55 protein-coding genes and 1 pseudogene (2 of these 56 only partly in view) are annotated in these 55,368 nt (G+C 72.2%); 25 read left to right on the top strand and 31 right to left on the bottom strand.

Going from position 1 to position 55,368, the window contains the following annotated elements:
* Together OG738_RS22390 and OG738_RS22395 are read right to left on the bottom strand one after the other, a co-directional pair.
* Window positions 1-134, bottom strand: the 5' end (the start) of a protein-coding gene (locus OG738_RS22390) for a cytochrome P450 (protein ID WP_329056338.1). It extends 1,081 nt beyond the left edge of the window; the window shows 134 of its 1,215 coding nt (coding positions 1-134); it begins with the start codon at window positions 132-134; its stop codon lies off the left edge, out of view.
* Window positions 131-640 (bottom strand): PadR family transcriptional regulator, encoded by a 510-nt coding sequence (locus tag OG738_RS22395; protein ID WP_329056339.1) that lies wholly within the window; start codon window positions 638-640, stop codon window positions 131-133. Before OG738_RS22395 ends, OG738_RS22390 begins: the two co-directional genes overlap by 4 nt.
* Window positions 641-754: 114 nt before the next feature.
* On the opposite strand from OG738_RS22395, the gene OG738_RS22400 reads away from it, so the two are divergent.
* Together OG738_RS22400 and OG738_RS22405 are read left to right on the top strand one after the other, a co-directional pair.
* A complete protein-coding gene (locus OG738_RS22400; RefSeq protein ID WP_329056340.1) occupies window positions 755-1,942 on the top strand; it encodes a cytochrome P450 in 1,188 nt (395 codons plus the stop codon).
* A gap of 1 nt (window position 1,943) precedes the next feature.
* Window positions 1,944-2,159 (top strand): ferredoxin, encoded by a 216-nt coding sequence (locus tag OG738_RS22405; RefSeq protein WP_329056341.1) that lies wholly within the window; start codon window positions 1,944-1,946, stop codon window positions 2,157-2,159.
* Here the strand turns inward: OG738_RS22405 and mtnA are convergent.
* Window positions 2,156-3,130: an S-methyl-5-thioribose-1-phosphate isomerase gene (gene mtnA, locus OG738_RS22410; RefSeq protein WP_329056342.1), complete on the bottom strand. Its 975-nt coding sequence runs from the start codon at window positions 3,128-3,130 to the stop codon at window positions 2,156-2,158. The genes OG738_RS22405 and mtnA overlap by 4 nt on opposite strands.
* A gap of 47 nt (window positions 3,131-3,177) precedes the next feature.
* On the opposite strand from mtnA, the gene OG738_RS22415 reads away from it, so the two are divergent.
* Window positions 3,178-3,573, top strand: a complete 396-nt coding sequence (locus tag OG738_RS22415) for a RidA family protein (protein WP_329056343.1) — start codon at window positions 3,178-3,180, stop codon at window positions 3,571-3,573.
* Between the two features lie 50 nt (window positions 3,574-3,623).
* Here the strand turns inward: OG738_RS22415 and OG738_RS22420 are convergent, their stop codons facing one another.
* A complete protein-coding gene (locus tag OG738_RS22420; RefSeq protein ID WP_329056344.1) occupies window positions 3,624-4,418 on the bottom strand; it encodes a PIG-L family deacetylase in 795 nt (264 codons plus the stop codon).
* Window positions 4,419-4,493: 75 nt separating this feature from the next.
* Here OG738_RS22420 and OG738_RS22425 point away from each other — a divergent pair, with 75 nt between their 5' ends.
* A complete protein-coding gene (locus OG738_RS22425; protein ID WP_329056345.1) occupies window positions 4,494-4,976 on the top strand; it encodes a DinB family protein in 483 nt (160 codons plus the stop codon).
* 31 nt (window positions 4,977-5,007) lie between these two features.
* Here OG738_RS22425 and OG738_RS22430 read toward each other — a convergent pair whose 3' ends face one another.
* Both OG738_RS22430 and OG738_RS22435 read right to left on the bottom strand, forming a co-directional pair.
* Window positions 5,008-5,805 carry an Fpg/Nei family DNA glycosylase gene (locus OG738_RS22430; protein WP_329056346.1) on the bottom strand — a complete coding sequence of 266 codons (798 nt, stop codon included), beginning with the start codon at window positions 5,803-5,805 and terminating at the stop codon, window positions 5,008-5,010.
* A 42-nt stretch (window positions 5,806-5,847) separates the two neighbouring features.
* Window positions 5,848-6,885, bottom strand: coding sequence for a helix-turn-helix domain-containing protein (locus OG738_RS22435; RefSeq protein ID WP_329056348.1), 1,038 nt, complete (start codon window positions 6,883-6,885; stop codon window positions 5,848-5,850).
* Between the two features lie 146 nt (window positions 6,886-7,031).
* Here OG738_RS22435 and OG738_RS22440 point away from each other — a divergent pair, with 146 nt between their 5' ends.
* The gene (locus OG738_RS22440; RefSeq protein WP_329056349.1) at window positions 7,032-7,664 is read left to right on the top strand and encodes a hypothetical protein; all 633 of its coding nucleotides are present in this window, start codon (window positions 7,032-7,034) and stop codon (window positions 7,662-7,664) included.
* A gap of 15 nt (window positions 7,665-7,679) precedes the next feature.
* Here the strand turns inward: OG738_RS22440 and OG738_RS22445 are convergent, their stop codons facing one another.
* Window positions 7,680-8,828, bottom strand: coding sequence for an MFS transporter (locus OG738_RS22445; protein ID WP_329056350.1), 1,149 nt, complete (start codon window positions 8,826-8,828; stop codon window positions 7,680-7,682).
* 47 nt (window positions 8,829-8,875) lie between these two features.
* On the opposite strand from OG738_RS22445, the gene pdxR reads away from it, so the two are divergent.
* On the top strand, window positions 8,876-10,282 hold the full coding sequence (pdxR, locus tag OG738_RS22450) for a MocR-like pyridoxine biosynthesis transcription factor PdxR (RefSeq protein WP_329056351.1): 1,407 nt from the start codon (window positions 8,876-8,878) through the stop codon (window positions 10,280-10,282).
* Here pdxR and OG738_RS22455 read toward each other — a convergent pair.
* The 9 genes and pseudogenes from OG738_RS22455 to OG738_RS22495 all read right to left on the bottom strand — a co-directional run.
* A complete protein-coding gene (locus OG738_RS22455; protein WP_329056353.1) occupies window positions 10,268-10,894 on the bottom strand; it encodes a glyoxalase in 627 nt (208 codons plus the stop codon). The two genes, pdxR and OG738_RS22455, sit on opposite strands and share 15 nt — an antisense overlap.
* Window positions 10,895-11,005: 111 nt before the next feature.
* Entirely contained in the window at window positions 11,006-11,467 is a 462-nt protein-coding gene (locus OG738_RS22460) for a phage tail protein (protein WP_329056354.1), read from the bottom strand.
* Window positions 11,468-11,484: 17 nt separating this feature from the next.
* A complete protein-coding gene (locus tag OG738_RS22465; protein ID WP_329056356.1) occupies window positions 11,485-12,045 on the bottom strand; it encodes a dihydrofolate reductase family protein in 561 nt (186 codons plus the stop codon).
* A gap of 106 nt (window positions 12,046-12,151) precedes the next feature.
* Entirely contained in the window at window positions 12,152-12,913 is a 762-nt protein-coding gene (locus OG738_RS22470) for an MBL fold metallo-hydrolase (protein WP_329056357.1), read from the bottom strand.
* Window positions 12,914-12,960: 47 nt separating this feature from the next.
* The gene (locus OG738_RS22475; RefSeq protein WP_329056359.1) at window positions 12,961-13,848 is read right to left on the bottom strand and encodes an SRPBCC family protein; all 888 of its coding nucleotides are present in this window, start codon (window positions 13,846-13,848) and stop codon (window positions 12,961-12,963) included.
* A complete protein-coding gene (locus OG738_RS22480) occupies window positions 13,835-14,398 on the bottom strand; it encodes a helix-turn-helix domain-containing protein (RefSeq protein WP_329056360.1) in 564 nt (187 codons plus the stop codon). The genes OG738_RS22475 and OG738_RS22480 overlap by 14 nt, the downstream gene beginning before the upstream one ends.
* 83 nt (window positions 14,399-14,481) lie before the next feature.
* Complete coding sequence (locus OG738_RS22485; protein WP_329056798.1) at window positions 14,482-15,156, bottom strand: dienelactone hydrolase family protein; 675 nt, start codon at window positions 15,154-15,156, stop codon at window positions 14,482-14,484.
* On the bottom strand, window positions 15,153-15,329 hold the full coding sequence (locus OG738_RS22490) for a hypothetical protein (protein WP_329057103.1): 177 nt from the start codon (window positions 15,327-15,329) through the stop codon (window positions 15,153-15,155). The genes OG738_RS22485 and OG738_RS22490 overlap by 4 nt, the downstream gene beginning before the upstream one ends.
* Window positions 15,330-15,402: 73 nt before the next feature.
* A pseudogene (locus tag OG738_RS22495) lies at window positions 15,403-15,681 on the bottom strand (arginase family protein); the annotation flags it as partial.
* Window positions 15,682-15,746: 65 nt separating this feature from the next.
* Here OG738_RS22495 and OG738_RS22500 point away from each other — a divergent pair.
* Window positions 15,747-17,099 (top strand): TrpB-like pyridoxal phosphate-dependent enzyme, encoded by a 1,353-nt coding sequence (locus tag OG738_RS22500; protein ID WP_329056361.1) that lies wholly within the window; start codon window positions 15,747-15,749, stop codon window positions 17,097-17,099.
* 19 nt (window positions 17,100-17,118) lie between these two features.
* Here the strand turns inward: OG738_RS22500 and OG738_RS22505 are convergent, their stop codons facing one another.
* Window positions 17,119-18,393: a sensor domain-containing diguanylate cyclase gene (locus OG738_RS22505; protein WP_329056362.1), complete on the bottom strand. Its 1,275-nt coding sequence runs from the start codon at window positions 18,391-18,393 to the stop codon at window positions 17,119-17,121.
* Between the two features lie 208 nt (window positions 18,394-18,601).
* Here OG738_RS22505 and OG738_RS22510 point away from each other — a divergent pair, with 208 nt between their 5' ends.
* On the top strand, window positions 18,602-18,859 hold the full coding sequence (locus OG738_RS22510) for a hypothetical protein (RefSeq protein ID WP_329056363.1): 258 nt from the start codon (window positions 18,602-18,604) through the stop codon (window positions 18,857-18,859).
* A 47-nt stretch (window positions 18,860-18,906) separates the two neighbouring features.
* Here OG738_RS22510 and OG738_RS22515 read toward each other — a convergent pair whose 3' ends face one another.
* From OG738_RS22515 to araD, 3 genes are all read right to left on the bottom strand, one after another.
* Window positions 18,907-20,118 carry an MFS transporter gene (locus OG738_RS22515; protein ID WP_329056364.1) on the bottom strand — a complete coding sequence of 404 codons (1,212 nt, stop codon included), beginning with the start codon at window positions 20,116-20,118 and terminating at the stop codon, window positions 18,907-18,909.
* A gap of 43 nt (window positions 20,119-20,161) precedes the next feature.
* Window positions 20,162-21,958, bottom strand: coding sequence for a VanW family protein (locus OG738_RS22520; protein WP_329056365.1), 1,797 nt, complete (start codon window positions 21,956-21,958; stop codon window positions 20,162-20,164).
* Window positions 21,959-22,061: 103 nt separating this feature from the next.
* Entirely contained in the window at window positions 22,062-23,774 is a 1,713-nt protein-coding gene (gene araD / locus OG738_RS22525) for an L-arabinonate dehydratase (RefSeq protein ID WP_329056366.1), read from the bottom strand.
* A gap of 77 nt (window positions 23,775-23,851) precedes the next feature.
* Here araD and OG738_RS22530 point away from each other — a divergent pair, with 77 nt between their 5' ends.
* The 3 genes from OG738_RS22530 to OG738_RS22540 are packed head-to-tail and all read left to right on the top strand — an operon-like array spanning window position 23,852 to window position 26,001.
* The gene (locus tag OG738_RS22530; RefSeq protein ID WP_329056368.1) at window positions 23,852-24,505 is read left to right on the top strand and encodes a GntR family transcriptional regulator; all 654 of its coding nucleotides are present in this window, start codon (window positions 23,852-23,854) and stop codon (window positions 24,503-24,505) included.
* A complete protein-coding gene (locus tag OG738_RS22535; protein ID WP_329056369.1) occupies window positions 24,502-25,005 on the top strand; it encodes a metallophosphoesterase family protein in 504 nt (167 codons plus the stop codon). The genes OG738_RS22530 and OG738_RS22535 overlap by 4 nt, the downstream gene beginning before the upstream one ends.
* 9 nt (window positions 25,006-25,014) lie before the next feature.
* A complete protein-coding gene (locus OG738_RS22540; protein ID WP_329056370.1) occupies window positions 25,015-26,001 on the top strand; it encodes a PHP domain-containing protein in 987 nt (328 codons plus the stop codon).
* Here the strand turns inward: OG738_RS22540 and OG738_RS22545 are convergent.
* The 3 genes from OG738_RS22545 to OG738_RS22555 all read right to left on the bottom strand — a co-directional run bounded on the left by OG738_RS22545 (window position 25,991) and on the right by OG738_RS22555 (window position 28,344).
* Complete coding sequence (locus tag OG738_RS22545) at window positions 25,991-26,626, bottom strand: L,D-transpeptidase family protein (RefSeq protein ID WP_329056371.1); 636 nt, start codon at window positions 26,624-26,626, stop codon at window positions 25,991-25,993. The two genes, OG738_RS22540 and OG738_RS22545, sit on opposite strands and share 11 nt — an antisense overlap.
* A 38-nt stretch (window positions 26,627-26,664) precedes the next feature.
* Entirely contained in the window at window positions 26,665-27,510 is an 846-nt protein-coding gene (locus tag OG738_RS22550) for a chitosanase (protein ID WP_329056372.1), read from the bottom strand.
* A gap of 243 nt (window positions 27,511-27,753) precedes the next feature.
* Complete coding sequence (locus OG738_RS22555; protein ID WP_329056374.1) at window positions 27,754-28,344, bottom strand: TetR/AcrR family transcriptional regulator; 591 nt, start codon at window positions 28,342-28,344, stop codon at window positions 27,754-27,756.
* Between the two features lie 66 nt (window positions 28,345-28,410).
* On the opposite strand from OG738_RS22555, the gene OG738_RS22560 reads away from it, so the two are divergent.
* Window positions 28,411-29,910, top strand: a complete 1,500-nt coding sequence (locus OG738_RS22560; protein ID WP_329056375.1) for a flavin-containing monooxygenase — start codon at window positions 28,411-28,413, stop codon at window positions 29,908-29,910.
* Here the strand turns inward: OG738_RS22560 and OG738_RS22565 are convergent.
* On the bottom strand, window positions 29,876-31,036 hold the full coding sequence (locus OG738_RS22565) for a saccharopine dehydrogenase family protein (RefSeq protein ID WP_329056376.1): 1,161 nt from the start codon (window positions 31,034-31,036) through the stop codon (window positions 29,876-29,878). The two genes, OG738_RS22560 and OG738_RS22565, sit on opposite strands and share 35 nt — an antisense overlap.
* Window positions 31,037-31,240: 204 nt before the next feature.
* Window positions 31,241-31,882 (bottom strand): GOLPH3/VPS74 family protein, encoded by a 642-nt coding sequence (locus OG738_RS22570; RefSeq protein ID WP_329056377.1) that lies wholly within the window; start codon window positions 31,880-31,882, stop codon window positions 31,241-31,243.
* Window positions 31,883-32,055: 173 nt separating this feature from the next.
* Here OG738_RS22570 and OG738_RS22575 point away from each other — a divergent pair, with 173 nt between their 5' ends.
* The 5 genes from OG738_RS22575 to hrpA all read left to right on the top strand — a co-directional run bounded on the left by OG738_RS22575 (window position 32,056) and on the right by hrpA (window position 39,742).
* A complete protein-coding gene (locus tag OG738_RS22575; protein ID WP_329056379.1) occupies window positions 32,056-33,519 on the top strand; it encodes an APC family permease in 1,464 nt (487 codons plus the stop codon).
* The gene (locus OG738_RS22580; protein WP_329056381.1) at window positions 33,516-34,082 is read left to right on the top strand and encodes a GNAT family N-acetyltransferase; all 567 of its coding nucleotides are present in this window, start codon (window positions 33,516-33,518) and stop codon (window positions 34,080-34,082) included. Before OG738_RS22575 ends, OG738_RS22580 begins: the two co-directional genes overlap by 4 nt.
* Window positions 34,083-34,128: 46 nt before the next feature.
* Window positions 34,129-35,292, top strand: coding sequence for a lactate 2-monooxygenase (locus tag OG738_RS22585; RefSeq protein WP_329056382.1), 1,164 nt, complete (start codon window positions 34,129-34,131; stop codon window positions 35,290-35,292).
* 116 nt (window positions 35,293-35,408) lie between these two features.
* Window positions 35,409-35,741, top strand: coding sequence for a hypothetical protein (locus tag OG738_RS22590; protein ID WP_329056383.1), 333 nt, complete (start codon window positions 35,409-35,411; stop codon window positions 35,739-35,741).
* A gap of 116 nt (window positions 35,742-35,857) precedes the next feature.
* The gene (gene hrpA, locus OG738_RS22595) at window positions 35,858-39,742 is read left to right on the top strand and encodes an ATP-dependent RNA helicase HrpA (RefSeq protein ID WP_329056384.1); all 3,885 of its coding nucleotides are present in this window, start codon (window positions 35,858-35,860) and stop codon (window positions 39,740-39,742) included.
* Here the strand turns inward: hrpA and OG738_RS22600 are convergent.
* Window positions 39,739-40,488 carry a TIGR03084 family metal-binding protein gene (locus OG738_RS22600; RefSeq protein ID WP_329056385.1) on the bottom strand — a complete coding sequence of 250 codons (750 nt, stop codon included), beginning with the start codon at window positions 40,486-40,488 and terminating at the stop codon, window positions 39,739-39,741. The two genes, hrpA and OG738_RS22600, sit on opposite strands and share 4 nt — an antisense overlap.
* Window positions 40,489-40,602: 114 nt before the next feature.
* Between OG738_RS22600 and OG738_RS22605 the strand changes: the two genes are divergently transcribed.
* Window positions 40,603-42,366 carry a sialidase family protein gene (locus OG738_RS22605; protein WP_329056386.1) on the top strand — a complete coding sequence of 588 codons (1,764 nt, stop codon included), beginning with the start codon at window positions 40,603-40,605 and terminating at the stop codon, window positions 42,364-42,366.
* Between the two features lie 40 nt (window positions 42,367-42,406).
* Here the strand turns inward: OG738_RS22605 and OG738_RS22610 are convergent, their stop codons facing one another.
* A complete protein-coding gene (locus tag OG738_RS22610; RefSeq protein ID WP_329056387.1) occupies window positions 42,407-44,095 on the bottom strand; it encodes a bifunctional 3'-5' exonuclease/DNA polymerase in 1,689 nt (562 codons plus the stop codon).
* Window positions 44,096-44,245: 150 nt separating this feature from the next.
* Here OG738_RS22610 and OG738_RS22615 point away from each other — a divergent pair, with 150 nt between their 5' ends.
* Window positions 44,246-45,880 carry an acyl-CoA synthetase gene (locus tag OG738_RS22615; protein WP_329056389.1) on the top strand — a complete coding sequence of 545 codons (1,635 nt, stop codon included), beginning with the start codon at window positions 44,246-44,248 and terminating at the stop codon, window positions 45,878-45,880.
* Here OG738_RS22615 and OG738_RS22620 read toward each other — a convergent pair.
* Entirely contained in the window at window positions 45,875-46,198 is a 324-nt protein-coding gene (locus tag OG738_RS22620) for a nuclear transport factor 2 family protein (RefSeq protein ID WP_329056390.1), read from the bottom strand. The two genes, OG738_RS22615 and OG738_RS22620, sit on opposite strands and share 6 nt — an antisense overlap.
* Window positions 46,199-46,273: 75 nt before the next feature.
* Here OG738_RS22620 and OG738_RS22625 point away from each other — a divergent pair, with 75 nt between their 5' ends.
* A complete protein-coding gene (locus tag OG738_RS22625) occupies window positions 46,274-49,228 on the top strand; it encodes a helix-turn-helix transcriptional regulator (RefSeq protein ID WP_329056391.1) in 2,955 nt (984 codons plus the stop codon).
* A gap of 19 nt (window positions 49,229-49,247) precedes the next feature.
* Here OG738_RS22625 and OG738_RS22630 read toward each other — a convergent pair whose 3' ends face one another.
* A complete protein-coding gene (locus tag OG738_RS22630; protein WP_329056392.1) occupies window positions 49,248-50,174 on the bottom strand; it encodes a hypothetical protein in 927 nt (308 codons plus the stop codon).
* Window positions 50,175-50,642: 468 nt separating this feature from the next.
* Between OG738_RS22630 and OG738_RS22635 the strand changes: the two genes are divergently transcribed.
* From OG738_RS22635 to OG738_RS22655, 5 genes are read left to right on the top strand one after another with little or no spacing between them, the layout of a single operon-like run.
* On the top strand, window positions 50,643-51,395 hold the full coding sequence (locus OG738_RS22635; RefSeq protein WP_329056393.1) for an SDR family oxidoreductase: 753 nt from the start codon (window positions 50,643-50,645) through the stop codon (window positions 51,393-51,395).
* Window positions 51,392-52,447 (top strand): phosphotransferase family protein, encoded by a 1,056-nt coding sequence (locus OG738_RS22640; RefSeq protein ID WP_329056394.1) that lies wholly within the window; start codon window positions 51,392-51,394, stop codon window positions 52,445-52,447. The genes OG738_RS22635 and OG738_RS22640 overlap by 4 nt, the downstream gene beginning before the upstream one ends.
* A complete protein-coding gene (locus OG738_RS22645; RefSeq protein WP_329056395.1) occupies window positions 52,448-53,104 on the top strand; it encodes a histidine phosphatase family protein in 657 nt (218 codons plus the stop codon).
* Between the two features lie 10 nt (window positions 53,105-53,114).
* Window positions 53,115-54,032 (top strand): SMP-30/gluconolactonase/LRE family protein, encoded by a 918-nt coding sequence (locus OG738_RS22650; RefSeq protein WP_329056396.1) that lies wholly within the window; start codon window positions 53,115-53,117, stop codon window positions 54,030-54,032.
* Complete coding sequence (locus tag OG738_RS22655) at window positions 54,032-54,415, top strand: VOC family protein (RefSeq protein WP_329056397.1); 384 nt, start codon at window positions 54,032-54,034, stop codon at window positions 54,413-54,415. The genes OG738_RS22650 and OG738_RS22655 overlap by 1 nt, the downstream gene beginning before the upstream one ends.
* Here OG738_RS22655 and OG738_RS22660 read toward each other — a convergent pair.
* Both OG738_RS22660 and OG738_RS22665 read right to left on the bottom strand, forming a co-directional pair.
* Entirely contained in the window at window positions 54,412-55,239 is an 828-nt protein-coding gene (locus OG738_RS22660; protein WP_329056399.1) for an enoyl-CoA hydratase family protein, read from the bottom strand. The genes OG738_RS22655 and OG738_RS22660 overlap by 4 nt on opposite strands.
* Window positions 55,236-55,368 carry the final stretch of an SDR family NAD(P)-dependent oxidoreductase gene (locus OG738_RS22665; RefSeq protein WP_329056400.1) on the bottom strand. The gene runs 560 nt beyond the window's last position, so 133 of the gene's 693 nt are visible here — the last part of the coding sequence; its start codon lies beyond the right edge, outside the window — the gene reads right to left on this strand; its stop codon occupies window positions 55,236-55,238. The genes OG738_RS22660 and OG738_RS22665 overlap by 4 nt, the downstream gene beginning before the upstream one ends.

Genomic DNA, 55,368 nt, shown 5'->3' on the forward strand with positions numbered 1-55,368 from the left:
CACGCCGGGTCGCCGGCCGGGGTGAGCACCCGGCTGATCGGGGCCTGCCGGCGAAGGGCTTCGTAGTCCGGCGCGATCGCGAGCGCGTTCGCCCGCGCGAAGGGGAGGCGCGGCGTCTCTTCGGTGGTGGTCATGCGTCTCTCCTCAGTTCGGTTTCGAGGTCGGCGAGCCAGCGGAGCTCGGCGTCGAACTTCCCGAGCACGTGGTGCAGCGCCGCGCGGCCCCACGGGTCGGCCTGCCCGGCGGCGAGCCCGGTGAGCCGGGCCTGTTCGGCGAGCAGGGCCCGTTTCCGGACCTCGACCACGCGGGCGCGTTCGTCCGTGCTCAGCCGGCCGAAGTTCCCGACCCTGGCCAGGAACTCCGGTTCGTTGAGCGCCAGCTCGGCGGGGAAGTCCGCGAGCAGGTCGTGCAGCAGTTCGCGGCCGACGTCGGTGATCGTGTAGACGTGCCGCGGCGGTTTGGCCTCCTGCTCCTCCGCGCTGCGGCTCACCGCGGCCGAGTCGACGAAGCGCCGCAGGGTCGGGTAAAGCGAGTTGTTCGACAAGGTGTGGCCCGTCGACGCCTCCACGGCCTTGCGGAGTTCGTAGCCGTGCATCGGCTCGCGGGCCAGCTTCGACAGCAAGAGGATCTCGATCCACACCTAGGTCACCGTAACCTAGGAGTCCGTGACTGAGCAATGGCGGACCGTGACAGGTGGAGAGAAACTGTGTAGCTTTGTAAGCAGTTGCTTACAACCGGAGCACGGGGGTTCCGCATGACAGTCACCCATGAGCCGCTTTCGTACCCCTTCAACGAGGAGGCGGGGCTCGACCTCAACGAGGCCTACGCGGCCGCCCGCGAAGCCGAGGGCATGGTCCGGGTCAAGATGACGTACGGGGAGCCGGCGTGGCTGGCCACCCGCTACGCCGACGCCCGGCTGGTGCTCGGCGACCGCCGGTTCTCGCGGGCGATGGAGAAGGAGAAGGACGCGCCGCGCCGCTCACCCGTGCAGCGCGAGGGCGGCATCCTGCAGATGGACCCGCCGGACCACACGCGGCTGCGGACGCTGGTGGCGAAGGCGTTCACGGTGCGCCGCGTCGAGCTGCTCCGCCCGCGCGTCGCCTCGCTGGCGGCCGGGCTGATCGCGGACATGAAGGCCGCCGGCCCGCCCGCCGACCTCGTCGACCGGTACGCGCTGCCGATCCCGGTCGCGGTGATCTGCGAGCTGCTCGGCGTCCCGGTCGCCGACCGGCCGAAGTTCCGCGTCTGGAGCGACGCCGCGCTGTCCACCAGCGGGCTGACGCCCGAGGAGTTCGAGCGCAACCGCGAAGAGCTGCGCGACTACATGCGCGGGCTGATCGCCGAGCACCGGTCGGCACCGCAGGACGACCTGATGACGGCGCTGATCGAGGCGCGCGACACCCGCGACCGGCTGACCGAGCTGGAGCTGGTCGACCTGTGCGTCGGCATCCTCGTCGCCGGCCACGAGACCACCGCGAGCCAGATCCCCAACTTCGTCTACGCGCTGCTCGACCAGCTCGGGCAGTGGGAGCGGCTGGTCGCCGACCCGGACCTGATCCCGGCCGCCGTCGAAGAGCTGCTTCGGTTCGTGCCGCTGGGCGCGGGAGCCAGCTTCGCGCGCTTCGCGACCGAAGACGTCGAGGTCGGCGGCGTGCTCGTGAAGGCGGGGGAGCCGGTGCTGGTGGCGGTCGGCGCGGCCAACCGCGACCGGCTGCAGTTCGACGACGCGGACCAGCTGCGCTTCGACCGCGGCGACCAGCACCACCTCGGCTTCGGCCACGGCGTCCACCACTGCCTGGGCGCGCCGCTGGCCCGGCTCGAGCTGCAGGAGGCGCTGCGCGCTCTGGTCACCGAGCTGCCGGGGCTGCACCTGGCCGGCGATATCGTGTGGAAGACGCAGATGCTCGTCCGCGGACCGCGGTCGATGCCGATCGGATGGTGACATGAGCTGGCACGTGGAAGTCGACGAACACACCTGCATCGGGTCGGGGATGTGTGCCGCCCTGCTGCCGGAGGTGTTCGTCCTCGACGGCGCGGTGGCGCAGACGGCGGTTTCCGACGTGGACGCCGACGAGACGGTGCTGGACGCGGCGGACTCGTGCCCGGCGATGGCGATCACGGTGACCGACGGCGGCCGCGAGATCGGGCCGCGTCCCTAGGGCTCGAAGCGGCCGTGCTCGGTGACCACGGCCGTGACGAGTTCGTGGGGGGGGGGGGGGGGCACGTCGAACGCGGGGTTGAAGACTTGCGTTTCGCTTGGCGTGATCGGCGTGCCGGCGTAGTGGGTGAGCTCGCGGGCGTCGCGCTCCTCGATGGCGATCCCCGCGCCGTCCGCGAGCGTGGTGTCCACAGTGGACGACGGAGCGACGACGACGAACGGCACGCCGTGGTGCTTCGCGGCGATGGCTAGGCCGTAGGTGCCGATCTTGTTGGCGACGTCGCCGTTCGCGGCGATCCGGTCGACCCCGACGAGCACGCAGTCGACCAGGCCGCGCGCCATCGCCGCGGCGGCGGCTCCGTCGGGCTGGACGCGGTAGGGGACTTTCGCCTGCGCGAGCTCCCACGCCGTCAGCCGGGCACCTTGGAGGAGCGGGCGGGTCTCGTCGACGAGGACCTCTTCGACGAGCCCGCGCTCGTGCAGGTGCCAGACGACGCCGAGGGCGCTGCCCCACCCGACGGTGGCGAGCCGTCCGGCGTTGCAGTGACTCAGCAGCCGCAGCGGCCGGCGCGGGCATTCCTCGAGCACGATCTCGGCAGCGTGCTTCGACGCGGTCTTGTTGAGTTCTTCGTCTTCGGTGAGGAGGGCCAGGGCCTCGGCGAGGACGGCCGCCGGGCCTTGGCCGAGCTTGCGGAGCGCCCGTTCGACACCCCAGGCGAGGTTCACGGCGGTGGGCCGCGCGGTGGCGATCAGGGCGGCTTCGGCCCGGACGTCCTCGCTGGTGTGGGCCGCGAGGGCGACCCCGAGCGCCCCGGCGGCCCCGAGCGCGGGCGCCCCGCGCACGGCGAGCCGCTTGACGGCGTCGATCAGCTCGCCGACGGTCCGCAGGTGCAGCAGCCGGTACTCGCCGGGCAGCGCGGTCTGGTCGATGATGACGATGGCGCCGTCGGCCCAGTCGATGGTCCTGCGCATGGGCCCTCCTCGGGTTTTCCGGTTGCGTACCCGGTGATGATGCGGTGGTGACCATTGAACGGCAGAACCCGCCGGGGCTGCACACGCCGCCGGGCTACCACCACGTGACAGTCACCGGCTCGCGCCGGACGGTGTACCTGGCCGGCCAGTGCCCGCTGGCGGCGGACGGCTCGGTGGTCGAGGGCCTGCTTCCCCAGGTCGACCAGGTGGTGGCCAACACATCGACGGCGCTGAATTCCGCGGGCGCGTCCCCGGCGCACGTGGTCCGGACGGTGATCTACGTGGTGGCAACGGACCGCCCGGTGCTGTCGGCGGTGTGGGACCGCTTCACGAAGTCGGAGATCGGAGCGGCGTTCACCTCGGCGAGCACGCTGGTGGGGGTGGCTCAGCTGGGCTACCCGGGCCAGCTGGTGGAGCTGGACGTGACGGCGGCGCTGGACTGACGAGGCCGGGCGGAACTCGTTGGCGCCGATCCCCGGCCGGGCAGAACCCGCTACAGCCCGGCCAGCAAGTCCGTCTCCGTGATCCCCGGCCCCTGCCCGGCTCGAATGAACCACTCCGTCCCGAACGCGAACGTGAACGCGTCGTCCGGCATCGCCAGCATGAACATGTCCTCGCTGATCTGGCTCGGGTGGGCCCGCATCGCCGCGCGCTTCAGCCCCACGTACTTCGACACGTCGACCGCCGCCGTGATCTCGGCTTCCGGTTTGCCGAACTCCACGTTCTCCGGTGGCTTCGGGGCCGCCTCCGGGGGCATCAGCCCCTGCTCCACCGCCGATTCGAAGCCGCGCTGCATGAACTCGCGGTTGAACGTCGCCTGGAACACGCGGGCCGTGCCCGCCAGCTCTGCCGCGCGGACGCCCACGCGGTGGACCTGGATGTGGTCCGGGTGGCCGTAGTCGCCGTTGTCGTCGTACACCGTCAGCACGTCGGCCGATTCCTCGCGCAGGATCGCTGCCAGCTGCTCGGCCGCCTTTTCGACGTCCGCCTGCCAGAAGCACGCCGGGTCGTCGTTCGTCGATTCGCCCATCATCCCGGAGTCGCGGTAGCCGAGGAACTCGACGCGTTCGACGCCCAGGATCTCCGCGGCCGCGTGCGACTCGCGCACGCGCCGCTCCCACAGTTGTTCGCCCTCGGCGAGAAAGCCCTCGGGGACTTCGCCGACCTCGCCCCGGGTGGCGACGACGAGCACGACGCGGTGCCCCTCGGCGACGGCCTTGGCCATCACCCCGGCGGTGCGCAGGCATTCGTCGTCCGGGTGGGCGTGGAAGGTGACCAGTGTTGCCATGCCCGCGACGCTACCGAAACCCACCGACAAAAACCGCCCGCCAAGGTGCGCACCTGCCCGTTAGGGTCCGCGGTCGTGGCCGACGACGAAAAGAACACGCTGCTGACGTTCCTCCGAGCCCAGCGCGGCAGCGTCCTGGCGATCCTCGACGGACTCGGCGAGGACGCACTGACGACGCCGGTCCTGCCGACCGGCTGGACCCCGCTCGGCATGGTCGAGCACCTCGGGTACGCCGAGCGGCACTGGTTCCAGGAGATCGTCACCGGAACCGCGGACCCGCTCGCGTGGCCGGACGACCACCGTCCGCTGGAGACGCCCCGATCCCCGGACGTCGTCTTCGCGTTCTACCGGGAACAGTGCCGCCGGTCCGACGAGATCTTCGCCGCGACGCCGCTGTCCGCGGTGCCGAAGCGGCGCCACCCGACGCCGCTCGCGGACGAGACCGCCGACCTGCGCGGGGTCGTCCTGCACATGATCGAGGAGACGGCCCGGCACGCCGGCCACCTGGACGTCGTCCGCGAGCTGATCGACGGCCGCACCGGGCTCGGGCCACGCTAGGCACCACCGGAGCGCACTCGCTCCGGCCGCGCTACGCCTGTTCCTTCGCGCACCACCAGGTCGACCGGCCGCCGACCGTGCCGTGCGCCATCTCCGCGCCGCAGCGGGGGCAGTGGTCGCCCGTGCGGCGGTGGCCGATGATCTCGCCCGTGTGGACGCCGCCGTGCTTGATCGCCGCGCGCAGCGCCTTCCGGAGTGCCTTGTGGAGGTTCGTGAGGTCGTCGTCGGCCAGCTCGTTCACCGGCCGGGACGGGCTCACCGCCGCCTGCCACAGGGTTTCGTCGGCCAGCAGGTTCCCGATCCCGGCCAGCACGGACTGGTCCAGCAGCCGCGCCTTCACCGGCGCCCGCCCCCGGCCGACGCGCGCGCGGAAGTCCGCCCTCGACACCTCGCCGGCGTCCGGGCCGAGCGCGTCGAGGTCGGGGTCGAGCCGCACCCGGCTGAGCCGGCGGGTGTCGAACAGCCGCAGCTGTTCGCCGTCGGCGAAAGTGAGCCCGAACCGGAACCACTCGGGCTTCTCTTCGCGGCCGCGGAAGCGTTTCGGCCCGGGCGGTCCGCTTCGGCCGCCGAACCGCAGTTGCCCGGCCATCCCGAGGTGCAGGCCGAGGTTCGGGCCGGGCCGGCCGTCGCCGCCTTCGGTTTCGCACCAGAGCGTCTTGCCCCGCCGGTGCGCCTCGGTGAGCCGCCCGCCCCGCAACGCGGCGGCCAGGTCGCCGGGCGCGTGCGGACGGCAGACCCAGTCGTCGTGGTCGTCGACGTCCCGGATCTCGCGCCCGATGGCGTCGGCGAGGACCTGGCGGGCGAGCTCCACTTCGGGCAGTTCCGGCACGTCGTCCAGTCTGCCGACTCCGGCGGCGGCGCGCCGATCAGGTCATTCCGGCCGCATCCACTCGTAGAGCCGGTGCCCGGGGTCGGTCAGGTCCGGCGGCGCCACCACGCGATCGATGACGAACGCCCGCGCGACGAACCCGAAGTGCAGGTTCGCGCCGACCTGGTGCCGCAGGTACGCCTGGTTCCGCGGCCCGAGCACCGGGTCGGTCAGGCAGCGGACCGCGGCCAGGGTGCCGCGGGCGTACATGCCCGCGCAGATCGTGATGGTGCGCCGCCGGTCGAGCGGGTTGACGCCGCGGAAGAACAGGATGACGTCCTCGTGGGGGATGCGCGCGCCGTATTCGTCGCCGAGGACGGGGCTGAACCGCTGCGTCCCGTCCCCGTTGGCGACTTCCAGGCCGAGCCAGTCGGTTTCCGGGAGGCGCGGCGACATCTTCACGGGCAGGCGCAGGGTGGAGAACATGTCGCGGGTCAGCAAGTTGAAGTCCGAGCCGCCGATCATCACCAGGTGACTGGAGTAGTCCGCGGGCTGCAGATCGCTCGTCGTCGCGAACTTCACGTCGTGCAGCGGGTTCAGGGCACGAATGTGGCCGTACAGGTGGACCAGCGCGTCCAGGTCGGCGTAGGTGAGCAGATCGACGTGGTCGGGATCCCGTGGATCGGTCGCCGAGAAATTGCTGACCATCGATTCCGGGATCCGCCCGCAGGTGATCATCACCGGTTCGCCCGGTGGGAAACGCCAGAAATCGGGTGCCGGTTCACCGTCGGCGTCCGGCTCGCCGGCGACGGCCTTTTCCCAGGCGTTCGTCCACGCCGCCCGGTCGTCTTCCGGAATTCCGAACGCGGTCAGCAGGGCCAGGAACAGATCCCGTCGGGGCCCGCGCCGCCCGGCGAGGACCCCGGCCACGGTCGAGCGGGGCAGCACTTGCCCCCGTTTTTCGCCGAGCCGCTCGATGTCGCGCAGTGACGGATTCCCGGCGCGCACCCGGCATTGCCGGAGCAACGCGGCCAGCTGGGTGAGCGTCGTGACCCCGGACGGGTCGAGTTCACCGGGTGGGCCGGGTCGGGAAAGCGGCATGGTGACATCGTGTCCCAAACCGGCTGGTTTTGTCCCGCTTCGTCTCATCCCTTCGCGTTCGTCTTCGTGTGTCCGCGAACGTGTGCGGAAACTGCGCGCGACTGTTCAATCGTCTCAGGGACATCGGCTCTGCCGAGGGGATGGACATGCTTCACGAAGGTCAGCTCGTCTACGGATTCGTCGTCGCGGTGGACGTCGAAGGGTTCTCGCGCAGGGGAATCCTCGACCAGACCGCGGTCTTGTTCCGGCTGAAGGAGGTGCTCGACCGGGCCGCCGAACGGGCCGGGCTCGTGCGCGCCGAATGGCTCCGGCAACCGCGGGGGGACGGTGAGCTGGCGGTGCTGCCCGCCGATTCCGACGGTTCCCGGGTCGTCGCGGACTTCGCCCACGAGGTCGTGGAAGAACTGCGGCGGGGCAGCCACCCGCGGCTGCGGCTGCGGATTTCGATGCACCACGGAGCCCTGACCGCGGGGGTGTTCGGGCCCATCGGGGACGCCCTCGTCGTCGCCTGCCGGTTGCTCGACGCGGAATTCGCGCGCGAAACGCTGGCCCGGCACACCGGCGAAGACGTCGTGCTCGTCGTCTCGCAGCGCCTGTACGAAGACGTCGTCGCCACGCGGTTCCGCGGTCTGCGCCCCGAACGGTTCCGGCTGGTGACCGAACGGGTCAAAGGCCGGACGTACCGCGGGTATCTCTGCGTGGGCAGCCCCAAGTCCGCGGCGCCGGGCGACGCGGTCCCGGCCGGCCACGGCGCGGTGCTCGAGCTGCCGCGCGGGTGACCACCGGAAAGTGCGTCAGGGACGGCGGTCGCGGCGGACCAGCGCCAGCGCCGGGACGATCACCACGGCCGCGAGGACGAACGTCACCGGGTAGCCCACCGAGCCGACGACCAGCCCGGCGCCGAGCGCGCCCGCCGCCATGCCGAGGTCGTACGCGGCGTTCCAGATCGCGCTCACCGCGCTCTCGCCGCCGGCCGGGACGCGGGCGTACATCAGCGTCAGCGTCGCGTTCTGCAGCGCGCCGAACCCGGCGCCCAGCACGAGCGCCCCGCCGATCACCAGGACCGGCGTGCCGGTGGCCGCAATCGCCGCCATTCCGACGGCGGAGAGGACGACGCCCGGCAGCAGCAGGAGACCCGGGCCGTGGCGGTCGCCGAGCCGGCCGGCGACCCAGCGGGCGGCGGTGGCCGCCGCGGGCTGGGCGAGCAACGCGCTCGCGGCGACCCACGCGGGCCGGCCCGAAGCGGCGAGCGGCAGGAACGTGACCAGGACGCCGACCGCGGCGGCCGACACCGCGAAGATCGTCGCCGGGCGGGTCAGCGCGGGGTTGCGCAGGCCCGCGAGGACGCCGCCGTCTTCCTGCGGTGTCGCGGCGTGGCGCGGCAGGCCGGGCACCGACAGCAGCGCGAGCAGGGTGGCCACCGTCGTCACCACGAACACCGGGGTGAAGCCCCAGTGCGCCGCGGCCCACACCCCGGCCGGCAGGGCCAGCAGGCCCGGGATCCCGCCGACGATCCCGACGAGCGCGAGCCCTTCGCCGCGCCGGTCGGCCGGGATCAGCAGCGCGGTGACGGCACCGCCGGCGACGACGGCGATCGCGAACCCGATCCCGCGCACCACGCTCACCCCGACGATCACCCGCACGTCGGAGCCGGCCGTCAGCAGCAGCGTCGGCGCGCCGAGCAGGACCAGCCCGCCGGCCAGCGCCCACCGGTAGCCGACCCGGGCGACCAGCCGCGGCGTCACCAGCTCGGCCGCCACGGTGGCGAGCAGCAGCGCGACCGTCGCCAGTCCGGCGCCGCTGTCGGAGCCGGTCTGCTTCGCGAACAGCGGCACGACCGAAAGCGGCAGGTAGAAGCCGATCGACGAGCCGAAGATCGAGACGAAGCGCACGAGCAGGGCGCGGGACACCAGCTTCGGCCGGATTCGCAGGTCAGCGGTCATGACCAGAACGGTAGAAGCGAACTGGGTCACCGGTAAGGTCCAGTTCCATGGCTGTGGAGTGGGCCGGTTCGGGCCCGGAGCTACTGGTCACGATCGACCGCGAGAGCGGCGCGGGCCTCCGTTCGCAGCTGGAAGACCAGCTGCGCGACGCGATCCGCGCCGGCCGCCTGGCCGGCGGCGAGCGATTGCCGTCGTCGCGCGAGCTGGGCCGCGCCCTCGGGCTTTCGCGGGGCCTCGTGCAGGACTGCTACGCCCAGCTGCAGGCCGAGGGCTACCTGACCAGCCGGCCGGGATCGGCGACGCGGGTGGCGCCGGTCGCCCGGACGGCCGCGCCACCCCGGCCGAGCGCTGCGGAGCGGCCACGGCACGCCGTCGCCGACTTCCGCCACGGCGTCCCCGACCTGCGCCTCGCGCCGCGCGAGGACTGGGCGTGGGCCGTGCGCGAGGTCTGCCGCACCGCGCCGAACAGCGCGTTCGACTACGGCGACCCGATCGGCGACCGGCGGCTGCGGGAGGTGCTCGCGGCGTACCTGCGCCGGGTGCGGGCGGTCGCGGCGACGGCGGACCAGGTCGTCGTCTGCGGCGGCATGGCCCAGGCGCTCGTGCTGGTGCTGCGCGCGCTCGCCGCCGACGGCGTCGGCACCATCGCCGTCGAGGATCCCGGCGCCGTCCGGACGACGACCGAACAGGCCGAGGCCGCCGGCCTGGCCGCCGTGCCCGTCCCGGTCGACGAGGACGGCGTCGACGTCGCCGCGCTCGAACGCAGCGGTGCGCGGGCGGTGCTCGTGACCCCGGCCCACCAGTGGCCCACCGGCGTGGTGCTCGCCGGGCACCGCCGCCGGGAGCTGCTCGCATGGGCGCGGCGGCACGACGGCGTCGTCATCGAAGACGACTACGACGCGGAATTCCGCTACGACCGCGACCCGGTCGGCTCGCTGCAGGGCCTCGACCCCGACCGCGTCGTCTCGCTGGGGACGGTCAGCAAGTCGCTGGCGCCGGCGTTGCGCCTGGGCTGGCTGGTCGCGCCCGCGCGGCTGCTGGCCAAACTGGCGCACGGCAAGCAGGTCACCGACCGCGGGAGCCCGGCCCTCGACCAGCTGGCGCTCGCCCTCCTCATCGAGTCCGGGCGCTACGACCGGCACCTGCGCCGCGCCCGCGCGGAGTACGCGGCCCGGCGCGAGACGCTCGTCGCGGCGCTGGCCACCCACGCACCCGGCCTCCGCGTCACCGGGCTCGCGGCCGGGTTCCACGCGATCCTGCACCTGCCGCCGGGCGCCGACGAGGAGCGGGTGATCACGCGGGCGGCCGAGCGTGGCGTCGGGCTCTACGGCCTGGCGCCGATGCAGAGCACGCCGTCGGCGCCGCGGCTCGTCCTGGGATTCGGCGACACGCCGCCACGCTCGATCGAAGCGGGGATCGCCGCCATCGCGGACCTCTTGTCAGGCGTCGAGTGACTGCGTCGTGGCGACTTCCCAGGCGAACCCGTCCGGGTCGGTGAACGGCTCGGCGGCATTGACGGCGATCCGGTGCGCGCCACTGCCTTCGGGAGCGACACCGGCGTCCTTGGCGAGCGCCTTGCGCCGGTAGAGCGCAAGCTTGACGGGGTTCGAGCCGGCGTCGAACTCGACGTACATGCGGCCGAACGCCTTGCCGACGCTGAAGCCGTGCTCGGTGTAGAACTTCTTGCTGGCGGCGACGTCCTGGACGCCGAGCAGCAGCACGACGGCGTCGAAGGCGCGGGTGGCCGGGCCGGTGTTCTTCTTGGCGGAGGTGGCGACCTTCCAGATGGCACCGTCGGGTGCCCGGACGGTACCGCCGTAGCCCCACAGGGACTTGGCGGCCGGCTTGATCGTGGTGGCCCCGGCTTCGACGGCGGTCCCGAGCAGCGAGTCGACGTCGGCGGGCTGGGCCACGGTGAGGGAGAGGGTGTAGCCGCGGAACCCACCGGAGGGCTGCGGGTTCTCACGGAAGCGAAGCTGAGTGCTGAGCCCGAAGGCGGCGGAGTAGAAGCGCTGGGCGGCGGCGGTGTCGGCCACCTCGAGGGTGATGGAGTCGATGTTCGTCATGCCGGTAACGCTAGGTCCGGCGTGGTGACCGGCGCTTCTCGATTCCTGATCGGTTGGGCGGGCCCGACGGTACCTCAGTGCATGCCCGAAGGCGACGGTCGATTCAAGCGACTAGTACTCGTTCTTGATGACGAAGTAGGAGCCCCTGATGGTTCCGGCCAGTTTGGACTTCTGGCGGGCGAACTTGAACGCTCCCAGTTCCTCCGGGACGGCCATCCCGTCCGAGAGCTTGAACCCGACCGCTCGTTTCCCGTCATCGTCGAGTGTGTACATCACGTTGATCGACAGGCCGCTTTCGTAGAAGACGTACGCGATCCGGATGTTTTCGACCTGGAACTCCGTCGCTTCGAGCGGGGGCGAAGCGATCACGATGCCGCGTTCGTCCTCGAGGATCCGGCTCACCCAGTCGATCGTCGACGCGGCGTCGGCCGCGGGCTCGACCGTGAAGACGTGGTCGTACTTGTTCTTGAAGTAGCGGGCCTCGTTCGCCCGCAGGCCCGCGAGGGCGTCCGCGACCGGGGACGACTCCAGGCCTGCGGTCGACACGGTCCCGAAATCCACGGCGTGGGGCATGGCGGGTTCCTCCAAGGTCAGCGTGTGCGCTGGTGACGAAGGTAGACGACTCGGGAGCCCACCGCACGGGACTCGGCCAGCCGCAGCTCGCGCGGGGCGGCGAGAGGTGGGAAGTACCGGGTGCCGCCGCCGAGCAGGAGCGGGTGGACGAACTGGCGGTACTCGTCGACGAGGTCCTCGGCGATGGCGGACGCGGCCAGGGTCGCCCCGGCGATCGACACCACGCCGTCGCCCGGCTGGTCGCGCAGCCGGTGCAGCTCGGTGGCGAGGTCGCCGGTGGCCAGGCGCGCGTTGCCCGCCACCGACGTCAGCGTGCGGGAGAACACCACCTTCGGGATCGCCCGCCAGAGCCGGGCGAACTCGAGCTGCGCCTCGCCGGTCATCGTCTGCTCGGCGGTCTCCCAGACGAGCATCTCCTCGTACAGGCGCCGCCCGCACACGTACGCGGCGACGTGCCGGATCTGCTCGACGTGGAAGTCGAACTGCTCCGGCTCGGGCGCGCCCCAGCCGATGTCGCCGTCCGGCCCGGCGATGAAGCCGTCCAGCGACACGCTCATCGAGTAGACCACGGGCAGCATCACGCACTCCTCAGCAACCGGGCGGCGTTCGACGGACCCGCCGAAGCCGCCGAGCATAGTAGCCACGCGGCCGGCTCACCGCCGAGCAGGCGCGGTCCGGCAGAGCTCACTCGGTCGAGCGCCGGGCCTGCTCCTGGTTCGACCGGTGGGGCGCGGAAAGCCAGTCCTGATCGAGGCGTGCGTCGACCGGTTCCCCTCCTCGCCGCAGCGCGTCGAGGTAGGCGCGATCAGCGGCAAAACGGGCCGCCACCTCAGGCCCGTCGGCAACGGCGCCGTGGCCGGGAATCACGACATCGACGTCCCGGGCAGCCTCCTCCAGCCGGTCGAGTGCCTTCTCGTAGGCCTCGACTTGACCGGGACGGTGCGCGTCCAGCAGCGGGATCAGGACGTCGGAGAGCATGTCACCGGCGATCAGGACGCCGCGGTCGGCGAGCCGGATCGCGGCGTGACCGGCCGCGTGCGCGTCGTGCTCGACGACCTCGCCCGGCACCGGCCCGCCGCCGGTGGGCAGCGGGGTGAGGATCGCGACCAGCTCGAGGGGAATGCCCGACGCGCTCTCCGCCGCCATCGCCTGCGCGCGCTCCCGGGCCTCGCTCGCCACCTGGGCGCAGGCGGAAGTGGCGTAGCGCGGCACGTCGCCGAACCGGGAGTGCCACAGCAGGTGGTCCCAGTGGGGATGGGTGGAAAACCCGGCGACCACCGGGATGCCGAGCCGCTCGACGTCGTCGGCGAGCTGGGCCAGGTCGGCACCGTCGATGCCGGGATCGACCACGACCAGCCCGCTCTCCCCGCGCACCACGACGGCGTTGCTCCGGACCCACTCGCTCTGTCGGACCCAGACGCCGTCGGCCACCTGCTCGAGCACCATCTGCTTGTCTTCCTTCCGGGAATGGCTGAGCCACACGCTTTCAGCCGCTACTGGTCGATGCTGAACATGCCCTCGGGCACCCCGGCCAGCTCGATCCCGCGCCAGATCGAACGCCACTGCGGGAGCTCGTGGTAGCGCCGCAGCGCCGCGATACCGCCCAGCCAGCCGGCCCAGCCCGCGTACGGCGGGTTGCCGGGGTCGAAGCCGCTCTCCACCAGGGTGAGCCGGGTCTTGCCGTCCGAGCCCGCCAGCTCCCAGGTGTCGGTCATGCCGTCGGCGAAGCGCAGCGTCGCCTTGCGGCCCGGCTCGAACTCGACGAACTTGGCGCCACCGGGGTCCAGCTCGAACCCGCCCATCGCGAAGCGGCCGCCGACGTACGGCTCGATGTCCACATTGGCGCCGAACCACCGGAGGAACTGCTCCGGCTGGGTCATCGAGTCGAACACCTCCTCCGGCGTCGCGTCGATCACGACCGAGGCGCGCAGCTCGGACGACGTGAAGTCGCACTTCGGCGTCAGCTCGCGACCGGACAGGTAGTCCGCCAGGTTGGCGATCCCCAGCGACCAGAACGTCTGCAGCGCGCCGCGGGCACCGGCCTTGTCGGCGATCACGTCCTCGAAGGTCGGCAGGTCGCTCTGGCTCAGCGTGACCAGCGTGCCGTCCTCGTCCTCGGCCAGCTCGATCTGCGACGTGGTCTCGACTCCCTCGACGGTCCAGGCGAACCGGATGGTGCACTCGTCCACGTGCAGCACGCGCTGGTGCGGCTCGGCGCCGTCCGGTGTGGAGCGGCCCCAGAACTCGTACTTGCCGGGCAAGTCGACGTCGGCGTGCTCGGTCAGCCACACGCGCAACGCGGCCGGGTCGGTCAGCGCCGCGTACACGGCCTCCGGCGGGCCCGGGACGACGGCACGCAGGCGCAGGTCAAACTCGGTCATCGGGGTTTCCCTTCGGGTAGCAGGCGACGGCCAGCCGGAACGCGTCGCCCTCGGCACCGCCGTAGCGGGTGAACAGGTCCCGCAGTGTCTTCTGCAGTTCGTCGAGGAAGGCCTTGCGCTGCTCCGGGCGCACCCGGATTTCCCCGGACACGCCGATCGAGGGCAGGTCCGGCCGGGTGCGGTCGAGCGCGGCGACGTCCGCCTGCACGTCCTCCACCAGGTCCAGCAGGTGGCCCAGGCTGAGCCGGTCGCGGGTCTGGCGCAGCCCGATCCGGCCCACCAGGCGCGGGGACAGCCAGTAGGAGCGGCCGGCCGCTTGGTAGAGCCCTTCGTGGATGCCGCGTACCCGGCGCTCGGCCACCTGGCGCACCAGGCCGGCTTCCGTCAGCCGCTTGACGTGGTAGTAGACCCGCTGCGGGGACTGGTCGAGCTCGACCGCCACCTCGGTGCAGGACCGGGGCTCGGCGAGCTGCCGCAGCACGTCGATCCGCTGCGGCTTGAGGAGGGTCTCGGCCTGCTCGATCCGGTCGAGGTAGACGACATCTCTCATGGCGAAAATCAGTCTTTATGTAAAACAAATTTTTGTCAATGGGCCGGGCCCGCCGGCCGGAGCAGGTTGGAGCGCTGCCGCCGTTACGCCGGCAAGGTCCGCCGCAGGAAGGCCGTGGTCAGGTCCCAGGCGCGCGCGGCCGCTTCGGGGTGGTGGAACATCGGCGCCACGTTGTTGTGGAACGCGTGCCCGGCCTCCTCCTGGACGTGGATCTCCGCGCCCGGATGGGCGGCGACCGCGGCCTCGACCACCGCGACGTCCGCGCGCGGGATGTACGGGTCCTGCCCGCCGAAGTGGAACTGGATCGGGCAGGTGATCTTCGCCAGGTCCGCGATCCGGCTCGCCACCGTCGAGCCGTAGAACGACACCGCCGTGTCCGGGTCGCCCGAAGCCGCCGCCGCGAACGCCAGTGATCCGCCCAGGCAGAACCCCAGCACGCCGACGCCGCCGGAGACCGCCGGCTGGGCTCGGAGGTGGGCCATCGTCGCCAGGACGTCCGAAAGTCCCAGCGCCGGGTCGAAGGCGGCCGCAACCGCCATCGACGCCGCCACTCCCGCTTCGTCGTGCGTGGACGACCAGCCGGGCGCCGTGCGCCGGAACAGCTCCGGGACCGCCACCACGTACCCCGCGGCCGCCAGGTCCGCCGCCACCGACCGCAGGTAGTCGTCCAGGCCGAAGATCTCCTGGATCAGCACCAGGCCCGGGCCGCGGCCGGATTCGGGCCACCACACGGGGAGATCCGTCAGTACATCGGTCATCGCAACAACCTTTCCAGGATGTCGGCGACCAGCTCGGCCTGGTGGCCGTCCGGGTCGAGGTCGGGGTCGAACACCGTCAGCTCGAAGCCCGCCGCGCCCGGCAGTGCGAGCAGCCGGCGCAGCACCGCAACGAGCGTGTCCGGGTCCAGGCCGCCGGCGTCGGGACTGTCCACTGCGGACACGTGGGCCGGCCCGGCGCAGTGCGCGCATCGCGCCCAGCGAGATCGAACAGTCGCCGCCCAGCACCACCGGGAACCCGCCGGCCGCCCGCACCGAAGCCACGCGCGCGGCCAGTGCGCGCGTGTGGGAAGCGATCGCCGCCGAGTTGCGGACGCCGTCGCCCGGGGACCACGTGCCGACGTACCGCCCCGGCGTCGCGACGCCGCCGTCCGACGCGCCCAGGCGATCGAGGATGCCGAGGTCGCGCAGTACGCCGGGAGTCTTGGAGCAGCCGGGTACCGCGCCCTCGGCCGGCGGGCGGAGGCCGAGGTTGGACGGTGCGTCGACCAGGACGAGGTTCCCCATCCGGTCACCGTACTGGCTCCGCGGCCGGAGGCGTCCTAGGTTGAGGTGCCGACCAAGGAGGCGCGATGGCTGAACAGACCAAGTACGTCCTGGACGAAGCCGATCTCCCGACCCAGTGGTACAACGTCATCCCCGACCTGCCCGAGCCGCCCCCGCCGCCGCTGCACCCCGGCACCCGCGAGCCCGTCGGCCCGGAGGACCTCGCACCGCTGTTCCCCCAGGCGCTCATCGACCAGGAAGTGACGACTGATCGCTATGTCGACATCCCGGAGGAAGTGCGGGACGTCTACCGTCTTTGGCGGCCGTCGCCGCTGTTCCGGGCGCGCCGGCTGGAGAGGGCGCTCGGCACGCCGGCGCGGATCTACTACAAGTACGAGGGCGTCAGCCCGGTCGGCTCGCACAAGCCGAACACCGCCGTGCCGCAGGCGTTCTACAACGCGCAGGAAGGCGTCACCCGGCTGACCACGGAGACCGGGGCCGGCCAGTGGGGGAGCGCGCTCGCGTTCGCCTGTGCCCAGTACGGGCTGGAGTGCGAGGTCTGGCAGGTCCGGGCGTCCTACGACCAGAAGCCCTACCGCAAGCTGATGATGGAGACGTACGGCGCGACCGTCCACCCGAGCCCGTCCGAGCTGACCGAGTCCGGCCGGGCGATCCTCAAGGACCACCCGGACTCCACGGGCAGCCTCGGCATCGCGATCAGCGAGGCCGTCGAGCAGGCGGCGCAGGACCCCGACACGCGGTACGCGCTGGGCAGCGTCCTCAACCACGTCCTGCTGCACCAGACGATCATCGGCGAAGAGGCCCTGAAGCAGTTCGAGCTGGCCGGCGACACGCCGGACGTGCTGGTCGGCTGCACCGGCGGCGGCTCGAACTTCGGCGGGCTCGCGTTCCCCTTCCTGCGCGAGAAGCTGGCCGGCCGGATGGACCCGGTGATCCGCGCGGTCGAGCCGGCGGCGTGCCCGTCACTGACCCGCGGCAAGTACGCCTACGACTTCGGCGACACCGCCGGGCTCACGCCGTTGCTGAAGATGCACACGCTCGGCCACGAGTTCATCCCGGACCCGATCCACGCGGGCGGCCTGCGCTACCACGGGATGTCCCCGCTGATCTCGCACATCTACGAGCTCGGCCTGATCGAGGCGATCGCGATCGGGCAGCAGGAGTGCTTCTCGGCGGGCGTGCGGTTCGCGCGGTCCGAGGGCATCATCCCGGCGCCCGAGCCGACGCACGCGCTCGCGGCGTGCATCCAGGAAGCGTTGCGGTGCAAGGAAATCGGTGAGGAGAAGGTGATCCTCACGGCGCTGTGCGGGCACGCGCACCTGGACCTGCCGGCCTACGGCGCGTACCTCGCCGGGGACATGGTGGACAACGAGCTTTCGGAAGCGACGCTCGAGGCGTCGCTGGCGACGTTGCCGTGACGCTCGGCTCGCCCGGGGATCAGAGAACGTCGGGAATCTCCGGGCGGGCCAGCTCGGTGCGCGCGTCGGCGAGGACCACGCAGTCGCGGCCCGCCGCCTTCGCCGCGAACACCGCGTCGTCCGCCGCCTGCAGCAGGATCGTGTACTCCGTGGCCGTTTCCGGGTACACCGCCGCGCCGATCGACGCCGTCAGGCCGTCGATCACCTCGGGCTTGCCCGGGCGGATCACCGGGACCGGCACCTCGATTCGGGCGATCGCCGCGCGGATGCGGTCCGCGATGGACACGATCTCCGCGCTCGTCGCGCCCGGGAGCAGCACCACGAACTCGTCGCCGCCGAAACGTCCCACGTAGTCGCCGCCGCGGACGCAGCCCTGGATCGCCGCCGCGATCGCGCGCAGGACCTCGTCGCCCGCCAGGTGGCCGTTGCCGTCGTCGATGGCCTTGAAGTGGTCGAGGTCGATCATCAGCACGCCCGCGGTCGACGACAGTTCCGCGGCGCGCGCCAGCTCGTTGCGCGCCAGCTGGACCCAGAACTCCGGCGCGAGCAGCGACGTCTTCGAATCGGTGCGCGCGGCGGCCTGGAACTGCGGCAGCAGCAGGCCGATGTGCAGCGCCACCGGCGTCACCATGAGCACCGGCAGCAGCCACGGCCGGACCGTCATCACCAGCGCGATCCCGCAGCCGACGCCGACCGCGGCCAGCACGATCAGCACGTCCGACGGGTTGCCGAACGCCTGCCGCGGCGGCTTTCCCGGGTTGCTCATCAGGATCGCGAGGATCACCAGCACGTAGTTGAGTCCGAAGTAGACGATCCCGGCCAGCAGCAGCGCGGTCATCCCGCCGAACCCGTCCAGGTAGGGCACGTACGGCGCGACGTGCCCGGTGCCGGCGGACAGCACGGACCCGGCCGCGGTGCACGCCAGGATGACGGTCGCGGCGGAGAACACCTTGCGGTGCACCACTCCGCGTCGCTTGTACACGCGCACCCAGGAATGGGCGTAGCTGACGACGATGACGAGCGTGGCCAGCGGCGGCGGCAGCAGCAGGAGCCCGGCGAAGATCCAGATCGACTGCAGGTGCATGTGCGGACGGCCGTCCGCGGCCAGCTCCCGGATGCGCTCGATGCGTTGCGCCGCTTCGAGGTGCACGATCTCACCCGCGAGGATCAGTCCAGCCCAGAACACCGACTGGGTGGTGATCGGCACGAGCGCGGCCGTCGCCAGGACCGCGACCAGCGCCAGCGCGTCGACGACGAGGACGTAGCCGAACACCGGAGTGGCCAGCTTCCACATCGCCCACGTACGGATACCCGATCGTGGACGTTCTGAGCTGGGCTTTCGCCCTGGGGACCCGGACAATCCCACGAAACGCCCTTCTGCTCAGGACGGAACTCTTCGCGGAAATCGTCACTGTAATCGAACGAACGCGGTGTGTCACTAGGCTGGACGGGCTACCGTCCGGTCACGCACCGTGCAAGATCCCTCAGGAACAGGAGAAATCATGTCGCACTTCCTGCCCAACGCGAACATCGTCCCGTCCCGCCGGCGCGCGCAGCGGCCGACCGACTGGACCCGGCAGCTCCCCACCGACTGGACCCGCGCGATCCCGACCGACTGGACCCCGCGGCAGCTGCCGACCGACTGGACCGCCCGCGAACTGCCCACCGACTGGACCGCCCGCGAGCTGCCGACCGACTGGACCCGCCCCGGCGTCTCGTCACCGCTGCCGCAGTGCCCCACCGATTGGACGCGGCGCTGACCGACGCCCGGGGTCGTGAGTGAGAAACAGTGTTAGAACACTGTTTCTCACTCACGACCGGCCGGGGCGGGTCTGCCGGCCCGCCGCCACAACGTCGCCGCGCCCAAGGCGGCCACCACGCCGATCGCCCCGGCCCCGGCGACGACGCCGTGTGGGGCGGCCCGCTCGGCCGCGACTCCGGCCAGCACCACGCCCAGCCCCTGCGACACCCGCAACGCCGTCAGCGCGAACCCGAACGCCTGCGCGCGCTGGGCGTCCGGGGTCAGCTGGACGAACGTCGTGTTCGCGATGAGGTTGTACGAACTGGCCACCCCGGACAGCGTCAGCAGCGCCAACGTGCCCTCGAGGTCCGGCCGCAGCGCGCACCCCAGCAACGCCGCGCACGCCAGCACGGCCAGCGGCCCGAGCAGCGGACCGCGCCGCGCGGGCGGGATCCGCGACAACGCGGCCATCCCTAGCACGCTGCCCAGCGCGTACGCTCCGAGCAGCAGCCCGACGACGACCGCGCCGCCGCCGAGTTCGGCCGCGTACGGCGCCGCGATCGCCTCGCCCGCGATGTAGATCCCCGACACGCACCCCAGCGCGACCAGCGCGAGCCGGCGCCGGTCGCCGGCCACGACCGTGAACCCGGCCCGCACGTGCTGCCACCAGCGGACGCCGGACGACTCCCGCGGCGGCCGCGACCGGACGCCGGTGACCAGGAACAGCGCCGACACCGCGAAGCTCGCCGCGTCCGCGAGCAGTGCCCCGCCGGTGCCGACGGCCGCCACGAGCAGCCCGCCCACCGCGAAGCCGGCGACCTGGCCCGCTTGCACGAGCATCATCAGCAGGCCCATCCCGGGCACGAACGTCTCGCCCGGCAGCACCTGCGGCAGCAGCGCGGCGCGTGCGGAGTTCCAGACCGGGTTGAAGAGCTGGACGCCGATCAGCAGGGCCGCGACCGCCGGCAGCGGGAGACCCGGCAGCGCCATCACGGCGACCGCCAGCGCGCGCAGGACGTCGGCGAGGACCATCACGGCGCGTGGCGGGTGGCGGTCGGCCAGCCCGGACAGCAGCGGGCCGCCCACGAGGTCCGGCAGGAACGTCAGCGCGTACGTCAGCGCGGCCCAGCCCGGCGAGTTCGTGCGGTCGTACACCAGGATCGACAGCGCGACCCGAGCCAGCTGGTCACCGGTGACCGAGACGAGCTGGGCCGAGAACAGCGCCCGGAACTCGGCCACCGCGAGGACGTCCCGGAATCCCGCCGCGCGCACCGCCATGGACACCCACGGTACCGCCGCGCACGCGGTGCGTGAACGGCCGTTAGGAGGGGTCGCAGGTGATTTTCGGCTGCGGGTTGTAGCGGACGGTGCGGGTCGAGCGGCTGACTTCGCGGCCGGACGCGGCGTCCTTGAGCACCCGGGTGTCGCTCGTCGTGAAGCCCGGCGCGCCGGTGGAGGCGTGGCAGTTCTCCGCCGGCCCCGGCTTCGTCGGCGGGTCGCTCGGGTCGGACCGGCCGCCCGGGATCGACTCGACGGTGTAGCGCTTGGTGCCCCACAGCTTCACGGTGATCGACGACGGCGTCCAGATCGTCTGGATCGCGATGCCGTTCGGCGAGTCGTTGGTGAACTTGAGGTCGATCACGCTGGCGCCGTCGGGGTTCTGGAACACCGTCGCCTCGCGCGCGGCGGGGTAGCGGCTGATGTAGTAGCTGTGCTCCTTGTGTCCCGCGTCCTTCATGCCCGCGAAGTACGCCGCGTTGTACAGCGTCGTCGCGAACTGCGAGATGCCGCCGCCGACCTCGCGCGCCGGGGCGCCGTTCTCGATGACGCCGGCCTCGACGTACCCCTGCGGCTTGCCGCGCGGGCCGGTGAACCCGTTGAGGCTGAAGGTTTCCCCGGGCTTGACGATGGCGCCGTTCACCTTCTGCGCGACGACGCGGATGTTCGTGCCGGAGTCGGCCGCGAAGCCGCCGGTGGTGAACTCGCCGACGACCTCCTTGACGCCCAGCTGGTTCGCCTGCTCGGTGGTCACCTTCGCCGGGCTGTCCCGGTAGATCGCCGCGACCTCGCGGCCGTCGGTCTTCTCGAGGACCTCGGGCAGCGGCTTGAGGCTCGGGTCCCAGTCGACGGTCCGGCCGTCGGTGGACGGGGCGACCGTCGGCTTGCCGCCCTCGAAGACGATCGTCGCGTCCTTGCCCTCCTTCTCGGTGGACTTCAGCTGTGGCCCGGCGGCCTCGGCGATCTTGGCGTTGTCGATCTTCGGGGTCAGGCCGCCGCCGTCGGCGGGCTCGAAGCTCAGCGCCGCGGCGATCGCGTCCGGCTGCACGGTGGCGTTCTTGCCGTCGCCCTTGACCACCAGCGGGCCCGAGACGGCGGGGCGCGCGAACTGCTCCAGCGCGGCCTGGACGCCTTCGGGCGTGGTGCTGACCGGCGTGCTCGTCACCGGCAGCGCCAGGGTTTCCCCGCCCGCCCACTTCTCGACGACGGCGGCCTTCGCGGCCTCGACGTCGAGCTTCTGCCCGGGCTTCGGCGCGACGGCGACCGGGGTCGTGCCGTCGAACCGCACGGTGCCTTCCGCCGGGTCGCGGTCGACCTGGCCGCGCAGTGACTCCAGCGCGGCGGCGAGCTTCGCGTCGTCGGCGTGGCTGACGACGCCGACCTCGCGGCCGGAGAACAGCGACGCCAGGCGCGTGAACGGGTTCAGCGGCTGCTCGCCGGCCTGGTCCAGGGTCTGCGGCCAGTCCAGCTTCAGCCCGGCGGCCGTCGGCGACAGCGTGCCCTGGACGTCGCCCGCGGTGACGGCGAGCGGGCGCGTCAGCCGCGGCTCGATCCGGCCGCGCAGCTCCTGCTCGGCGGCCTGGCGGTCCATCCCGCCGACGTCGACGCCGGCGACGGTCACGCCGCGCGGGACGCTGCCCTGGCTGACCAGCAGGTCGATGCCGTAGATCGCGACGAGCAGGCCGAGCGCCCCGCCGGCGATCAGGCCGGCCTTGCGCGGGTCGATCCGCCCGGCGAGCTTCTGCGCCGCCGTGCGGGCCGGATCCGGTTCGGGCCGGACGACCGGCAGGACGTCCGTCTGCTCGCCGGGTGACTCCGGCCAGCGCGGTTCGTACGGCAACTCTCCACCCCTTCACCGCGGCGCCGGGGTGCGCCGGTGACGGGGTCAGCGTACGGGGCACCCGGACAAGCCGTACGACTCGCCCCAACGGGGGATGAACCGGTCACCGCGCGTCGGGTTCGGGGTTGTGACCGGCGCGGGCCAGGAAGTCGAAGTCGCAGCCCTCGTCCGCCTGCGTGATGTGTTCGCTGTAGAGCGCGCCGTAACCGCGCTCGAAGCGCGGTGCAGGCGCCACCCACGAAGCCCGGCGCCGCGAAAGCTCCTCGTCGGACACGTCGAGGCGCAGGGTGCGCGAAGGCACGTCGAGGGTGACCAGGTCGCCGTCGCGGACCAGGGCCAGTGGCCCGCCGACGTGCGACTCGGGCGCCACGTGCAGCACGCAGGCGCCGTAGCTGGTGCCGCTCATCCGCGCGTCGGAGATCCGGACCATGTCCCGGACGCCCTGTTCGAGCAGGTGCCAGGGGATCGGCAGCATCCCGTACTCGGGCATGCCGGGGCCGCCGAGTGGGCCGGACCCGCGCAGCACGAGCACCGAGTCCGCGGTGATCGACGGGTCGTCGATCCGCTTCTTGAGGTCGGAGTAGTCCTCGAACACCACGGCCGGGCCGGTGTGCGTGAGCAGGTGCGGTTCGGCGGCGATGTGCTTGATCACCGCGCCCGACGGCGCCAGGTTCCCGTGCAGCACGGCGACCCCGCCCTCGGCGGCCACCGGGTGCTCCCGCGGCCGGATGACGTCGTCGTTGTGCACCTGCGCCTCCGACAGGTTCTCGCCGAGGGTGCGGCCGGTGACGGTGGGGCGTTCGGTGTGCAGCAGGTCGGTCAGCCGCGACAGGAGCCCCGGCAGGCCGCCCGCGTAGTAGAAGTCCTCCATCAGCCAGTCGCCGCCGGGGCGGATGTTCGCCAGCACCGGGACGCGCCGCGCGATCGCGTCGAAGTCGGCCAGCGACACCGGGATCCCGCTGCGCCCGGCCATCGCGATCAGGTGGATCACGGCGTTGGTCGAGCCGCCGAGGGCGAGCACGGTGGTGATCGCGTCTTCGTACGCGCGCTTGTCCAGGACCTGCGTGATCGTCAGGTCTTCCCAGACCATGCCGACGATCCGCGCGCCGCTCGCCGCGGCCATCCGGTGGTGGGCCGAGTCGACCGCCGGGATCGACGCGGCGCCCGGCAGCGTCATGCCGAGCACCTCGGCGGCCGACGTCATCGTCGAGGCCGTCCCCATCGTCATGCAGTGCCCCGGCGAGCGGGCCAGCCCGCGCTCCAGTTCGGACATTTCGGCGTCGCCGATCAACCCGGCGCGCTTGTCGTCCCAGTACTTCCACATGTCGGTGCCGCTGCCGAGGACCTCGTTGCGCCAGTGCCCGCGCAGCATCGGCCCGGCCGGCACGAAGATCGCGGGCAGCCCGGCGCTCGCCGCGCCCATCAGCAGCGCCGGCGTGGTCTTGTCGCAGCCGCCCATCAGGACGGCGCCGTCGATCGGGTAGGACCGCAGGATCTCCTCGGTCTCCATCGCGAGGAGGTTGCGGTAGAGCATCGGCGTCGGCTTCTGGTAGGTCTCCGACAGCGTGGCCACCGGGAACTCCAGCGGGAAGCCGCCGGCCTGCCAGACACCGCGCTTGACCTGCTCGGCGCGTTCGCGCAGGTGCATGTGGCAGGGGTTGATGTCCGACCACGTGTTGAGGATGCCGATGACGGGCTTGCCGAGGTGCTCTTCCGGGTTGTAGCCGAGCTGGCGGCTGCGGGCGCGGTGGCTGAAGTTGCGCAGCTCGTCGCCGCCGTACCACCGGTGGCTGCGGAGCTCCTCGGGTGCTTTCATGCGATCCAGTATGGCATCTGATATATGATCTCGGGGGCCTGGTTGAATGGGCTCCGACACGACGCGAGGGAGCGACCATGACCGGGACGTTCAGCCTGCCCGCTTCCCGGACCGAAGTGGTCCTGGAGGAGATCCGTCGCGGCATCCTGACCCGGGAGCTGGTCCCCGGCCAGCCGCTCGTCGAAGCGGAGCTGGCCGCGCGGCTCGGCGTGTCGAAGACGCCGGTGCGCGAGGCGCTCAAGGTGCTGTCCAACTCCGGCCTGGTGACGTTCAGCCCGTACAAGGGCGCGTCGGTGGTCACGGTCGACGCCGAGCTCGCGAAGTCCGTCTACGACGTGCGCATGGTGCTGGAGCCGGAGGCCGTCCGGCGGACGGTCGAGCAGCACGACCCCGCGTTGCTCGACGACGCGGCGGAGGCACTGAAGGAAGCGTCGACGGCCATCGCCGACAAGGACCAGGCCGCGCTCAGCCTGCTCAACCGCCGGTTCCACCGCGCCCTCTACCGCGGCTGCGGCAACCCGCTGCTGGTCAGCATCCTCGACGACCTCAAGGATCGCGCGGCGCTGATCAGCGTCGTCGGCTGGGAAGCCAACCCCAGCTGGAAGAAGGAGTGGACCGAGCACAAGGCGGTCCTCGCGGCGGCGAAGAAGGGTGACGCCGACGGCGCGGCCGCCCTGCTGCGCGACCACATCGGCGGGTTCCTCGAGCGGGTCCTCAAGGCCATCGGATGAGGCTGCTGCTCATCTCGGACACCCACCTGCCGGGCCGCGCCCGCGTGCTGCCGGACCAGGTGTGGGCCGAGGTCGAGGCGGCGGACGTCGTCGTGCACGCCGGCGACTGGGTGGAAACCGGCCTGCTCGACGAACTGGAAGCCCGCAGCGAGCGCCTGATCGGCGTGCACGGCAACAACGACGGCCCTGACCTGCGCGCGCGGCTCCCGGAGATCGCCCGGGCGGACCTCGACGGCGTCCGGCTGGCCGTGGTCCACGAAACCGGCGGGAAGCAGGGCCGTGAGCAGCGGTGCGACGCGCGGTTCCCGGACACCGACGTGCTGGTCTTCGGGCACAGCCACATCCCGTGGGACACGACGACCCCGGCGGGGCTGCGGCTGCTCAACCCGGGTTCGCCGACCGACCGCCGTCGTCAGCCGTTCTGCACCTACCAGACGGCCCGCATCGAGAACGGCACGCTGACGGACGTCGAGCTGCATCACCTGCCCCGGAGGGGGTAGACAGGTCCCATGGATCCGGCACGGGCCTTGCGGGAGATCGCGTTCCAGCTCGAACGCGCGGGGGAACCGACCTACCGCGTCCGCGCGTTCCGGAGCGCGGCCGCGACCGCGGACAAGATCGGCGTCGAGCAGCTCACGCAGATGGCGGAGAACGGCACGCTGACGTCGTTGCCCGGCATCGGCAAGGCCACCGCGGGCGTCATCGAGGACGCGCTCGCCGGCCGCGACCCGGCGTACCGGGAGAAGATCGTCGAGAAGAAGCTGCCGGACGGCGAGCCGCTGCGCTCGGCGCTGAAGGGCGACTGCCACACGCATTCGGACTGGTCGGACGGCGGCAGCCCGATCGGCGAGATGGCCGTCGCGGGGCGGGACCTGGGTCACGAGTGGATGGTGCTGACCGACCACTCACCGCGGCTGACCGTCGCGAACGGGCTCTCGCCGGATCGGCTGCGCACGCAGATGCAGATCGTGGCGAAGGCCAACGAGCTGATGGCGCCCTTCCGGCTCCTGCACGGCATCGAGGTCGACATTCTCGACGACGGTGCGCTCGACCAGGAAGAGGAACTGCTGGGACAGCTGGACTTCGTCGTCGCGAGCGTGCACTCGAAGCTGCGGATGCCGTCGAAGGACATGACCCGCCGGATGCTGGCGGCGGTGCGCAACCCGCACACGCGGGTGCTGGGCCACTGCACCGGACGGCTGGTCGTCGGGCGCGGCCGTCCGGAGTCGGAGTTCGACGCGGAGGCGGTGTTCACCGCGTGCCGCGAGAACGGCGTCGCGGTGGAGATCAACTCGCGCCCGGAGCGGCTCGACCCGCCGATGAAGCTGCTGCGGCTGGCCGCGGAGATCGGCTGCGAGTTCGCCATCGACAGCGACGCGCACGCGCCGGGCCAGCTCGACTGGCAGCCGTACGGGTGTGAGCGCGCGGTCAAGGCGGGGATCGGGCCGGAGCGGATCATCAACACCCGCACGGCCGACGAGCTGCTCAGCCGCTGATGTCGACGACCGGGTGCTGCGCCGGGTCGAGCCAGCGCAGCACGGCTTCGAGGTCGGCCCCGGCGATCGCGACGCAGCCCGCCGTGGGCTTGCCGTCGGTGACGTGCAGGAAGAACGCGGACCCCGCGCCCGGCACCACGGGGTGGCGGTTGTAGTCGATGACCACGGCGTGAGCGTAGACCGGCCCCGCCCTGCCGAGGTCCTCGCCGGCGGCCTCGTCGAACGGGCAGGTGCCGGGAACGCAGGAGACGTGCGTGTTGTAGTACGGGGAACGCACGTCCGAGACCCACCAGTCCGCGGTGGTGACCCGGCGGTAGGGCAGCCGGGTGGTGGCGGGCTCGATGCCGAACGCCTCGCTGAGCGGCCAGACGCCCGCCGGGGTGTGCGACGTCGTTTCGCTCGCCTGGCCGATGCCGTCCCGGCCGACGAACGCCTCGACCGGGCCGTACGCCCGCTTCCAGCTGCCGCCTTCGCGCTGCCACGCCGTGAGGACGGCGGTGGTGGCGCTCGGCGAATCCGCGACGACGGTCAGGCGCTGCCGCGGGCCGGAGTTCTCCGGCGCGGCGGCCGCGGTGCTCAGCAGCGCGGCGGCGGCCAGCGTGGCGCCGAGGGTTCTTCGGGACACCCCCGGGATCCTAGCGGCGCCACGCCGGCCGTGCCGCGTCAGTCGATGGTGTAGGAGTCCCCGTAGACCTTCCACTTCAGCGGGGTGTGCAGGTCGAAGTTGCCCGCGTTGAGGAACACCAGCTGCTCGGTGTCGACGCGGGAGGTGTCGGCGTGCGCCTCCTCCTGCTTCATGATGACCTTGCGCGCGTCGAAGAACGCCTTGAGGTAGGACGTTTCGCTGCCGCCCTGGGCCGGGGTCTTGGCCTTCTTCATCGCGGCCTTGCGGATGCCGCCGAAGCTGTCGGAGCTGTCACCGGGGCCGTGCATCACGATCGCGTCGTAGTAGGCGAACTGGCCGAGGTTGCTCAGCCCGTCCGCCTTGCCCTGGCTCACCGCCGGGTCGAAGTACACGCGGTCGCGCTCGTTGTTCTGCGCGGTCTGGAACGCGGTGGTGGCCGCGGCCTGCTTCCACGCGCTCTCGAACGCCGAACCGAGGCCGGCGTGCGAGTCGGTGCCGTTCACCTTGCGCAGCGCGGGAAGGTACTTCGCGAGCGGGTTGTCCGGGACGGAGTTCGTGTACGCCTCGACGAGCTCCAGCATGTCGCCGGTGCCGGAGCAGAACCCGATGATGCCCGCGGTGTACCCGCGGCCGTCCCCGATGTCCTCGATGTACTGGTACTGCGCCTTCCAGTCCAGCGAGGAGTTTTCCGCGCTGGAGACCAGCTTCATGGCGATTTCCTTCTTCGCCGGGACGGAGAGGTCACCGGCGGCGAGTGCGGTCGCGCTGTTCGCGGTCAGCGGGGCCGGTGCCGCCGAGGAGAGTGCGGGGGTGGTGATCACGAGGGCGGCGACGGAGGCCGCGCCGAGCGCGCCGACGAGAACCGGCCGCAACTTCTTGCTCATGGGAAAACCCTTTCCGCGGAACGTGCCGTGGGGATCACGGCGTTGGGGCATGGCGGACGAGGCCCGCGGCCGTCGCGATCGGGGCCTCGGGTGGTGCTGCGGCGTAACGCCACGGTAGCGAAGCGTTAAAGGCTTCACAAGAGGCGGATGACGTTCACGTTCCTGACCGGCGCTTTCCGTCCTCAATGGACTCCGGTTGGGCAATTAGGTAAACCGGAGAAGGGAAAGCAGACGATTTCGGGTTCAGCGGATCCCGGCGAAGAGGCGGATGACGTCCGGCAGGACGGTGACCGGGATCGTCGGGTCGATCGCGCGCTGGACGCCGAGGCCGATGCCGAGGCTGAGCAACGCCGTCGCGGCGTCGTCGGCCGACATCGGGAGCGTGATCCCGAACCGCTCCGCGTACCCGCCGAGCAGGCCGGCGATGGCGTCGCGGATCGCCTTGTCCCGCGCGGCCAGTTCGGCGCGCACGTGCGGGTTGCGCCGGGCGTTCGTGGCGAACTCGACCTCCAGGGCGGTCCACGCTTCGTCGCCGATGCTGCGCTCGGCCCAGGCCTGGAACGCGGCGAGCAGCCCGTCCACGCCGTCGGCGCCGACCAGCGCCTCGGCGACCAGGGCGACCTGCTCGTCGTGGATCCGGTCGAGCACCGCGAGGCAGAGCTCGTCCTTGTTGCGGAAGTTCGAGTACACCGCGCCCTTCGAGTACCCGGCCTCGTCCGCGACCTTCTCCAGCGACGTCACGGAGTAGCCGTCGCGCAGGAAGAGCAGCTTGGCGGTCTCGATCAGCTGCTCGCGGGTGCGCGCCTGGCTTTCCGCGCGGGTGAGTCGGGCCATGACGCCACTCTAGTCGGCTCCGGAATCGGGGTACCGATGGTATTGAGATACTGATAGTCTCCGAAAATGGAACAACGTCACTTCACGGTCCTCGTCGTCGGCGCCGGGGCGTCCGGGCTGGGTGCGGCCATCCGGCTGGGCCAGGCCGGCGTCGACGACCTCGCCGTGCTGGAGAAGGCCAGCGCGCTCGGCGGGACCTGGCGCGACAACACGTATCCCGGCTGCGCCTGCGACGTCCCGTCCGCGCTGTACTCGTACTCGTTCGCGCCCAATCCCGGGTGGACGCGGGCGTTCGCCGGGCAGGCCGAGATCCGGGCGTACCTGGCGGACACCGCGTCGCGGTTCGGGGTGACGTCGAAGATCCGGTACGGCGTCGAGGTGACGCGGGCCCAGTGGAACCCGTCGGCGTCCCGGTGGGAGCTGGAGACGTCGCGGGGTCCGTACACCGCGCGGGTCCTGATCGCGGGCACCGGGCCGTGGCACGAACCGCTGATCCCGGACCTGCCGGGGCTCGACGGCTTCCCGGGCGAGGTCTTCCACTCCGCGCGCTGGAACCACGACTACGACCTGACGGGCAAGCGCGTCGCGGTGATCGGCACCGGCGCGTCGGCGGTGCAGTTCGTGCCGCGCATCGCGCCTCGCGTCAGCGGGCTGCACCTGTTCCAGCGCACGGCGCAGTGGGTGCTGCCGAAGCCGGACCACCCCGTCCCGGGCGTCGAGCGGTTGCTGCTGCGGCGGTTCCCGGCGCTGCAGCGGGCGTTGCGCGGTGCCGAATACGGGGCGATGGAGGCGCTCGGGTTCGGCTTCCGGCACCCGTGGCTGCTGCGGCAGGTGCAGCAGATCGGGCTCGCGCACCTCCGGCTGTCGGTGCGGGATCCGGCGCTGCGTCGCGCGCTGACGCCGGACTACACGCTCGGCTGCAAGCGGCTCTTGATGTCCAATACGTATTATCCGTCGCTGACCCGGGCCACTGTGGACGTTCACCCGACGGCGGTGCGGTCGGTCTCCGGCAGCCGGGTGTCCGGTGTGGACGGTTCCGCCGCCGAGGTCGACGCGATCATCTTCGGAACGGGCTTCCACATCCTCGACATGCCGGTGTCATCCCGCGTCTTCGACGGCGACGGCCGCAGCCTCGACGACCATTGGAAGGGCAGCCCGCAGGCGTACGCGGGGACGACGGTGGCCGGGTTCCCGAACCTGTACCTGCTGCTGGGCCCGAGCCTGGGCACCGGTCATTCGTCGGCGTTCATGCCCCTGGAGGCCCAGCTCCGCCACACGGTGGCGGCGGTGACCCGGACGTTGCGTTCGGGCTGGTCGTCGCTGTCGGTGCGGCCATCGGCGCAGGACGCGTTCAACGCGGAGGTCCAGGCGGCGCTGCCGGGAACGGTGTACCAGTCGGGCGGGTGTTCGAGTTATTACACGGATGTCAACGGGCGCAACAGTTTCAGCTGGCCGTTTTCGACCGGGCGGTTGCGGTCGCGGGTGGGCGCGTTCGACGAGGGCGACTACGAAATCGGTACCCGACGACCGGTCAGAGCGTCGCGAACCGCAGGCCCGCTTTCGTGAGCCGGTCGATCAGGGCGTCGCCCATCGCCGTCGCCGTGGTCACCTGGCCCGCGGTATCCGGGAGGTCGTCGGAGGCCAGGCACAACGCCGATTCCGCGAGCATCTTCGCCGTCTCGTCGTAGCCGGGGTCGCCGCCGGACACCTCCGTGACGACCCGCTTACCACCGCCTTCGCCGAGGAAGCGCACCGAGAACCACGACCGGGCGCGGCGTTCGGGGCTCGGGCCGTTGCCGGGCGCGAGCAGGCGGGACAGCCCGCGCCGCGCGGGCGGGAGCTGGGCCGCCGCGAACAGCGCGCCGACCCCGAGCGCGCCGCCCGCCAGCACCGGCAGGTGCTTGACCGCGGCGAAGTGGCGGTAGGTGAAGTCCGGCCCGTAGCGCTCGGACGCGGCCGCCGACCGCCGGACGACCTCGGGGTCGATCGTCGGCAGCGGGACCGCCCACCAGCCCGCGTCGGCGACCCGGTGTGGCCGGCCGAGCGGCGCGCGGGCGAACCGTCCGGCCGGGCGCGGCTCGGCGGCCGCCCGCTCGCGGGCGACCCGGGCGCCGGCCGGGAGCCGGGACATGATGGTCAGCGCGCTGAGGAACGTCCCGCCGGACGGCATCCCGCTGGCCCGGACGTACCCGTCGACGCGCAGCGGAACGCCTTCGGGCAGCTGCTTGACCGTGAAGTACGCGCCGAGGTCGTGCGGGATCGAGTCGAACCCGCACGCGTGCACCAGCCGCGCGCCGGTCTCGCGGGCGCGCCGGTCGTGCGCCAGGTACATCCGGTCGACGAATTCGGGCTCGCCGGTCAGGTCGACGTAGTCGGTGCCGGCTTCGGCGCACGCCGCCACCAGGGGCTCGCCCTGGGTCAGGTACGGCCCGACGGTGGTGACGACCACCTTGGTGGCCTCGGCCACCGCCCGCAGCGACGCGGGATCGCCCGAGTCGGCGATGAGCAGGTCGAGCGCGGCGAACCGGTCGTCGATCTCCGCGAGCCGCGCCCGGACGGCCTCGAGCTTGCCGCGGTTGCGGCCGGCCAGGGCCCAGCGCAGATCCGCGGGCGCGTGCCGGGCGAGGTACTCGGCCGTCAGGCCACCGGTGAAGCCGGTGGCGCCGAACAGGACCACGTCGTGCGCGCGCATGTCTCCTCCTGGGGACGTCGACGGTGGACGCGCCCAGGTTACCCGCGAGTCACTTCCGGTCGCCGAGGGAGACGGCGGCCGGGTGACCCGCCGGTAGCCGATGGGTGAAGGTAGTCGCCGTGCGGATCGGGTCGGGTCGTCGGGGCGGACGAGGGCTGGGTGGCTCGCCGGTGGCCGATGGGTGAGGGGTGACTGCCGTGCCAATCAGCTCCGGTCGCCGGTGTAGACGACGGCCGCTGCGACGGCCGCCGTTCCGGCGATCACGTCCGCGATGCGGCGGGGCAGGCCGTGGTGGGTGTCCTCCATCCACGCCCGCACCGCCGCCCGGCCGAGCTCGGGCTCGCACAGGTCGTCGACGCCCGCGGTCCACGCCAGCAGCGCCAGGCACGCCGCGTGCGGGTCGGGCCGGTCGACGCCGAACACCGCGGCCCGGGCCTTGCTCCGCGCCGCCGTCGACACGAGCAGGTCCGCCGGCGGGTAGCGGTGCCGGCGGCGCAGGAGCGCCCGTTCGGGGGTCCGCCGGACGAGTCCGAGCGCGACGAGGTTGTCGGCGGCGACCGACGGCAGTTCCCCGCGCAGGTGGTCCACCCAGTCGCGCACGCGGTGCGTCCCCGTTTCCGAAACGATTTCGGAAAACACGTGATCGGCGGTCGGAATACCGGACGGGCGGCCGGCGATCGGGCGGACTTTCCGGTCCTCGACGGTGATCCGGTCGGTGAAGAGCAGGTCGCACAACGCCGCGCCGGCGAGGCCGATGCCCAGTGACGTCCGGCTGAGCGACGGCCGGCCGGTGAACTCGTCGTGCCCGAGGAAGAAGAAGGAATCGACCAAGGTGAGCCGGCGCATGACGGAAAATGCCCCCTGGGCGGTCTCGGTGAGGATGCCGAAGATAGCGGTCCGGCGTCGCCGCGCTTTCGGCGCCGGCCCGGTTTACCCCGAACGGACGTACCGCCCTCCGGCGCGGACCCCCTACTCTGGGGCACCGCCGCCAAGATCACCTACGGCGCGGGGGAAGGTTCATGGGTACCCACTCACCGGGGCACGGCCTCGGCCGGAGGCGGCTCGGCGCCGCCCAGATCGTCTTTTTCGTCGTGGCAGCAGCCGGTCCGTTGTACGCGATCGCCGGCGGGGTTTCGGCGACGTACGCGGTGACGGGCAGCGTCGGCGTGCCGCTGTCCTTCGTCCTGCTGGCGCCGGTGCTCGCGCTGTTCGCCGTCGGGTACGCCGCGATGAGCCGCTACATCACGAACGCCGGCGCCTTCTACCCCTATGTGGCGCACGGGATCGGGCGGTCCGCGGGCACCGCCGTCGCCTACGTGACGGTGCTCGCCTACAGCTCGATCCAGGTCGGCGTCTTCGGCCTGTTCGGCCTGTCCGTGTCCACCTGGCTGGACACGACGTTCGGCGTCGCCGTGCCGTGGTGGCCGATCGCGCTGCTGATGGTGCTGGTCGTCGGCGCCGGTGGCGTGCTGCGGATCGACCTCAACGCGAAGGTCCTCGGCGTCGCGCTCGGGCTCGAGGTCGCGGTGCTCGTGGTGCTGAACGCCGTGATGTTCAGCCACCCGGCCGGCGGGTCCGTTTCGCTGCTCCCGCTCGAGCCGTCGAGCCTCTTCACCGCGGGGGTCGGGGCCGTTTTCGCTTTCTCCATCGCGGTTTTCACCGGCTTCGAAGGAGCCGCCACCTACGGCGAGGAGTGCCGCGACCCGCGCCGGACGGTCGGCCGTGCGACCTACGTCGCGATCGGCCTGACCGCGGTGCTGTACATCGCGTCTTCGCTCGGCATGGCGGTCGCGACCGGTCCGGACCACGTCGTCGAGCGGGCCGTCGCGGAGGGACCGGGACTGCTGTTCGGGCTCGGCGGCCGGTACGTCGGCACGGCGTTCACCGACACGGCGTACGTGCTCTTCCTGACCAGCCAGTGCGCCGCGCTGCTGAGCTTCCACAACGCCGTCGCCCGGTACTTCTTCGCCCTGGGCCGGGAAGGGCTGCTGCCGGAAGGCTTCAGCCGCACCAGCAAGCGCACCGGCGCGCCGATCGGCGGCTCGCTGGTCCAGACCTCGATCGGCTTCGTCGTCGTCTCGGTCTTCGCGCTCGCCGGGCGCGACCCGTTCACCGAGCTCTTCACGTGGACCGGCGTCACCGCCTCGACCGGCGTCACGATCATCATGATCGCGGTTTCGCTGTCGGTCATCGGGTTCTTCCGCCGCCGTCCCGGCCGGGAGACCTGGTGGCGGCGGATGGGCGCGCCCGCGCTCGCGGCGGTGACGCTGACCGCGGTCCTGGTGCTGATCATCGTCAACTTCGACGTCCTGCTCGGCCCGGCGGGCTCGATCCCGCTGCTGCGCTGGGGCCTGCCGGGGCTGCTGGTGCTCGCCGGCCTGGCCGGCTTCCTGCGAGCCGAGGCGCTGCGCACGCGGCGTCCGGACGGCTACGCGGGGATCGGCGGCCCGCTGCGGGAGGACGAACTGGCGGAAGCGCGGTGACCGACGTCCGCGCGGCGGATCCGTCCGAAGTGGACACCGTGGTCACGATCCTGGCCGAGGCGTTCCAGGACGACCCGATGAGCCGCTGGGTGTTCCCGGACGGCGAGCGCCGCCGCGCCGTCGCCCATCCGGCGTTCTTCCGCGAACTCCTCGGCGCCGGCTTCGCGACCGGGCACGTCGACGTCACCGCCGACCTTTCGGCGGCGGTCATCTGGCTGCCCGGCGGCGGTGCCGACGACGGGCCGATCGCCGGGCTCGACCCGGCGGAGACGGACCGGCTCGGCGTCCTGCTCGGCCTGATGGCCGCCGTCGAACCGGCCGGCCCGCTCTGGCACGCGCAGTTCATCGGTGTTCGCCCCGGGCGCCAGCGCCGGGGCGTCGGCGAGCGGCTGCTGCGGCACGGCCTCGCCCGGGCCGATGCCGAAGGCCTGCCCGCCTACCTGGAAGCCAGCTCGCCGGACAGCACGCGGCTCTACCGGCGGCTCGGGTTCCGCGACCACGGCCCGGCGTTCCACCCGCCCGGCGGCCCGCCGATGCAGCCGATGCGGCGTGCTCCGGCCTGACCCGTTACCGGCGAGTACAGTCGCCCCTCGAACGCGAGGAGGAACCGTGACCGAACGCTTCGGCAGCTACCAGAGCGAGCTCTACCTGCAAGGACTCGGTGGTCAGCTGCCGCCGTGCTCGACCGACGCGACCAAGCTCGAGGCGTCGGCCCGCGAGGTCATGGCGCCCGGCCCGTTCTCCTACGTCGCGGGCTCGGCCGGCTCCGGCGCGACCGCCCGCGCCAACCGCGAGGCGTTCGACCGGTGGCGCGTCGTGCCGCGGATGCTGACCGGCGCCACCGACCGCGACCTCTCGACCACGGTGCTCGGCACGCGGCTGGCCGCGCCGGTGGCCGTCGCACCCGTCGGCGTCCAGTCGATCGTCCACCCCGACGCCGAGTCCGCGACCGCCCGCGCCGCCGCCTCGGTCGGCCTGCCGTTCACCCTGTCCACGGCGTCGTCGACCGGCATCGAGGACGTCGCGGCGGCCAACGGCGACGGTCCGCGCTGGTTCCAGCTGTACTGGCCCGGCGACCCGGACGTCTGCGCGAGCCTGCTGGCCCGGGCGAAGGCGGCCGGCTTCACGGCGCTGGTCGTCACGCTCGACACGTGGACGCTGGCTTGGCGACCGTCCGATCTGGACCAGGCCTACCTGCCGTTCCTGAGCGGCGAAGGCCTCGCCGTCCCGTTCACCGATCCCGTGTTCCTCGGCCGGCTGGAGAAGACGCCGGAGGAGGACCGCGGCACCGCGATCCTGACCTGGCTCGGCATGATCACCGGCACCGACCGGACGTGGGACCAGCTGCCGTTCCTGCGCGAGCACTGGGACGGACCGATCGCGCTCAAGGGCATCCAGCACGTCGCCGACGCGCGCCGCGCGGTGGAGGCCGGAATGGACGCCGTCGTGGTCTCGAACCACGGCGGCCGCCAGGTCGACGGCGCGATCGGGGCACTGGAAGCACTGCCCGGCATCGTCGCGGCGGTGGGCGACCGCGTGGAGGTGCTCTTCGACTCGGGCGTCCGCACCGGCGCGGACGTGCTGAAGGCGGTCGCGCTGGGCGCGCGGGCGGTGCTGGTCGGCCGCCCGTGGGTGTACGGGCTGGCGCACGCGGGCGAAGAAGGCGTCCGGCACGTGCTGCGGAGCTTGCTGGCCGACTTCGACCTGACGATGGGACTTTCCGGCCACCGCACCCTCGCCGACCTGGGCCCGGACTCGCTCCAGCGGACGTGAGATAACGAAACGGGAAAGCCGGGGACAGCCCGGGAACCGGCGGCTAATGTTCGGGTCCCATTGCGGCCCGTCGGGGGCGGCCCGCTCCTGTTTCCCTTTCCCGTTGGGGGTTTTCCATGTCTTCGATCATGATGCGGATCGGCATCCTGTTCGCCGTCCTCGGCTTCGGCTCGCTCATCCTGGAGCAGTTCGACTACGAGTTCACGCTGATCTCCTGGGCCACGGACATGCAGCCCGGCTTCGGCATCGTGCTCGGCCTGGTCGGCGTCGCGCTGATCGGCGGTTCGGTGGCCGTCGGCCGCGCGAAGGCCGCGAAGCCGCAGCAGCAGTTCGCCCAGCCCGCGCCCGGCGGGCAGTTCCCCGGCCGGCAGCAGTACCCGGCCCAGGCGCCGCAGCAGCAGTACCCCGCCCAGCAGCAGTACCCGCAGCAGCCCGGCCGGCAGGGCTGAGGTCCGCTCCGAAGGCCCCGCACCAGGTGGTGCGGGGGCCTTTCGCGTGCGCCCGGTCACGCGGCGGGGAAATTGGGAGGCCTGCGTCGTCACGCACGGCTATCCTTGGTCCAAGCATGTCCACGCCATCCCCCTTCGAAGCGCTGCGTGCGCGCCTGCCCGAGCTGATGCCGCGCGACGAGCACCGGCTGCGCCGGCGGCTCGACGGCGCCCGCAAAGCTCGTGATCGCGACGCCGCCCTCGCGCAGATCTCCGCCGACGTCGAAAAGGCCGAGCTGCGCGTCCAGTCGCGCCGCGAAAGCGTACCCAAGATCGAGTACCCCGAAGAGCTGCCGGTCAGCAAGCTCAAGGACGAGATCGGCGCGGCGATCGCCCGGCACCAGGTCGTGATCGTCGCGGGCGAGACCGGCTCGGGCAAGACCACCCAGCTGCCGAAGATCTGCCTCGAGCTCGGCCGCGGCATCCGCGGCCAGATCGGCCACACCCAGCCGCGGCGCCTCGCCGCGCGCACGGTCGCCGACCGGATCGCGAGCGAGCTGAAGACCGAGCTGGGCGACGCCGTCGGCTACAAGGTGCGGTTCACCGACCAGTCCGGGCAGGACACGCTGGTCAAGCTGATGACCGACGGCATCCTGCTGGCCGAGATCCAGACCGACCGGTCGCTGCGCCAGTACGACACGCTCATCATCGACGAGGCCCACGAGCGCAGCCTCAACATCGACTTCATCCTCGGCTACCTCAAGCAGCTGCTGCCGCGCCGCCCCGACCTCAAGGTGATCATCACCTCGGCGACGATCGACCCGGAGCGGTTCTCGAAGCACTTCGACGACGCCCCGATCGTCGAGGTCTCCGGCCGGACGTACCCGGTCGAGACGCGCTACCGGCCGCTCGTCGACCCCGACGATCCCGAGGGCGACGACGAACGCGACCAGACCCAAGGCATCCTCGACGCCGTCGAGGAGCTGTGCGCCGAAGGCCCCGGCGACATCCTGGTGTTCCTCTCCGGTGAGCGGGAGATCCGCGACACCGCGGACGTCCTCAACCGCGCCGACCTGCGGGGCACCGAGATCCTGCCGCTGTACGCGCGGCTGTCGGCGGCCGACCAGCACCGGGTGTTCCAGCAGCACACCGGACGCCGGGTCGTGCTCGCGACCAACGTGGCCGAGACGTCGCTGACCGTGCCGGGCATCAAGTACGTCGTCGACCCGGGCACCGCGCGGATCTCGCGCTACAGCCACCGCACCAAGGTGCAGCGGCTGCCGATCGAGCCGGTGTCGCAGGCGTCGGCGAACCAGCGCAAGGGCCGCTGCGGCCGGACGTCGGACGGCATCTGCATCCGGCTCTATTCCGAAGCGGACTTCGAGGCGCGGCCGGAGTTCACCGACCCGGAGATCCTGCGGACCAACCTGGCGTCGGTCATCCTGCAGATGACGTCGCTGGGGCTGGGCGATATCGCGGCGTTCCCGTTCGTCGAGCCGCCGGACCGCCGCCAGGTCGCCGACGGCGTCGGGCTGCTGCAGGAGCTGGGCGCGTTCTCCAGCACCGGTTCCGACCGCAGCCTCACCGACATCGGCCGCAAGCTCGCGCAGCTGCCCGTCGACCCGCGGATGGGCCGGATGGTGCTGGAAGCCGCGAAGAACGGCTGCGTCCGCGAGGTCATGATCATCGCGGCGGCACTGTCCATCCAGGACCCGCGCGAGCGGCCGGCGGAGAAGCAGCAGGCGGCCGACCAGCAGCACGCGCGGTTCGCCGACCCGACGTCGGACTTCTTGGCGTACCTCAACCTCTGGGAGTACGTCGCCGAGCAGCAGAAGGCGTTGTCCGGCAACCAGTTCCGCCGGATGTGCCGCACCGAGTACCTGAACTACCTGCGCCTGCGCGAGTGGCAGGACATCTTCAGCCAGCTGCGTCAGCTCGCGAAACCGCTCGGCATCTCGCTGAACACGAACACGGCCCCGGCCGACCCGCAGCGCGTGCACACGTCGCTCATCGCGGGCCTGCTCTCGCACATCGGGCTCAAGGACCCGGCCAAGGGCGACTACCTGGGCGCGCGCGGCGCCCGGTTCGGCATCTTCCCGGGGTCGGCGCTGTTCAAGAAGCAGCCGCGGTTCGTGATGTCGGCCGAGCTGGTCGAGACGTCGCGGCTGTGGGCGCGGGTGAACGCGCGGATCGAGCCCGAGTGGGTCGAGCCGCTGGCCGGGCACGTCGTCAAGCGGAACTACTCCGAGCCGCACTGGGAACGCAAGCAGGGCGCGGTGATGGCGACGGAGCGGGTGACGCTCTACGGCGTCCCGCTGGTCGCCGACCGCCGTGTCAACTACGGCCGGATCGACCCGGAAATGTCGCGCGCGCTGTTCATCCGGCACGCGCTGGTCGAGGGTGACTGGCAGACGCGCCACCACTTCTTCGCCGAGAACCGGGCGCTGCTGGAGGAGGTCGAGGACCTCGAGAACCGCGCGCGGCGGCGCGACATCCTGGTCGACGACCAGACGCTGTACGAGTTCTACGACGCCCGCGTCCCGGCGGACGTCGTTTCGGTGCGCCACTTCGACACCTGGTGGAAGAAGACGCGCCACGAGCAGCCGGACCTGCTCTCGTTCGAGAAGTCCATGCTCATCAACGAGACCGCGGGCGGCGTCCGCGAAGGCGACTACCCCGACTCGTGGACGCAGGGCACGCAGGTCTTCACACTGACCTACCAGTTCGAGCCGGGTGCGGACGCCGACGGCGTCACCGTGCACATCCCGCTGCCGGTGCTGAACCAGGTGACGCCGGACGGCTTCGACTGGCAGGTGCCGGGTCTGCGCCAGGAATTGGTGACGCAGCTGATCAAGTCGCTGCCGAAGGCGCTGCGGCGCAACTTCGTCCCGGCGCCGGACACCGCGGCGTACGTCCTTTCGCGAGTGTCCCCTTCGGACGGTCCGCTGCTGGAGGTCCTCGGCCGCGAGCTGCGCGCGTTGCGTGGCGTCACGGTGCCGTACGCCGACTGGGACGTCTCGTCGGTGCCGGACCACCTGAAGATGACGTTCCGGGTGGTCGACGAGCGCGGCAAGCGCGTCGCCGAAGGCAAGGACGTCGAGGCGCTGCAACGGAAGCTGGCGCCGAAGGTCCGGGAGACGATCTCGAAGGCGGCCAACACCCTCGAGCAAGCCGGGCTGACCAAGCCTTCGTTCGGTTCGCTGCCGAAGGTGTTCGAGTCGACGCAGCGCGGCCACGACGTCAAGGCGTACCCGGCGCTGGTCGACGAGGGCGCGTCGGTGGCCGTGCGGCTGCTGGACACGCCGGGCCAGCAGGAACACGCGATGTGGGCGGGCACGCGGCGGATGCTGCGGCTCAACCTGAGCTCGCCGATGAAGTTCATCACCCGGTCGCTGCCGAACTCGTCGAAGCTGGTGCTGAACCGGAACCCGCACGGCAGTGTGGCGGCGCTGCTCGAAGACTGCGTGGACTGCGCGGTGGACGCGCTGATGGCGGCCGGCGGCGGCCCGGCGTTCGACGAGACCGGCTTCAAGGTGCTGCTGGAGAAGGTCCGCGCGGGCCTGCACCCGGAAGTGCTGGCGGTCCTGACGGACGTCGAGAAGATCCTCCGCGCGGCGAACGACGTCGAGGTGGCGCTCCCGGCGACCCGCGGCCCCGCGGAGTCGCTGTCCGACATCCGGGCGCAGCTCACTTCGCTCGTTTACCCGGGTTTCGTGACGGCGACGGGCGCGTCCCGGCTGCGGAACGTCGTCCGCTACCTGCAGGGCATCTCGCGCCGGCTGGAGAAGCTGGCTTCGGAGCCGACGCGCGACCTGCAGCGGACCGCGGACATCGCGTGGATCACCGGCGAGTACCGGGAGGCGCTGGCGTCGCTGCCGCCGGGCACGTCGTCACCCGCGCTGGACGAAGTGCGCTGGATGATCGAGGAACTGCGGGTGTCGTTCTTCGCCCAGACGCTGGGGACGGCACACCCGGTCTCGCTGAAGCGGATCACGAAGGCCATCGACGACGCACTGGCCTAGAGGAAGACCCGCGCGACTTCCAGCCACTTCCGCGCGTCTTCGCCGATCGCCGTGAGGTCGGTCTCGGACAGCGCGCGGCGCCGGGTGACCCGGAGGCAGAAGCCGAGCGCGCTGCCCCGGATCCGCTGCGCGGCGTCGTCCGGGCCCCACGTCCAGGTTTCGCCGCCGGGGCCGGTCAGTTCCACCCGGAACGGCTCGGCCGGGATCGGCAGCTCGGCCGCGGAGAACGACAGCGTCCGCCCTTCCACGCCGAGCGAAGCCACGTGCCGGAGCCGGGCGGTCGGCCGGTGCGCCACGCCGAGGGTGTCGAAGACGTCCTGCCCGTGCGCCCACGTTTCCATCAGCCGGAGCGGCACCATCAGCCTCACGGTCACGTCCGAGCCGAGCCACGGGAACGCCTGGTCCAGGGGTAGGTCACGCAAGGCCGCGGCCACTTCGGCCCGGCCGGTGCGCCAGCGTTCCAGCAGCGCCGATCGCGGCTCGCCCGCGCCCGCCGCGGCTTCGAGGTCGGCGTCCTTCGGCGTGGCGTCGAAGGCCTCCGGGGTCCGGACGGCGACGAGCACGTTCGCGTCGGCGGCCGCGAGGTGCGCGATCTGGTGGGCGATCGTCCACCCGGCCGCCGGAGTGGGCCGGGACCAGTCTTGCGCCGCCGAGACGAGGGCGTCGAGTTCGTCCCCTTCGGTCACCAGATCGGGCAGCGCGCGGTCGCGCTCCACCGCGGACAGGTCGAGGCCGTAGTCGATCACCGGGCCAGGCTACCGAAAACCGGTATGTCCGGATCCGGACTTCCGTCGGTTGACCGTGCCCGCGCGGGCGTCAAGCCTGGGACGGCTGAAGACCTCCTGGGAAGGGACCTTCCGATGTCCTTGGGCGAAACGTCCGCCAAACGAAGAATCTTCGCCACGCTCACCGCGCTCGTGCTGCCGCTCGCCGTCGTGCTCGCGCCCGCCGCGCACGCCGCCGGCGGCGGACCGCCGCTGCCCGGCGAATCCGCGCACAGCAAGCACAAGATCGCCGAGGCGCACCACGACGTGCCGAACCCGCTGCTCAAGGAGCAGTTCGCCGACGAGGAAGAGCAGGACGGCGACGATCCCGCGCTGTCCGCGCTCTGCCAGACCTACCTCGGCAAGCCGAACCCGTACCGGCCGCTCGCGCCGAACAACGACGTCATCGACGGCGACACCATCGTGCCGACCGGCAGCCAGACCGGGTGCAGCACCGCCCAGAACGAGACGACCATCGCCGTCAACCCGGAGAACCCGCGCAACATCGTCGCGGGCTCGAACGACTACCGGCTCTACAACACCCGAGAGTCCCGCAACGACTCCGGCGGCTTCGCCTACACGTCGTTCGACGGCGGCCGGACCTGGGCGAACGTCCAGCTGCTGCACCTGGACTTCCCGACCGGGGCGGCCGCGCCACTGTCCTACATGGACGCTGCGGGTGACCCGGCCATCGCGTTCGGACCGCACAACACCGTCTACTACGCGACGCTCGTGTTCAGCCGGGCGGCGGTCCCGGACACCCAGCAGCTCGCCAGCGGCATCGCCGTGTCGGTGTCCCACGACGGCGGCCGCAGCTTCGGCGACCCGGCGATCCTGCACCTCGACGGCGTCACGCCGGCCGGCACACCGACGCCCACGAACATCTTCAACGACAAGGAGTGGATCGCCGCCGACCCGGTGACGGGCACGGTCTACGTCACCTGGACGCAGTTCACCTACGACGCCGGCGGGAACTTCGTCGAGTCGCCGATCGTGCTGTCGAAGTCGGGCGACTTCGGACGGACGTGGTCGCCGATGCGCCGGGTTTCGCCTACGCTGACCGGTTTCCACGGCGGGATCACGCCGTTCGGCAGCGGCTCGAACCCGGTCGTCACCCGCGACGGGACGCTGCAGATCGCCTACGAGACGTCGGTGTGCGCCACGGCCGCCTGCGACCAGCCCGCCGACCACGACGCCGTCGTCGTGGCGACCTCGCGCGACGGCGGCCGGACGTTCCGGCACGCCGAGGTCGGCCTCGACTTCGACTTCCCGGTGAACGAAGACGTCGCCAACAACGCGCTGACCGGGGAGAACTTCCGGGTCAACAGCTTCCCGCAGCTGACCTACGACCGCGTCACCGACCACCTGTGGGTCACCTGGGCCGACGACCGCAACGGCACCTACCGCGACGGCGTGTCGGTCAAGACGAACGGCGACGCGTTCCTCAGCGGCTCCGACGGCCGGCACGGCTGGTCGAAGCCGGCGAAGATCGGCACGGGCGCCGACGAGGTGTTCCCGGCCGTCGCGGCCCGGGCCGGGCGCGTCGCGGTCACCTTCTACACCCGCGCCTACGACGCGCAGGGCATCGGGCTCGACTACGCGTACGCCACCGGCTGGGGCGACGCGACCGGTCCGATCCGGCGCATCACGACGCAGACGTCGAACCCGCAGGTGCAGTTCGTTTCGACCGGCGCGGTGACCGGCAAGGAACTGCAGGGCGTGTTCATCGGCGACTACACGGCGGCGGCGGTCGGCGCCGACTTCCGGCTGTACCCGTGCTGGACCGACTTCCGCGGCAACCCGGGCAGGACCCTGCCGAACCAGGACGTCGTGACCCAGAGCCTCTCGATGTTCCCGTAGCGGCGATGCCGTGTCGGCCGGTTCAACCGGTCGGCACGGCTCACTTCGCGTCGGCGTAGGTGTCGACCGGGGCGATGTGCAGGGGGAAACGGACCGGGCACGCCGGGCCGAACAGCAGGCGAGCCGCCTCGGTCACCGAGTCCGTGATCGCCGTCGTCACTTCCGGGGCCAGTGCGGCCGGGGTGTGGACGATGACCTCGTCATGCTGGAAGAACACCAGGTGCGCCGGGTCGGGGAGGCGACGGCGCAGCGTGGCCAGCAGCACCGCCGTCATGTCGGCCGCGCTCGCCTGGACGACGAAGTTGCGCGTGAACCGGCCCCAGCCCCGGGACGCGCGCCGGGCTTTCAGCTCCGCGGCTTCGTCCGAAGCCAGGCCGCCGGTCAGCGCGCGCCAAGCGGCCGACGGTGCCGGGGAAGTCCGGCCCAGCCGCGACCGGACGCGCTCGCCGCGTTCGCCCGCCTGGGCGGCGTGCTCCACATAGGACACCGCGTCCGGGAACCGCTGGCGCAGCAGGGCAAGCAGCGGCCCCGCCTCGCCGGACGTGCCGCCGTACATCGCCGAGAGCATCGCGATCTTCGCGCGGGCCCGGTCGTCGCGGTCGTCGTCGGCGGCCGGGACCCAGCGGGCGCCGGAGAACAGCGCCTCGCCCAGGCGGGCGTACAGGTCCGTCGCCGCCGCGACGTCGGCCAGCCGACGGTCGCCCGACAGCGCTGTCAGCACCCGCGGTTCCAGCTGGGCCGCGTCGGCCACGACCAGCTTCCAGCCCGGGTCGGCGCGGACGCACGTGCGCAGCACCTTCGGGATCTGCAGCGCGCCGCCGCCGCGGCTGGCCCAGCGCCCGGACACCACTCCGCCGACGACGTAGTGCGGGCGGAACCGGCCGTCGGAGACCCACTCGTCGAGCCACGCCCAGCCGTTCGCGGCGAACAGCCGGGCCAGCTCCTTGTACTCCAGCAACGGCGCGACGGCGGGATGATCGATCCCCTTCAGCAGGTACTTCCGCGCCGCCGGCACCTCGATCCCGGCCCGGGCGAGCGCCTTGACCACGCTCGGCGGCGAATCCGGGTTGACCGGCCGCCCGCCGAACGCCTCGCTGATCTTCGCGGCCAGCTCCACCAGCACCTTCGGCCGCTCACCGGCGCGCACCCGCGGGCCGAGCCGGGAAACCAGCAGCTCTTCGTGCAGGTCGGCGCGCCACGGCAGGCCGTCGGCGGACATCTCGACCGCGGCCAGCGCGCTCGCCGACTCCGCGGCGAGCAGCAGCCGCAGCCGGTCCGGGTGCTCGGCCGCGGCGACCCGCCGGTCCTGCTCCGCGAGCACGCGCCGGACCGCCGTGACGACCGTCACGCCCTCGGGCAGCGTCGGCGCCCTCGTCTCGAACAACGTCGGCTGCGCCAGCTCGACGGCCGCGGAATCCGGGGGTGGTTCCTCGCCGTTCGCCCTGGCCCAGGCCGCGCGCAGGCTCCGCGACTGCCCGTCGGCACCCTCGTACGCCAGCAGCAACCCCTCGGCGAGCGCGAGGTCGTAGCAGCGTCCGATCCGCAGCCCGGCGGCCACGAGCACCGGGTACACCAGCTCCACCGAGGGGAACACCCAACGCGGCCGCACCGACGTCTCCAGCTCCCGGGCCAGCGCCGCGAAACCCACCTCGTCCAGGCCGTTCGCCGTCGACGACGGCGTGTGCACGGTGAAGCTCCCATCCTCCTCCCGCCCGGCGATCACCTGCACGAAGACATCATGACGGCCACCACCGACAAAAAGCGGAGCACGCGTCTGGTGCGCTCGCGACGTCGTTGGTTTACTGTCCAGTAGCTCCCATACCGCCGGTACGCCGCCGTCGGCGTGGGCGCTCTTCCCCGCAGCAACGGAGGTGCCTGGATGAGCCTGGTCGAGCTCGCCACGCAGGTGGCGGACAAGGTGGCGGAGACGGCGCGCAGCGTGGACGTGATGCGGCGGGCGGGTCTCGTCCCCTTCCCCCGGCTCGACGAGGGGGTCCGGTCGCTCGTCGCGCTGCGCAGGTTCGGTCCGTTCGCCGGCGCGAACCACATCTCGGCGCGCCGCGACCCGACCGCCGTCGGCATCGTCGACGAGCTCGGCCCGCTGACCTACAAGCAGCTCGACGACCAGTCGAACGCACTGGCCAGGGCGTGGTCACAGCGCGGGATCAAGCCCGGCCAGGTCGTCGCCGCGCTGTGTCGCGACCACCGCGGCCTGGTCATCACGATGGCCGCGTCGGGCAAGCTCGGCGTCCGCCTGCTGCTCATGAACACCGGCTTCGCGAAGCCGCAGCTCGCCGACGTCGCGAAGCGCGAGGGCGTCACCGCGCTGGTGTACGACCAGGAGTTCACCGGCCTGCTCGACGCGATCCCGGACGGCGTCGAGCGCTACCTGGCCTGGGTCGACCCGGACAGCGACCTCACCGACCGCGACGTGCCGGTGCTGTCGGAGATCATCGCCAGCACCGACGACCGGCCGTGGCCCGCACCGGCCAAGCCGGGCGGGTTCGTGCTGCTGACCAGCGGCACCACCGGCACGCCGAAGGGCGCGCCGCGGCCGCACACCTCGGCACTCGCGTCCGCGCAGTTCCTCGACCGGATCCCGTTGCGGTCCAACGAAGCCACCTACATGGGTGCGCCGCTGTTCCACGGCACCGGGCTCTCGCAGTTCATCCTGTCCTTCGCGCTCGGTTCGAAGGTCGTGATGCGCCGCAAGTTCACGCCGGAGGAGGCGCTGCGCGGCGTCGCCGAGCACCGGTGCACCGCGCTCGTGCTGGTGCCGACCATGCTGCAGCGCATCGTCGACCTGCCGAAGGACGTCCGGGAGAAGTACGACACGTCGGCGCTGCGGATCATCTTCGTCGCCGGCTCGGCCCTGTCGCCGGACCTCGGCAACCGCGCGAACGAGGCGTTCGGCCCGGTCGTGCACAACCTCTACGGCTCCACCGAGGTCGCGGTGGCGACGGTCGCGACGCCGGAGGACTGGGCGAAGGCCCCGGGCACGGTCGGCCGCGCGCCGGTCGGCTGCAAGGTGGCGCTGTACGACGAAAAAGGCACGAAGATCACGCAGCCGAACGTCACCGGCCGGGTGTTCGTCGGCAGCGGCCTCAGCTTCGGCGGCTACACCGACGGCCGCCACAAGGAGATCATCGACGGCCTGCTCTCCAGCGGCGACGTCGGCCACTTCGACGACGACGGCCTGCTCTTCATCGACGGCCGCGACGACGAGATGATCGTCTCCGGCGGTGAGAACGTCTTCCCGATCGAGGTGGAGAACCTCCTGGTCGAACGTGAGGACGTGGTCGAGGCGGCGGTGATCGGGGTCGAGGACCCGGAGTTCGGCCAGCGGCTCAAGGCGTTCGTCGTGCGCACCGAGGATTCGAAGCTCGACGTCGAGGGCGTCCGCGACTACGTCAAGGCGAACCTGGCGCGCTACAAGGTGCCCCGCGACGTCGAGTTCCTGGACGAGCTGCCGCGCAACGCGACCGGGAAGGTGCTCCGGACCAAGTTGTCATGAGCCGCCGGTCACGACGGCCGGGGACGCTCCGCGCTGGACGTTGACGATCTGCCAGCGTCCGCCGCGGCGGGCCGCCACCACCGTGCAGCCCGCGCCGTCGCGGTGCCCGGTCGCGACGCCGACCGACGGCGTCACCCGCAGGGTCGTCCAGCGGAACGCGCCCGCCGGGGCCCGCCCCGGCCAGGCGTCGCGGTCGAGCACGCGCCCGGAGGGGCCGTCGCCGCGGAAGTCGGGGGCCAGCAGCGGCTCCCACGCGCGGGTGTCGCCGCGGGCCTCCGCGTCCCGCCAGCGGGTCAGCAGCTCTTCGAACGTCTCCACGTCCTGAAGGTCGCAGCCGCCGCGTGCCGCAACATCGGCCACCTGGCCGAGGTTCGCTGGCAGACTGACCGGGCCATGACCGAGACGAACCTCCTCCCCGCGGGCACGGTCACCATCCTGTGCGCCGGCGACGCGCCCCCGGCCGCCTTCGCGACGCCCGAGGAAGCCCTCGCGGCGCTGACCGGCAGCCCCGCTGCCCTCCACACCGGCGACGCGCTGATCCGCGACGACGGCACCCCGGCCGGCCCCGCCGTCCGGCGCTGCGAACAGCTGCGTGAGCTGGCCGACGGCCGGACGCTCGTCTCGGCCGCGACCGCGATGGCCCTCGACGGCGTCACCCTGCACGACCTCGGCGTCCACCGGCTGCCGGACCTCACCGCGCCGGAGCGGATCTTCCAGCTCGGCGGGACGCCCGCGCCGCTGCGGTCGCTCGACGCCGTCCCGAACAACCTCCCCGTGCAGCTGACCGGGTTCGTCGGCCGCGAGACCGAGGTCCGCGAAGTCCGGGGACGGCTGGCCGGTGGCCGGCTCGTCACGCTCGCCGGGCCGGGCGGCAGCGGCAAGACGCGGCTGGCCGCTCAGGTGGCGGCCGCGGCCGCCGGACGGTGGCCGGACGGCGTGTGGTGGGTCGAGCTGGACGCCGTCACCGGCCGCGCCGAGGTCGCCGAACTGGTCGCCACGACGCTCGGCGTGCCGGTGGAGCCGCACGCGGGCGCGGCCCGCTCGATTGCGACGGAGCTGCGGGACCGCCGGGTCCTGCTCTGCCTCGACAACTGCGAACAGGCCCTCGACGGCGCCGCGGACCTCGCCGTCGAGCTGCTCCGGGCGTGCCCCGAGGTCGCGCTGCTGACGACCAGCCGGGAGCCCGTCGGCGTGCCGGGGGAGACGGTCTTGCGGGTGCCGCCGCTGGCCGTCGAGGAGGCCGTCGCGCTGTTCGTCGAACGGGCCGGCGCGGTGCGGCCACTGTTCACTTTGGACACTTCGAGCGCGGCCGCCGTCCGGTCGGTCTGCGCCCGGCTCGACGGCATCCCGCTGGCCGTCGAGCTCGCCGCCGCGTGGCTCGGAACCCTTGCCCCGCACCAGATCGACGCCGGTCTCGACGACCGGTTCGCGCTGCTCACCCGCGGCCCGCGCGGGGTGCCGGCGCGGCAGCGGACCCTGGCCGCGTCGATCGCGTGGAGCCACGACCAGCTCGACGACGAAGACCGCGCCGTGTTCCGCCGGCTGGCCGTCTTCGCCGGCGGGTTCACGCTCGACGCGGCGGGCGGCCCGGCCGTGCTGCCCGCACTGGGCCGGCTGGTCGACAAGTCCCTGGTACTGGCCGAAAACGGCCGCTACCGGATGCTGGAGACGTTGCGCGAGTACGCGGCGGCGAAGCTGGCCGAGGCGGGGGAGGCCGACGCCGCCCGCGACCGCCACCTCGACCACTTCCTCGCACTCGCCGAGGCCGCCGAACCCGACCTCGACCGGGACAAGGACGCCTGGCGCGCGCGGATGGAACCCGAGCGTGACAACCTGCGTGCGGCCCTGGAATGGGGGCTGGCCAAGGAAGATCCGACGCGCGGACGGCGGCTCGCCGCGGCCGTCGCGTGGCTGTGGAACCTGCGGGGCCGCGGCCACGAGGGCCTGGCGTACCTGAAGCGCGCGGTCGCCCGCTGCCCGGACGAGCGTTCGCCGCTGCAGGCCCGGCTGCTCACCGGGATGGGCCTGGTCGCGGACACGACCGCGCCGTTCGACTCCGAAGCCGCCCGGCTGGGCCTCGAGATCGCCACCGAACTCGGCGAAACGGGGCTGCGCGCGCGGTGCCTGTCGCTGTCGGCTCTTGGGCACCTCTACACCGACTTCGACGCCGCCTGGGACCTCGCCCTCGAAGCTGAGAAAGCCGCGGGAACGGATGGCTTCGCCCGCGACAGTGCGTTGATGCTGCGCGGGATCGTCCTCCACGCCCGGGACCGGCACGACGAAGCCGACCCCCTGCTTGCCGAAGCGGCCGAAGGGCTGCTTCGCCGGGGCGATCGCGGCCTCGCGTCGACCGTCCTCAGTGCCCGGTCGGCGAGTGCGCTCGCGGCGGCGGACCTGCCGCGGGCGCGCGAACTCGCCGAGCGCGCCGTCGAGATCGCCGCGCCGCTCGGCGACTTCCACCGCGTCAACACCACGCTGTGCCGGCTGGCGATGGTGCACTGCCTGGCCGGCGACGTCGACGCCGGATTCCGCGTGATGGAGCCGTTCCTGCGGCTCCTCGAGACCGCGGGCGACGTCTTCGTGCCGGGCATGGCGGGCGTGCTGGGCGAGCTGCACCGGCGTCGCGGTGCGTGGGAAGAGGCCGCGCGCTGGTTCGAGCGCGAAGCCGTCCCCGGGACGTACATGGCGTCGCAGGGGCTCGCCGAACGCGGTGCCGTGCTGCGTGCGCTGGGCCGGGCCGAGGAGGCCGCGGAGGTGCTCGCCACCGCCGTCGAGCTGACCCGGCGCTGGGTCCTGCCGTCGGCCCTGGCCGACGCCCTCGACCAGCAGGGCTACCTGGCCGGGCCGGAGCAGGCCGCCGAGTTGCACCACGAAGCGCTGACGCTGCGCGTCGACCACGGTCTTCGCCGGGGTGTCCTGGACAGCTTGGACGCGCTGACCACGCTGCTCGCCCGCACCGGCCGCGAGGCCGACGCCGCGCGGGTGCTCGTCTCGGCCACCCGCGCTCGCTCTGACCTGGGCTTTCCGCGACGCCCGGCGGAGCAGGAGGAGCTGGACGCGCTCGGGCTCGCGACCGGCGACGCGCCGATGAGCCTCGACGACGTCCTCGCGTTCGTCCGCCGGACGCGAGGCGCGCGCGGCCGGCCGTCAAGCGGCTGGGGCAGCCTGACGCCGACCGAGCTGGCGGTCGTGAAGCTCGCGGCGGAGGGCTGCACGAACCCGGAGATCGGCGCCCGGCTGTTCATGAGCCGCGGCACGGTGAAGACGCACCTCGCGCACGTCTACGCCAAGCTGGGCATCGCGAACCGCACCGAGCTGGCGACCGTCGCGGCACCGCACCTGGGCTGACGCCGACCGTCGGGGTACGTCAGTCCCAGTCGATGCCGAAGACGCCGGGGCCGAAGTCCAGGGCCACCGCGTGCACGCCGTCGCCGCCGTCGAGCTTGAGCGGGCGCCGGGTGCGGGACCCGGTGCCGCCGCCCCGGGCGTACTGCCAGCAGCGGTCGGGGGCCGTGCCCGGCGCGAACCGGACCTCCAGCAGGTACTCGCGGACCGGACGCCGGAACTCGCGGTAGTAGGTGTTGCGGCACTCCGGGTACGGCGGGCCGCCGTTGGTCAGCGTGTACTCGATCAGGTGCGTCTCGCCGCGGTCGATCGGCTGGTCGAAGATCAGCTCGGCGACGATCAGGCCGTGCGCCTCGTCCACCTCGGCGCGGCCGACGCGGCAGTTGCGCACCGCGTGCAGGTCCGGCGCGCCGGCCGCCGGGTCGTCCTGGGTGTAGACGAGCAGCCAGCGGTCCTGGCCGTCCGCGCCTGCCTGGAACACCGCGCGCGCGGTGACCGCGCGCTGGCCGCCGTCCGCGGCGATCTCGCACAGGTCGTGCAGCCCGACCAGCTTCAGCGGGTGCTGGCGTTCGAGCGCGTCCGGCGCGCCGACCTTGTCCAGCAGCGGCTGCAGCGTCTCGCGGGGGAACGTCAGGGGTTCGCCGCCCGCCTGGCGCTTGCCGGCACCGCCGCGCGGCCGGGGCGGCGGCAGCAGGCCGAGCAACGACCCGGCGGGGACGTCGAGGATCTCTTCCAGCGTGCGGACGGCGGAAATCGAGCTCGGCCGCTCGGGCTGGCGCTTGCCGGACTGCCAATAACTGAGGGCGGTGACGCTGACGACGACGCCGCGGGCGCGCAGCCGCGCCTGGATCCGGTCGAGCGAGAGCCCGCTCGTGGCGATCGCCGCGCGCAGGTGGGTGGCGAACGCGGTGCGCTCACCCTGCTGACCGCCCGCCGTGCTGCCCGCCATGGCCGACCCGCCCCGTAACGCCCCCGACGATCCCCGACACGGTGCACGTTACCAATCCGGCCGAAAGCAGGCGGACACGGTCCGCGGCCGATCTGCCCAAGTGCCGGTTTCCGCCGTGGCTGCTGTCGGATTGGTAACGAATGGCACAGCAGCAGGATCTTCTGCCCTCCTCGCCGGGACGGCCGGTGGTCCGGGGCCGCGCGTCCACTCGGGCGAACGGGCTAGTACTGGCAACTGTGAACCATTGCCCCGGCCTGGGCGGACGCGCTTGTATGACTTGCCCGCGCCGGTGGCTCCGCCTCCCCCCTCACGGCCCATCCGGGTGCGGGCGACAGCCGTGGACGAACGGCTCCGGCTCACCCGGCCGCGTTGTGCGACCGGTCGGGGTGGCCGCGCGATGACCGGTGGCCCGGCGACGCCCCCAGCGCCGGGCCACCGGTCTTATTACCAGCGGGTAGCATCCCGGACATGACGATCCGGAAGAACATCCTGATCACCGGCGCGAGCAGCGGGTTGGGCGAAGGCATGGCCCGCCAGTTCGCCGCGAGAGGACGCAACCTCGCACTCTGCGCGCGGCGCACCGACCGGCTCGAAAAGCTGGCCGCCGAGCTGACCGCGGCGCACCCCGGGATCAAGGTCGTCACGCGCAAGCTCGACGTCACCGACCACGACAGCGTCTTCGCGGTCTTCGAGGAGTTCCGCGCCGAGCTGGGGTCCCTCGACCGGGTGATCGTGAACGCCGGGCTCGGCAAGGGGCAGCCGGTCGGCAAGGGCCGCTTCGACGCCAACCGGCAGACCCTCGAGGTCAACTTCGTCGCGGCCGCCGCCCAGATCGAGGCCGCCGCCGGGATCTTCCGCGCGCAGGGCGCCGGGCACCTCGCCGTCGTCTCGTCGTTCAGCGCGATCCGCGGCCTGCCGGGCAACTTGACCGCGTACGCCGCTTCGAAGGCCGGGATCTCGGCGTTCGTCGACGGCACGCGGCTGGAACTGAAGCGCAAGGGCATCGCGGTCACCGACATCCGGCCGGGGTACATCGAGTCCGAGATGAACGACCGGATCGGCCGGAACCCGTTGCTGGCCAAGGCCGAGAGCGGCGCGCGGGCGCTGGCCAAGGCGGTCGAGGCCGAGCGGGCGCGGGCCTACGTCCCGGCGTGGCCGTGGGTGCCGTTGAGCCTCGCGATGCGCGTGGTGCCGGCCTCGGTGCTGCGGAGGTTCGCGTGACGACCATCGAGGTGCGCGAGGAAGACGCCTTCGACGCGGCCGCGGTGCACGCCTGGCTGGCCGAGCGGGTCGAGGGCCTCGGCGACGAGCCGCCGAGCGTCCGGCAGTTCCCCGGCGGCGCGTCCAACCTGACCTACCTGCTGACCTACCCCGGCCGCGAGCTGATCCTGCGCCGCCCGCCGGCCGGCCACAAGGCGGCGTCGGCGCACGACATGCGGCGCGAGTACCGCGTGCAGCACGCGCTGAAGCCGGTGTTCCCGTACGTGCCGCGGATGCTGGCGTTCGGCGACGACCCGGCCGTGCTCGGCGGCGACTTCTACGTCATGGAGAAGCTCGACGGCCTGATCCTGCGCGGCGACCTGCCGGCGGGCATGACGCTGACGCCCGAGCAGACGCGCGAGCTGTCCGGCAAGGTCGTCGACCGGCTCGTGGACCTGCACGCCGTCGACGTCGAGAAGGCCGGGCTGGCCGACCTCGGCAAGGGCGCGGGGTACGTCGAGCGGCAGATCCGCGGCTGGTCGGACCGGTACGCCGCGGCGCGCACGGACAACGTCGGCGACTTCGCCGAGGTCCGCTCGTGGCTGGCTTCGAATCAGCCCGGCGAGGTCAAGATCTGCCTGATCCACAACGACTACCGGCTCGACAACCTGGTCCTCGACGGGCCGTCGACGCTGAACATCGTCGGCGTCCTCGACTGGGAGATGGCCACGCTCGGCGACCCGCTGATGGAGCTGGGCAGCATGCTCGCCTACTGGGTCGAGGCCGGGGACGACGACGTCATGCAGGCGAGCCGCCGTCAGCCGACGCACCTGCCGGGGACGTTCACGCGCGAGGAATTCGTCACGCGGTACGCGGAAAAGACGGGCCTGCCGATCGGCGACTGGCGGTTCTACGAGGTCTACGGTCTGTTCCGGCTCGCCGCGGTGCTGCAGCAGCTGTACCGGCGCTACCACGACGGCGCCACCCGCAACCCGGCGTTCAAGGACTTCTGGCAGTTCGTCGGGTACCTCGACTGGCGCTGCCGCGAGATCATCGCGAAGGGACGGGTCTGAGTGGGCGCGATCTACCTGGTCCGGCACGGGCAGGCGTCGTTCGGCGCCGAGGACTACGACGCGCTGTCGCCGCGCGGCTTCGAACAGTCCACTGTGGTCGGTGCGGAACTGCTGCGGCGCGAGGTCTCGTTCAGCCAGGTCCGGTCGGGAACGCTGGCGCGGCAGCGGGACACCGCGGCGACGGCGCTGAAGGTGCTCGGCGCGGTCGTCCCGGTCGTCGAGGACCCGCGCTGGAACGAGTACGACCATGTCGACATCGCGCTGCACCACGCCGGGGGTGCGCCGCAGGAGGATTCCCGCGCGTACCAAGGGGTTCTCGACGCGGCCCTGACGGCGTGGACTTCGGCGGGCGCCGCCGGGCCGTGCGCCGAGACGTGGCCCGCGTTCCTCGCGCGCTGTCGCGGGGCGCTCGAAGACCTGGTGGCGTCGCTGGGCAAGGGCGAGCACGCGGTCGTGTTCACCTCCGGCGGCGTGATCGCCACGCTCTGCGGCCTGCTCATGGGCACGCCCGAAGCCGGGCTGCTCAAGCTCAACCGCGTCACGGTCAACGGCGGCATCACGAAGCTGGTGTCCGGCCGCGGCGGCGTCACGATGCTGTCCTTCAACGAGCACCCGCACTTCGAGGCCGACGCGGCTTCGCTGCTCACCTACCGGTAGGAGACGTTCGATGCGGTTCGGCGAGGTCACGGTCATCCCGGTGAACGGGCACGGCCCGGAGGACGTCGTGGTCGACGGCGAAGGCCGGATCTACACCGGCGTCGACGACGGCCGGATCCTGCGCCTGTCGCCCGACGGCAAGCGCATCGACGTCATCGCCGACACGGGCGGGCGGCCGCTGGGACTGGAGCTGTACGGCGACGACGAGCTGCTGATCTGCGACGCGCGGGCGGGCCTGCTGGTGCTGCCGCTGTCGGGTGGCTCGCCTTCGGTGCTGGCAACGTCGGCGCTGGGGCTCGACTTCGTGTTCTGCAACAACGCGGCGGTGGCGGCCGACGGCACGGTCTACTTCACGGATTCGTCGCGCCGTTTCGGCATCGACCACTGGCGCGACGACCTGATCGAGCAGACCGCGGGCGGCCGCTTGCTCCGGCGCGCCCCGGACGGGTCCATCGACCTCCTCCTCGACGGCCTGCAGTTCGCGAACGGCGTGGCACTGGCCCCGGACGAGTCGTTCGTGGCGGTGGCGGAGACGGGCGCGTGCCGGGTGTCGCGGGTGTGGCTGCGCGACGGCCGGTCCGACGTGTTCGTCGACGGGCTGTGGGGCTTCCCGGACAACATCTCGACGGGCACGGACGGCCTGATCTGGATCACGCAGGCGTCCCCGAAGGTCAAGGCGCTCGACGCCGTGCGCCGGCTGCCCGCGTTCCTGCGGGCGGGGATCCGCGCGTTGCCGACGTCGCTGCAGCCGAAGCCGGGCCGCGAGGTGGGCGTCCTGGGCGTCGCGGCGGACGGCAAGGTGGAGCGCGAACTGCGCGGCGAGATCGCCGGGTTCCACATGCTGGTGGGCGTGCGCGAGTGGCAGGGCAAGCTGTACTTCGGCTCGCTGGAGGAGGACGCGATCGCGGTGACGCCTACCATCGGGTGATGCTGACCAACCTCCGGTTCGAATCGCGTCTCCCCACCCAGGACCTCGACCGCGCGCGGCGCTGGTACAGCGAAAAGCTGGGCCTCGAGCCGTCCGAAGAGCGCGAAGGCGGCCTGCGGTACGAAGGCGTGTCGGGCGTCTTCTGCCTGTACGCGTCCGCGGGCGCGTCCGACGGTTCGTTCACGCAGATGGGGTGCTACGTCGACGACCTCGAAGCGTCGGTCGCGGCGCTGCGCGAGCGGGGCGTGGTGTTCGAAGACTACGGGGACGCCGGCATCGTCGAGATCCCCGGGAACTACCCGAGCAAGGGCAGCGGCGAGCGCGCGGCGTGGTTCCGCGACAGCGAAGGCAACCTGATCGGCCTCGCCCAGATCGTGCCCTAGCGGCCGGTCCAGCGGGGTTCGCGCCCGGCGGACCAGGCCGCGTAGAACTCCTTGTGGTCCTTCGCCGTCATCAGCAGTGCCTGTGTCATCGCTTCCAGCTCGATCGCGCTGCCCAGGTCCATGTCCAGCTCGCGGGTCAGCAGCACCTTCGTCGTCGCGTACGCCAGCGCCGGGCCGTCCGCCAGGCGGCGCGCCAGCGCGGAAGCGGTGGCGGGCAGATCGGCGTCCGGGACCACCTGGGAAGCCAGCCCGATCTCCGAAGCACGGGACGCGGAGACCTTGTCGCCCAGGATCAGCAGCTCCGTCGCCCGGCCCAGGCCCACCAGGCGCGGCAGGAGGTAGGCCGAGCCCATGTCCGCGCCGGCCAGGCCGACCTTCGTGAACAGGAACGCGAACTTCGCCGACTCCGCCAGCAGCCGGAAGTCGCTGGCCAGCGCGATCACCGAGCCCGCGCCCGCCGCGACGCCGTTGACCGCCGCGATCACCGGCAGCGGGCACTCGCGCAGCGCCTTCACCACCGCGCCCGTCATGCGGGTGAACTCCAGCAGCTCCGCCGTCTCGAACTTCTGCAGCTCGCCGATGATCTCCTCGACGTCGCCGCCGGAGCAGAACCCGCGGCCCTGCCCGGTGATCACCAGCACCCGCACGTCCTCGTGCTGCGGCAGCTCGACGACGAGGTCCCGCAGGTCGGCGTAGACGTCGAAGGTCAGCGCGTTCAGCTTCTCCGGCCGGGTGAACGTCACCGTGGCGACGCCGTCGGCCACCGAGAAGCCGAAGTGCTCCCACTCCTTCGTCAGCGGTGCGGTCGCGCGGAACGGGCTCATGTCTGGATTCCTCCGCCGTCGAGTACGAGGGTCTGGCCGTTGATCGCGGCGGCTTCCGGGGCCGCCAGGAAGGCGACGGCGAACGCCACCTCTTCCGGGTCGAGCAGTCTGCCGAGCGGGGACGCCGCC

The sequence above is a fragment of the Amycolatopsis sp. NBC_01488 genome, from assembly GCF_036227105.1.
Classification (GTDB): Bacteria; Actinomycetota; Actinomycetes; order Mycobacteriales; family Pseudonocardiaceae; genus Amycolatopsis.

Bases quoted from the DNA above. Each gene is read 5' to 3' on its own strand.
- OG738_RS22475 (WP_329056359.1), bottom strand. From the start codon at position 13,848: ATGACCGAGTTTGACCTGCGCCTGCGTGCCGTCGTCCCGGGCCCGCCG.
- OG738_RS22530 (WP_329056368.1), top strand. From the start codon at position 23,852: ATGACCGGGACGTTCAGCCTGCCCGCTTCCCGGACCGAAGTGGTCCTG.
- OG738_RS22445 (WP_329056350.1), bottom strand. From the start codon at position 8,828: ATGACCGCTGACCTGCGAATCCGGCCGAAGCTGGTGTCCCGCGCCCTG.
- OG738_RS22460 (WP_329056354.1), bottom strand. From the start codon at position 11,467: ATGCCCCACGCCGTGGATTTCGGGACCGTGTCGACCGCAGGCCTGGAG.
- hrpA (WP_329056384.1), top strand. From the start codon at position 35,858: ATGTCCACGCCATCCCCCTTCGAAGCGCTGCGTGCGCGCCTGCCCGAG.
- OG738_RS22555 (WP_329056374.1), bottom strand. From the start codon at position 28,344: ATGGCCCGACTCACCCGCGCGGAAAGCCAGGCGCGCACCCGCGAGCAG.
- araD (WP_329056366.1), bottom strand. From the start codon at position 23,774: ATGAAAGCACCCGAGGAGCTCCGCAGCCACCGGTGGTACGGCGGCGAC.
- OG738_RS22650 (WP_329056396.1), top strand. From the start codon at position 53,115: ATGCGGTTCGGCGAGGTCACGGTCATCCCGGTGAACGGGCACGGCCCG.
- OG738_RS22455 (WP_329056353.1), bottom strand. From the start codon at position 10,894: ATGACGAACATCGACTCCATCACCCTCGAGGTGGCCGACACCGCCGCC.
- mtnA (WP_329056342.1), bottom strand. From the start codon at position 3,130: ATGCGCAGGACCATCGACTGGGCCGACGGCGCCATCGTCATCATCGAC.
- OG738_RS22515 (WP_329056364.1), bottom strand. From the start codon at position 20,118: ATGGCGGTGCGCGCGGCGGGATTCCGGGACGTCCTCGCGGTGGCCGAG.
- OG738_RS22485 (WP_329056798.1), bottom strand. From the start codon at position 15,156: ATGACCGATGTACTGACGGATCTCCCCGTGTGGTGGCCCGAATCCGGC.
- OG738_RS22435 (WP_329056348.1), bottom strand. From the start codon at position 6,885: ATGCCGCTTTCCCGACCCGGCCCACCCGGTGAACTCGACCCGTCCGGG.
- OG738_RS22500 (WP_329056361.1), top strand. From the start codon at position 15,747: ATGGCTGAACAGACCAAGTACGTCCTGGACGAAGCCGATCTCCCGACC.
- OG738_RS22400 (WP_329056340.1), top strand. From the start codon at position 755: ATGACAGTCACCCATGAGCCGCTTTCGTACCCCTTCAACGAGGAGGCG.
- OG738_RS22540 (WP_329056370.1), top strand. From the start codon at position 25,015: ATGGATCCGGCACGGGCCTTGCGGGAGATCGCGTTCCAGCTCGAACGC.
- OG738_RS22535 (WP_329056369.1), top strand. From the start codon at position 24,502: ATGAGGCTGCTGCTCATCTCGGACACCCACCTGCCGGGCCGCGCCCGC.
- OG738_RS22660 (WP_329056399.1), bottom strand. From the start codon at position 55,239: ATGAGCCCGTTCCGCGCGACCGCACCGCTGACGAAGGAGTGGGAGCAC.
- OG738_RS22630 (WP_329056392.1), bottom strand. From the start codon at position 50,174: ATGGCGGGCAGCACGGCGGGCGGTCAGCAGGGTGAGCGCACCGCGTTC.
- OG738_RS22405 (WP_329056341.1), top strand. From the start codon at position 1,944: ATGAGCTGGCACGTGGAAGTCGACGAACACACCTGCATCGGGTCGGGG.
- OG738_RS22575 (WP_329056379.1), top strand. From the start codon at position 32,056: ATGGGTACCCACTCACCGGGGCACGGCCTCGGCCGGAGGCGGCTCGGC.
- OG738_RS22655 (WP_329056397.1), top strand. From the start codon at position 54,032: ATGCTGACCAACCTCCGGTTCGAATCGCGTCTCCCCACCCAGGACCTC.
- OG738_RS22615 (WP_329056389.1), top strand. From the start codon at position 44,246: ATGAGCCTGGTCGAGCTCGCCACGCAGGTGGCGGACAAGGTGGCGGAG.
- OG738_RS22470 (WP_329056357.1), bottom strand. From the start codon at position 12,913: ATGGTGCTCGAGCAGGTGGCCGACGGCGTCTGGGTCCGACAGAGCGAG.
- OG738_RS22440 (WP_329056349.1), top strand. From the start codon at position 7,032: ATGCTTCACGAAGGTCAGCTCGTCTACGGATTCGTCGTCGCGGTGGAC.
- OG738_RS22550 (WP_329056372.1), bottom strand. From the start codon at position 27,510: ATGAGCAAGAAGTTGCGGCCGGTTCTCGTCGGCGCGCTCGGCGCGGCC.
- OG738_RS22465 (WP_329056356.1), bottom strand. From the start codon at position 12,045: ATGCTGCCCGTGGTCTACTCGATGAGCGTGTCGCTGGACGGCTTCATC.
- OG738_RS22625 (WP_329056391.1), top strand. From the start codon at position 46,274: ATGACCGAGACGAACCTCCTCCCCGCGGGCACGGTCACCATCCTGTGC.
- OG738_RS22510 (WP_329056363.1), top strand. From the start codon at position 18,602: ATGTCGCACTTCCTGCCCAACGCGAACATCGTCCCGTCCCGCCGGCGC.
- OG738_RS22570 (WP_329056377.1), bottom strand. From the start codon at position 31,882: ATGCGCCGGCTCACCTTGGTCGATTCCTTCTTCTTCCTCGGGCACGAC.
- OG738_RS22480 (WP_329056360.1), bottom strand. From the start codon at position 14,398: ATGAGAGATGTCGTCTACCTCGACCGGATCGAGCAGGCCGAGACCCTC.
- OG738_RS22505 (WP_329056362.1), bottom strand. From the start codon at position 18,393: ATGTGGAAGCTGGCCACTCCGGTGTTCGGCTACGTCCTCGTCGTCGAC.
- OG738_RS22420 (WP_329056344.1), bottom strand. From the start codon at position 4,418: ATGGCAACACTGGTCACCTTCCACGCCCACCCGGACGACGAATGCCTG.
- OG738_RS22605 (WP_329056386.1), top strand. From the start codon at position 40,603: ATGTCCTTGGGCGAAACGTCCGCCAAACGAAGAATCTTCGCCACGCTC.
- OG738_RS22635 (WP_329056393.1), top strand. From the start codon at position 50,643: ATGACGATCCGGAAGAACATCCTGATCACCGGCGCGAGCAGCGGGTTG.
- OG738_RS22560 (WP_329056375.1), top strand. From the start codon at position 28,411: ATGGAACAACGTCACTTCACGGTCCTCGTCGTCGGCGCCGGGGCGTCC.
- OG738_RS22565 (WP_329056376.1), bottom strand. From the start codon at position 31,036: ATGCGCGCGCACGACGTGGTCCTGTTCGGCGCCACCGGCTTCACCGGT.
- pdxR (WP_329056351.1), top strand. From the start codon at position 8,876: ATGGCTGTGGAGTGGGCCGGTTCGGGCCCGGAGCTACTGGTCACGATC.
- OG738_RS22590 (WP_329056383.1), top strand. From the start codon at position 35,409: ATGTCTTCGATCATGATGCGGATCGGCATCCTGTTCGCCGTCCTCGGC.